This window comes from Lysinibacillus sp. TE18511 (assembly GCF_054062295.1).
The window spans coordinates 1-49,039 of record NZ_JBSSFD010000037.1; the positions used below are offsets into that span (position 1 = coordinate 1).

The 49,039-nt window shown below is 36.7% G+C and carries 61 protein-coding genes, 1 pseudogene and 1 riboswitch; of the genes and pseudogenes, 38 read left to right on the top strand and 24 right to left on the bottom strand.

From position 1 onward, the window contains the following. Positions 1-279: hypothetical protein (locus ACVWXS_RS20275; protein ID WP_456959922.1), on the bottom strand; the 279-nt coding region annotated here is incomplete at its 3' end. A 105-nt stretch (positions 280-384) separates the two neighbouring features. On the opposite strand from ACVWXS_RS20275, the gene ACVWXS_RS20280 reads away from it, so the two are divergent. From ACVWXS_RS20280 to ACVWXS_RS20310, 7 genes are all read left to right on the top strand, one after another. Next, entirely contained in the window at positions 385-582 is a 198-nt protein-coding gene (locus ACVWXS_RS20280) for a hypothetical protein (RefSeq protein ID WP_456959923.1), read from the top strand. A 42-nt stretch (positions 583-624) separates the two neighbouring features. Beyond that, positions 625-834: a thymidylate synthase gene (locus tag ACVWXS_RS20285; protein ID WP_374966787.1), complete on the top strand. Its 210-nt coding sequence runs from the start codon at positions 625-627 to the stop codon at positions 832-834. A 112-nt stretch (positions 835-946) separates the two neighbouring features. Further along, positions 947-1,357: an Rrf2 family transcriptional regulator gene (locus ACVWXS_RS20290; RefSeq protein WP_068984125.1), complete on the top strand. Its 411-nt coding sequence runs from the start codon at positions 947-949 to the stop codon at positions 1,355-1,357. Between the two features lie 71 nt (positions 1,358-1,428). Then, positions 1,429-2,058 (top strand): NAD(P)-dependent oxidoreductase, encoded by a 630-nt coding sequence (locus tag ACVWXS_RS20295; protein ID WP_456959924.1) that lies wholly within the window; start codon positions 1,429-1,431, stop codon positions 2,056-2,058. A gap of 219 nt (positions 2,059-2,277) precedes the next feature. Beyond that, on the top strand, positions 2,278-2,583 hold the full coding sequence (locus ACVWXS_RS20300; protein ID WP_368634658.1) for a hypothetical protein: 306 nt from the start codon (positions 2,278-2,280) through the stop codon (positions 2,581-2,583). Positions 2,584-2,760: 177 nt separating this feature from the next. Then, positions 2,761-4,179, top strand: coding sequence for an aspartate ammonia-lyase (gene aspA, locus ACVWXS_RS20305; protein ID WP_368634659.1), 1,419 nt, complete (start codon positions 2,761-2,763; stop codon positions 4,177-4,179). A gap of 397 nt (positions 4,180-4,576) precedes the next feature. After that, the gene (locus ACVWXS_RS20310; RefSeq protein ID WP_456959925.1) at positions 4,577-5,575 is read left to right on the top strand and encodes a methyl-accepting chemotaxis protein; all 999 of its coding nucleotides are present in this window, start codon (positions 4,577-4,579) and stop codon (positions 5,573-5,575) included. A gap of 116 nt (positions 5,576-5,691) precedes the next feature. Here the strand turns inward: ACVWXS_RS20310 and ACVWXS_RS20315 are convergent, their stop codons facing one another. Together ACVWXS_RS20315 and ACVWXS_RS20320 are read right to left on the bottom strand one after the other, a co-directional pair. Further along, positions 5,692-5,886: a DUF4181 domain-containing protein gene (locus ACVWXS_RS20315; protein WP_456959966.1), complete on the bottom strand. Its 195-nt coding sequence runs from the start codon at positions 5,884-5,886 to the stop codon at positions 5,692-5,694. A gap of 34 nt (positions 5,887-5,920) precedes the next feature. Continuing rightward, entirely contained in the window at positions 5,921-6,130 is a 210-nt protein-coding gene (locus tag ACVWXS_RS20320; protein WP_456959926.1) for a DUF4181 domain-containing protein, read from the bottom strand. A 346-nt stretch (positions 6,131-6,476) separates the two neighbouring features. Between ACVWXS_RS20320 and ACVWXS_RS20325 the strand changes: the two genes are divergently transcribed. Continuing rightward, the gene (locus ACVWXS_RS20325; RefSeq protein ID WP_456959967.1) at positions 6,477-7,916 is read left to right on the top strand and encodes an amidase family protein; all 1,440 of its coding nucleotides are present in this window, start codon (positions 6,477-6,479) and stop codon (positions 7,914-7,916) included. A gap of 502 nt (positions 7,917-8,418) precedes the next feature. On the opposite strand, the gene ACVWXS_RS20330 is transcribed toward ACVWXS_RS20325, so the two are convergent. The 5 genes from ACVWXS_RS20330 to ACVWXS_RS20350 all read right to left on the bottom strand — a co-directional run bounded on the left by ACVWXS_RS20330 (position 8,419) and on the right by ACVWXS_RS20350 (position 13,366). Then, complete coding sequence (locus ACVWXS_RS20330; protein WP_456959927.1) at positions 8,419-8,868, bottom strand: NUDIX hydrolase; 450 nt, start codon at positions 8,866-8,868, stop codon at positions 8,419-8,421. Between the two features lie 601 nt (positions 8,869-9,469). After that, positions 9,470-10,060: a VanZ family protein gene (locus ACVWXS_RS20335; RefSeq protein ID WP_456959928.1), complete on the bottom strand. Its 591-nt coding sequence runs from the start codon at positions 10,058-10,060 to the stop codon at positions 9,470-9,472. Positions 10,061-10,370: 310 nt separating this feature from the next. Beyond that, the gene (locus ACVWXS_RS20340) at positions 10,371-10,646 is read right to left on the bottom strand and encodes a hypothetical protein (protein WP_456959929.1); all 276 of its coding nucleotides are present in this window, start codon (positions 10,644-10,646) and stop codon (positions 10,371-10,373) included. Between the two features lie 25 nt (positions 10,647-10,671). Further along, positions 10,672-10,962, bottom strand: coding sequence for a DUF5071 domain-containing protein (locus tag ACVWXS_RS20345; protein WP_456959930.1), 291 nt, complete (start codon positions 10,960-10,962; stop codon positions 10,672-10,674). 463 nt (positions 10,963-11,425) lie between these two features. Beyond that, positions 11,426-13,366, bottom strand: a complete 1,941-nt coding sequence (locus ACVWXS_RS20350) for a GTP-binding protein (RefSeq protein ID WP_456959931.1) — start codon at positions 13,364-13,366, stop codon at positions 11,426-11,428. A gap of 325 nt (positions 13,367-13,691) precedes the next feature. Further along, positions 13,692-13,876, top strand: a riboswitch (cobalamin riboswitch). A gap of 371 nt (positions 13,877-14,247) precedes the next feature. Between ACVWXS_RS20350 and ACVWXS_RS20355 the strand changes: the two genes are divergently transcribed. From ACVWXS_RS20355 to ACVWXS_RS20365, 3 genes are all read left to right on the top strand, one after another. Continuing rightward, on the top strand, positions 14,248-15,243 hold the full coding sequence (locus ACVWXS_RS20355) for an ABC transporter substrate-binding protein (RefSeq protein WP_456959932.1): 996 nt from the start codon (positions 14,248-14,250) through the stop codon (positions 15,241-15,243). A 53-nt stretch (positions 15,244-15,296) separates the two neighbouring features. Next, entirely contained in the window at positions 15,297-15,959 is a 663-nt protein-coding gene (locus ACVWXS_RS20360) for a precorrin-3B methylase (RefSeq protein ID WP_456959933.1), read from the top strand. A gap of 380 nt (positions 15,960-16,339) precedes the next feature. Then, entirely contained in the window at positions 16,340-18,328 is a 1,989-nt protein-coding gene (locus ACVWXS_RS20365; RefSeq protein WP_456959934.1) for a S9 family peptidase, read from the top strand. A gap of 637 nt (positions 18,329-18,965) precedes the next feature. Here ACVWXS_RS20365 and ACVWXS_RS20370 read toward each other — a convergent pair. The 5 genes from ACVWXS_RS20370 to ACVWXS_RS20390 form a co-directional block, all read right to left on the bottom strand. Then, on the bottom strand, positions 18,966-19,175 hold the full coding sequence (locus tag ACVWXS_RS20370; RefSeq protein ID WP_456959935.1) for a hypothetical protein: 210 nt from the start codon (positions 19,173-19,175) through the stop codon (positions 18,966-18,968). After that, positions 19,169-19,444: a hypothetical protein gene (locus tag ACVWXS_RS20375; RefSeq protein ID WP_456959936.1), complete on the bottom strand. Its 276-nt coding sequence runs from the start codon at positions 19,442-19,444 to the stop codon at positions 19,169-19,171. The genes ACVWXS_RS20370 and ACVWXS_RS20375 overlap by 7 nt, the downstream gene beginning before the upstream one ends. Positions 19,445-19,966: 522 nt before the next feature. After that, a complete protein-coding gene (locus ACVWXS_RS20380; RefSeq protein WP_456959937.1) occupies positions 19,967-20,509 on the bottom strand; it encodes a GNAT family N-acetyltransferase in 543 nt (180 codons plus the stop codon). A 293-nt stretch (positions 20,510-20,802) separates the two neighbouring features. Further along, positions 20,803-21,999 (bottom strand): class I SAM-dependent rRNA methyltransferase, encoded by a 1,197-nt coding sequence (locus ACVWXS_RS20385; protein ID WP_456959938.1) that lies wholly within the window; start codon positions 21,997-21,999, stop codon positions 20,803-20,805. Positions 22,000-22,061: 62 nt separating this feature from the next. After that, on the bottom strand, positions 22,062-22,979 hold the full coding sequence (locus tag ACVWXS_RS20390; RefSeq protein ID WP_456959939.1) for an alpha/beta hydrolase: 918 nt from the start codon (positions 22,977-22,979) through the stop codon (positions 22,062-22,064). Positions 22,980-23,153: 174 nt separating this feature from the next. Between ACVWXS_RS20390 and folA the strand changes: the two genes are divergently transcribed. Then, positions 23,154-23,633 carry a type 3 dihydrofolate reductase gene (gene folA, locus ACVWXS_RS20395; protein ID WP_368634676.1) on the top strand — a complete coding sequence of 160 codons (480 nt, stop codon included), beginning with the start codon at positions 23,154-23,156 and terminating at the stop codon, positions 23,631-23,633. A gap of 514 nt (positions 23,634-24,147) precedes the next feature. Beyond that, positions 24,148-24,621: pseudogene (locus ACVWXS_RS20400) on the top strand (HIT family protein). A 60-nt stretch (positions 24,622-24,681) separates the two neighbouring features. Here the strand turns inward: ACVWXS_RS20400 and trhA are convergent. Then, positions 24,682-25,317, bottom strand: coding sequence for a PAQR family membrane homeostasis protein TrhA (gene trhA, locus ACVWXS_RS20405; protein WP_427419147.1), 636 nt, complete (start codon positions 25,315-25,317; stop codon positions 24,682-24,684). Between the two features lie 273 nt (positions 25,318-25,590). Here trhA and ACVWXS_RS20410 point away from each other — a divergent pair, with 273 nt between their 5' ends. From ACVWXS_RS20410 to msrB, 5 genes are all read left to right on the top strand, one after another. Further along, positions 25,591-26,433 carry a DegV family protein gene (locus ACVWXS_RS20410; RefSeq protein WP_368634678.1) on the top strand — a complete coding sequence of 281 codons (843 nt, stop codon included), beginning with the start codon at positions 25,591-25,593 and terminating at the stop codon, positions 26,431-26,433. Positions 26,434-26,620: 187 nt separating this feature from the next. Next, positions 26,621-27,553, top strand: coding sequence for a GDSL-type esterase/lipase family protein (locus tag ACVWXS_RS20415; protein ID WP_456959940.1), 933 nt, complete (start codon positions 26,621-26,623; stop codon positions 27,551-27,553). 4 nt (positions 27,554-27,557) lie between these two features. Then, entirely contained in the window at positions 27,558-28,139 is a 582-nt protein-coding gene (locus ACVWXS_RS20420) for a YpmS family protein (protein ID WP_456959941.1), read from the top strand. Between the two features lie 12 nt (positions 28,140-28,151). After that, positions 28,152-28,685 (top strand): peptide-methionine (S)-S-oxide reductase MsrA, encoded by a 534-nt coding sequence (gene msrA / locus ACVWXS_RS20425; protein WP_456959942.1) that lies wholly within the window; start codon positions 28,152-28,154, stop codon positions 28,683-28,685. Beyond that, positions 28,678-29,106 (top strand): peptide-methionine (R)-S-oxide reductase MsrB, encoded by a 429-nt coding sequence (gene msrB, locus ACVWXS_RS20430; protein ID WP_456959943.1) that lies wholly within the window; start codon positions 28,678-28,680, stop codon positions 29,104-29,106. The genes msrA and msrB overlap by 8 nt, the downstream gene beginning before the upstream one ends. Positions 29,107-29,184: 78 nt before the next feature. Here msrB and ACVWXS_RS20435 read toward each other — a convergent pair whose 3' ends face one another. The 3 genes from ACVWXS_RS20435 to ACVWXS_RS20445 are packed head-to-tail and all read right to left on the bottom strand — an operon-like array spanning position 29,185 to position 30,256. Beyond that, positions 29,185-29,331 (bottom strand): hypothetical protein, encoded by a 147-nt coding sequence (locus ACVWXS_RS20435; RefSeq protein ID WP_456959944.1) that lies wholly within the window; start codon positions 29,329-29,331, stop codon positions 29,185-29,187. After that, entirely contained in the window at positions 29,332-29,457 is a 126-nt protein-coding gene (locus ACVWXS_RS20440) for a hypothetical protein (protein WP_456959945.1), read from the bottom strand. Between the two features lie 55 nt (positions 29,458-29,512). Further along, positions 29,513-30,256 (bottom strand): formylglycine-generating enzyme family protein, encoded by a 744-nt coding sequence (locus ACVWXS_RS20445; protein WP_456959946.1) that lies wholly within the window; start codon positions 30,254-30,256, stop codon positions 29,513-29,515. A 399-nt stretch (positions 30,257-30,655) separates the two neighbouring features. On the opposite strand from ACVWXS_RS20445, the gene ACVWXS_RS20450 reads away from it, so the two are divergent. Then, positions 30,656-30,874: a YozE family protein gene (locus ACVWXS_RS20450; RefSeq protein ID WP_456959947.1), complete on the top strand. Its 219-nt coding sequence runs from the start codon at positions 30,656-30,658 to the stop codon at positions 30,872-30,874. A gap of 114 nt (positions 30,875-30,988) precedes the next feature. Next, on the top strand, positions 30,989-31,696 hold the full coding sequence (gene deoD / locus ACVWXS_RS20455; protein WP_423473046.1) for a purine-nucleoside phosphorylase: 708 nt from the start codon (positions 30,989-30,991) through the stop codon (positions 31,694-31,696). A gap of 254 nt (positions 31,697-31,950) precedes the next feature. Here the strand turns inward: deoD and ACVWXS_RS20460 are convergent, their stop codons facing one another. Beyond that, positions 31,951-32,193 carry a hypothetical protein gene (locus ACVWXS_RS20460; RefSeq protein ID WP_456959948.1) on the bottom strand — a complete coding sequence of 81 codons (243 nt, stop codon included), beginning with the start codon at positions 32,191-32,193 and terminating at the stop codon, positions 31,951-31,953. A 333-nt stretch (positions 32,194-32,526) separates the two neighbouring features. Between ACVWXS_RS20460 and ACVWXS_RS20465 the strand changes: the two genes are divergently transcribed. Together ACVWXS_RS20465 and ACVWXS_RS20470 are read left to right on the top strand one after the other, a co-directional pair. Further along, the gene (locus ACVWXS_RS20465; protein ID WP_456959949.1) at positions 32,527-32,706 is read left to right on the top strand and encodes a hypothetical protein; all 180 of its coding nucleotides are present in this window, start codon (positions 32,527-32,529) and stop codon (positions 32,704-32,706) included. A gap of 140 nt (positions 32,707-32,846) precedes the next feature. Continuing rightward, positions 32,847-33,080 carry a hypothetical protein gene (locus ACVWXS_RS20470; protein WP_456959950.1) on the top strand — a complete coding sequence of 78 codons (234 nt, stop codon included), beginning with the start codon at positions 32,847-32,849 and terminating at the stop codon, positions 33,078-33,080. 191 nt (positions 33,081-33,271) lie between these two features. Here the strand turns inward: ACVWXS_RS20470 and ACVWXS_RS20475 are convergent, their stop codons facing one another. After that, positions 33,272-33,430, bottom strand: coding sequence for a YjcZ family sporulation protein (locus ACVWXS_RS20475; RefSeq protein WP_427522359.1), 159 nt, complete (start codon positions 33,428-33,430; stop codon positions 33,272-33,274). Positions 33,431-34,166: 736 nt separating this feature from the next. Here ACVWXS_RS20475 and ACVWXS_RS20480 point away from each other — a divergent pair. Beyond that, positions 34,167-34,505: a hypothetical protein gene (locus tag ACVWXS_RS20480; RefSeq protein WP_456959951.1), complete on the top strand. Its 339-nt coding sequence runs from the start codon at positions 34,167-34,169 to the stop codon at positions 34,503-34,505. A gap of 366 nt (positions 34,506-34,871) precedes the next feature. After that, positions 34,872-35,015 (top strand): hypothetical protein, encoded by a 144-nt coding sequence (locus ACVWXS_RS20485; RefSeq protein ID WP_456959952.1) that lies wholly within the window; start codon positions 34,872-34,874, stop codon positions 35,013-35,015. Between the two features lie 106 nt (positions 35,016-35,121). Here the strand turns inward: ACVWXS_RS20485 and ACVWXS_RS20490 are convergent, their stop codons facing one another. The 3 genes from ACVWXS_RS20490 to ACVWXS_RS20500 all read right to left on the bottom strand — a co-directional run bounded on the left by ACVWXS_RS20490 (position 35,122) and on the right by ACVWXS_RS20500 (position 35,909). Further along, on the bottom strand, positions 35,122-35,223 hold the full coding sequence (locus tag ACVWXS_RS20490; RefSeq protein ID WP_374966754.1) for a YjcZ family sporulation protein: 102 nt from the start codon (positions 35,221-35,223) through the stop codon (positions 35,122-35,124). Positions 35,224-35,517: 294 nt separating this feature from the next. Continuing rightward, entirely contained in the window at positions 35,518-35,658 is a 141-nt protein-coding gene (locus ACVWXS_RS20495) for a YjcZ family sporulation protein (RefSeq protein ID WP_368634691.1), read from the bottom strand. Between the two features lie 74 nt (positions 35,659-35,732). Next, positions 35,733-35,909 (bottom strand): hypothetical protein, encoded by a 177-nt coding sequence (locus ACVWXS_RS20500; RefSeq protein ID WP_456959953.1) that lies wholly within the window; start codon positions 35,907-35,909, stop codon positions 35,733-35,735. A 285-nt stretch (positions 35,910-36,194) separates the two neighbouring features. Here ACVWXS_RS20500 and ACVWXS_RS20505 point away from each other — a divergent pair, with 285 nt between their 5' ends. The 4 genes from ACVWXS_RS20505 (at position 36,195) to ACVWXS_RS20520 (ending at position 38,047) form a co-directional block, all read left to right on the top strand. Next, a complete protein-coding gene (locus tag ACVWXS_RS20505; RefSeq protein WP_368634692.1) occupies positions 36,195-36,368 on the top strand; it encodes a hypothetical protein in 174 nt (57 codons plus the stop codon). Positions 36,369-36,463: 95 nt separating this feature from the next. Continuing rightward, a complete protein-coding gene (locus ACVWXS_RS20510) occupies positions 36,464-36,673 on the top strand; it encodes a hypothetical protein (RefSeq protein ID WP_456959954.1) in 210 nt (69 codons plus the stop codon). A 356-nt stretch (positions 36,674-37,029) separates the two neighbouring features. Beyond that, complete coding sequence (locus tag ACVWXS_RS20515) at positions 37,030-37,572, top strand: GNAT family N-acetyltransferase (protein ID WP_456959955.1); 543 nt, start codon at positions 37,030-37,032, stop codon at positions 37,570-37,572. A 25-nt stretch (positions 37,573-37,597) separates the two neighbouring features. Then, entirely contained in the window at positions 37,598-38,047 is a 450-nt protein-coding gene (locus ACVWXS_RS20520; protein ID WP_456959956.1) for a DUF7832 domain-containing protein, read from the top strand. A 66-nt stretch (positions 38,048-38,113) separates the two neighbouring features. Here ACVWXS_RS20520 and ACVWXS_RS20525 read toward each other — a convergent pair whose 3' ends face one another. Next, the gene (locus ACVWXS_RS20525) at positions 38,114-38,731 is read right to left on the bottom strand and encodes a LysE family translocator (RefSeq protein WP_068984161.1); all 618 of its coding nucleotides are present in this window, start codon (positions 38,729-38,731) and stop codon (positions 38,114-38,116) included. 207 nt (positions 38,732-38,938) lie between these two features. Between ACVWXS_RS20525 and ACVWXS_RS20530 the strand changes: the two genes are divergently transcribed. The 4 genes from ACVWXS_RS20530 (at position 38,939) to ACVWXS_RS20545 (ending at position 41,289) form a co-directional block, all read left to right on the top strand. Next, positions 38,939-39,187, top strand: coding sequence for a DUF3953 domain-containing protein (locus tag ACVWXS_RS20530; protein ID WP_456959968.1), 249 nt, complete (start codon positions 38,939-38,941; stop codon positions 39,185-39,187). Positions 39,188-39,424: 237 nt separating this feature from the next. After that, positions 39,425-39,811, top strand: a complete 387-nt coding sequence (locus ACVWXS_RS20535) for a hypothetical protein (RefSeq protein WP_456959957.1) — start codon at positions 39,425-39,427, stop codon at positions 39,809-39,811. 96 nt (positions 39,812-39,907) lie between these two features. After that, the gene (gene fabZ, locus ACVWXS_RS20540; RefSeq protein WP_368634696.1) at positions 39,908-40,333 is read left to right on the top strand and encodes a 3-hydroxyacyl-ACP dehydratase FabZ; all 426 of its coding nucleotides are present in this window, start codon (positions 39,908-39,910) and stop codon (positions 40,331-40,333) included. 194 nt (positions 40,334-40,527) lie between these two features. After that, positions 40,528-41,289: a glycosyltransferase gene (locus ACVWXS_RS20545; RefSeq protein ID WP_456959958.1), complete on the top strand. Its 762-nt coding sequence runs from the start codon at positions 40,528-40,530 to the stop codon at positions 41,287-41,289. A 175-nt stretch (positions 41,290-41,464) separates the two neighbouring features. Here the strand turns inward: ACVWXS_RS20545 and ACVWXS_RS20550 are convergent, their stop codons facing one another. Beyond that, positions 41,465-41,590: a hypothetical protein gene (locus ACVWXS_RS20550; protein ID WP_456959959.1), complete on the bottom strand. Its 126-nt coding sequence runs from the start codon at positions 41,588-41,590 to the stop codon at positions 41,465-41,467. A 587-nt stretch (positions 41,591-42,177) separates the two neighbouring features. Between ACVWXS_RS20550 and ACVWXS_RS20555 the strand changes: the two genes are divergently transcribed. From ACVWXS_RS20555 to ACVWXS_RS20580, 6 genes are all read left to right on the top strand, one after another. Then, positions 42,178-42,651 carry a hydroxymyristoyl-ACP dehydratase gene (locus tag ACVWXS_RS20555; RefSeq protein WP_456959960.1) on the top strand — a complete coding sequence of 158 codons (474 nt, stop codon included), beginning with the start codon at positions 42,178-42,180 and terminating at the stop codon, positions 42,649-42,651. Between the two features lie 150 nt (positions 42,652-42,801). Continuing rightward, positions 42,802-43,560, top strand: coding sequence for a polysaccharide deacetylase family protein (locus ACVWXS_RS20560; RefSeq protein WP_456959961.1), 759 nt, complete (start codon positions 42,802-42,804; stop codon positions 43,558-43,560). A 503-nt stretch (positions 43,561-44,063) separates the two neighbouring features. Then, positions 44,064-44,825: a GNAT family N-acetyltransferase gene (locus ACVWXS_RS20565; protein ID WP_456959962.1), complete on the top strand. Its 762-nt coding sequence runs from the start codon at positions 44,064-44,066 to the stop codon at positions 44,823-44,825. Between the two features lie 223 nt (positions 44,826-45,048). Then, entirely contained in the window at positions 45,049-45,783 is a 735-nt protein-coding gene (locus ACVWXS_RS20570) for an N-acetylmuramoyl-L-alanine amidase (protein WP_456959963.1), read from the top strand. 374 nt (positions 45,784-46,157) lie between these two features. Then, positions 46,158-47,660, top strand: a complete 1,503-nt coding sequence (locus tag ACVWXS_RS20575) for a lmo1851 family serine protease (protein ID WP_456959964.1) — start codon at positions 46,158-46,160, stop codon at positions 47,658-47,660. Between the two features lie 82 nt (positions 47,661-47,742). After that, on the top strand, positions 47,743-48,645 hold the full coding sequence (locus tag ACVWXS_RS20580; RefSeq protein WP_456959965.1) for a CobW family GTP-binding protein: 903 nt from the start codon (positions 47,743-47,745) through the stop codon (positions 48,643-48,645). Positions 48,646-49,039 lie beyond the last annotated feature (394 nt).

Here is a 49,039-nt window from a genome sequence, read left to right on the forward strand (position 1 = left end):
GCGACGGAAAGAAAGGCCAGAGCGACGGAAAGAACAGGCCAAACGACGGATAGAACCCTCAAAGTGACGGAAAGAAGTGAGAGCGACGGAAAGAAAGGCCAGAGCGACGGAAAGAAAGGCCAGAGCGACGGAAAGAAAGGCCAGAGCGACGGAAAGAACAGGCCAAACGACGGATAGAACCCTCAAAGTGACGGAAAGAACCATCAAACGACGGATAGAACCCTCAATGCACAAGATAAAATGCCAAAAGAATGAGCCAAATGCCAAATTCTCTAGCACTTTATATGAAGGATGTTTTAATTTATGAAATTTTTTCCGATATAAGTTTTAAACTGGAAATGGTTTGTAAAAATGTAGAGGGTGAGTGGTGAGGGGATGTCCATGGTGTTTCAAATAGATGAAAGAGAAAGTGAGCAACGTTTAAAGAGTCAATTACTTTTGAGGACTTTTCAACAGGAACAGGAATTTACTCAACGACATGAGCTAGCACACACCTCTGCAACATTAACACAGGAGCAAATATTTAAAATGATGCAGGTCATTGAGGAAATCCGCCTAAAACGTTATGAAGAAACACTATAAATGTAAGCGCCTTCTAAGCTATAATAGCTGAGGAGGTGTTTTATGATGAACGTGATCTTTATAGAAGCGGTTTCAGGTGCAGAACTTTTACAAATGGTGTCACATGATGTGGCGGGCATATTAGCAGCGGCACAGGGCGAAAGTGTGACGTTCCCAGTTGGGCATTTTAAGTATGAGTTTCATAATTTAGATTTTTATGAAGAAGATGGAGAAATACGACAAGAATTAGTCATTTACTTAAATAAAATATAATCATCGAATAGTACTTCTCAAAACAAAGAAATAAATACAGGTGCAAATAGAACAATTCATTTGCTTTTATTCAAACCTGTAACTATAATGGTTACAACAGGTGGTGATACATATGGTGAACAGTCGGTTTTCGGTAGCGATCCATATACTTTCGCTCATTGCAACAACATCTGATAAAAGTCAGTTGACATCTGATTATATCGCAGGAAGTGTCAATACAAATCCGGTTGTCGTACGACGAATGATCGGAGTGTTGAAAAAAGCGGGTTTGCTTACATCACAAACAGGCATTGCAGGTTATGACCTATTAGTAGAGCCAAAAGATTTAACGCTATTAGCTATTTACCAAGCGATTAATGGGCCCGAGCAGCTTTTTGCGATTCATGATGAGCCAAATCCAGATTGTACGGTTGGTCGAAAAATTCAATGTACATTGGAAGGTGTTTATACATCTGTTTGGCATGCAATGGAAGAACAGCTTCAAGCACAAACTTTACAGGATGTGCTAGATCAACTTCGTTAAATAACGAAGTCGGTCTTTTGTATCTAACCTGTAACTAAAATGGTTACAAACAAAAGTGGGAGGAACTAAATATGAAAATTGCAGTAATCGGTGCAACAGGAAAAGCGGGACAAAAAATTGCGGAGGAGGCACTACAGCGTGGTCATGAGGTAACTGCGTTTGTACGCACTGCTTCAAAAGTAACAGCAACTATTGACGTTATTGAAAAAGATGTTTTCGAATTATCGAAAGATGATGTAAAAAGCTTCGACGTTGTTGTGAATGCATTCGGTGCTCCTTTTGGTCAAGAGGAATTACATGTAAAAGCTGGCCGTCATTTAATTGATATTTTCACGGGCATTGAGACAAAATTATTTGTTGTCGGTGGTGCAGGTAGTTTGTTTGTTGACCCAGAAAAAACAGTTCGCGTAATGGATACGCCAGACTTCCCTGAAATGTACTTTGCAACAGCTAAAAACCAAGGAGAAAACCTACAAGACTTACAACAATCAACAATAACTTGGACATTTTTAAGCCCATCCGCTTTCTTTGATCCTGAAGGTCCACGCACAGGCAGCTATACGACAGGCATTGACCATTTATTAATCAATGCAGCTGGTGAAAGTTATGTTAGTCATACAGATTATGCCGTTGCTGTGTTAGATGAAATTGAAAATCCAAAGCATGTAAACAGCCGTTTTACAGTGACTTCAAATAAATAATCAATAGGTACCTAAAAAAAAGGCAGAATCATTATGATGCTGTCTTTTTTTATTCGCTAAGATTAGCAATTATTTGTTATTACAAAATTGGATGGATTTGGTGGATTAAGTATGCTTGATTGATATATAATTTTAGTTAAATAGGATTTCCATTAACTGTGCAATTTAAACTATAAATGTCTTATACGCAGAATATAATGTTAATGAAGGGGAGACTAAATGAGGTATACTCGTTTTTACTTTGGATTAGTATTATTCCTTTTGATTGCAGGTGCATTCTTTTTTTATCTGATTAATGACACTTATGTAGAAGCTGTTTATCAAATTGGAGAAGAAAATTTGGTGGAGGAAAACGGTGATTATTACCTTATATTGGATAATCGTAAATTAACTTTACCTGAAAGACTGTATGATGAAATAAAATGGGAAAAAAATGATGAATACCATGTAGGATATGAATATAAAAGTTTTTCAAAAAATAATGGTGATGTTGTCATGTTAAAAAAATATGGCTATTCACCTTGAGTTCATATGCAACAATATGAGCAATTACTTGTTAATGTTACAGAGGAGCAGTCATTTTTTAGCGAAAAATGAGCTTTTTTCACAGAATTTTTCATTTTACAGAAAAATGCCTGTTTACAATACTCCATTAATTAGCTACTATCAAGTGTGAGTATTACATCAAAGGAGACGACAATTATGTCCACACAACGTATAGAAAAAGACTTTTTAGGTGAACGTGTATTACCAAGCAATGCTTATTATGGAATTCAAACGCTTCGTGCAACTGAAAATTTCCCAATTACAGGTTACACGATTCACTCATCACTTATTAAAGCAATGGGTATCGTAAAAAAAGCAGCTGCATTAGGGAATATGGAAGTACACCTACTTTCAAAAGAAATCGGAGATGCAATTGTCGAAGCTGCACAAGAAGTTATTGATGGTAAGTGGGATTCAGAATTTATCGTAGATCCAATCCAAGGCGGTGCTGGCACATCTATTAATATGAATGCCAATGAAGTCATTGCTAACCGTGCCTTAGAGATTTTAGGCAAAGAAAAAGGGGACTACCAATCAATTAGCCCAAACAGCCATGTTAATATGTCACAATCAACAAATGATGCTTTCCCAACAGCTATTCATATCGCTGTTTTGAATTTAATAGATGAATTACTTTTAACAATGGAAAATATGCAAGTGGTGTTCCATCAAAAAGCGGAGCAATTTGCACATGTTATTAAAATGGGTCGTACGCATTTACAAGACGCAGTGCCAATTCGATTAGGCCAAGAATTTGAAGCATACTCTCGTGTTATTAGCCGTGATATTGTTCGTATTCGTCAAACTCGCCCAAATCTATATGATGTGAATATGGGGGCAACTGCAGTTGGTACAGGCTTAAATGCATTCCCAGATTATATTCAATCAGTAGATGTTCATCTTGCTGAAATTTCAGGTTTGCCGTTAAAAGGCGCTTCCCATCTAGTGGATGCAACACAAAATACAGATGCTTATACAGAAGTATCTGGCGCATTAAAAATCTGTATGATCAACATGTCGAAAATTGCCAATGACCTTCGTTTAATGGCATCTGGTCCACGTGCAGGTTTAGGCGAAATCATTTTACCAGCTCGTCAACCTGGTTCTTCTATTATGCCAGGGAAAGTAAATCCTGTTATGCCAGAGGTTCTAAACCAAGTTGCCTTCCAAGTAATTGGTAATGACCATACTATTTCATTAGCATCTGAAGCAGGACAATTAGAATTAAACGTTATGGAGCCTGTACTGGTCTTCAACTTAATTCAATCGATTAGTATTATGAATAATGTTTTCCGAGCATTTACGCAAAATTGCTTGAAGGATATTGAAGCAAACGAAGAGCGTATGAAAGAATATGTGGAAAAAAGCGTTGGTATACTAACAGCAGTAAACCCACATATTGGTTATGAAGTAGCTGCAAAACTTGCGCGTGAAGCAATTCTAACTGGTCGTTCTATTCGAGAGCTTTGCCTTGAATCGGGTGTATTAACGAAAGAACAATTAGATTTAATTTTAGACCCGTATGAAATGACACATCCAGGTATTGCTGGTTCAAGTATGATGAAATTAAAATAATGATGATGAAAGCACTTTGTGTAGAGCAAAGTGCTTTTTCTATGTCTTTCGCCTGACAAAAGTTGGGCTTTTTTTTCTGTTAATTTTAGGAGAATCCAACTATAATAATTACATTGAAGTAATAAAATAGTTGGGGGAATATAGTATGAGTTTACGGAAAAGAAGTATCATTGGCTTTACAGCTTTAAATGTTCTAATGATTGCTATTTTAATCATAGATCTATCGAATTCAACATCATTAGAATGGCTAGCTACCTACCTTAGTAACGATCATAGGAATTGCGATGACAACATCCTATATATTCTATGTCAAATATAAAATTATTAAACCAATTAAGCAATTAGCTGCTTCTGCACAAGCAATAACTGAAGGAAACTTCATACTGCTTCTATTGAAGTGCATACCAATGATGAAATTTCTGAGTTAGCAACAGCATTTTTTGAGATGAAAGAACAATTACATATGATGACACAAAAGATTGCCAGTGGTTCAACAGACTTATCAGCGAGCATAGAGGAGCTATCAGCTAGTACAAATGAAATTACAGTTGCGGTTGAAGAGGTAGATGCACAAATAGTGAAAACAACAGAAGGTCTTAAGCAAGCTGCGCAGTCTGCAAATGAAAGTGCCGTTTCTATGCAAGAAAATGCTGACGGCATTGAACGTATTACCGTGGCAACACAAGAAGTTTTTAATCATGCTAAAGAAGCAAATGAAATTGCAGGCAACGGTGCAGAAATTTTACATGTAGCAAAAAATCAAATGCAATTTATTTCAAATTCTACTGAAAAACCAAGTGAATTAATGCAACAATTATCAAATAAAATGACGGATATTAAATCCATGACAGACATGATCACAGCCATTACAGAGCAAACAAATTTGCTTGCCTTGAATGCAGCGATTGAAGCGGCACGTGCTGGAGAACATGGTAAAGGCTTTGCGGTAGTAGCAGAGGAAGTTCGAAAATTAGCAGAGCAATCTAAGCATTCGGCTATTCAAATTGTCGAGCTAGTCGTTGGCATAGAAAACGATACAAAACAAGTAGCGTCGTCTGTCGAAGAAGATTTGAAAAACGTACAACAAGGCGTCTATGTTATTGATGAGGCTACAAAGTCATTTGGAACAATATCTCAGCACGTTAGTAAAATGACGAATCAGCTAGAGGATATTTCCACAACGGCTGAGGAGCTTTCAAGTGGCGCTCATGAGGTAACCACATTCATGGTGACAATCGCCAACGAAATGGACAAATTGTCTACTTATACAGAAGCCGTTCTGCAGTCTATGGATGAGCAAAGCGCCTCCATGCAAGTTGTCAATACTGTAGTATCACAAGACTTATGTGAACAAGCTGAAAATTTACAAAAGCTTACACAGCAATTTAACAGATAATAATTGAAAACAACATAATTCGATAGTCAACAAAAGAGGCTATTTTGCGAAAGATTAATTTTCTGCAAAATAGCCTTTTTTTATTTAACTCACTTTTTCCTCGTAGCAACTTCCAATTAAGTATTAAATAAGCCGAAAAAGTCAGTTTTTATCGCCAAAAATACTATGCTAATCATAAACATCATTTCTACGATAGTAGCAACAAAAGCTCTTTTATTTTCTGCGTATTTCCATTCCATAAATGCTCGTAACATGTCAGAGGCTACTAAAAAGACAATAATGATAAACCATATATCAAAATACCAAGCAATTTCAACAGTATCATTGTAGTTCGTATAATACGAACTACAATGATACTAAAATCATGAAAATTATTCGTACCGATAAATCTAATTTTTTATGTCTTTCATTAAAGTAATTATAGGAAAAACATTTCTTTCTCTCGACACCTAGCAACTTTCTAATTACAAACCCAAAAATACTGATTATTAAAAGGAGTACTAGGAGAAAAAGTATTAACGTTCCAAAATCGAAAGTAATAGTATTCAATTTCATTCACCTCTTAAATCTAACCTTTTCTTAACTAAATGGAAATTCATTCTATAAAGAGATTGTAGCACAGGAGAGTATAAGTTGGTAGGGAATTGGAAAATTTGCAACCATTGAGATTGCCTGTTACAAGTATCGATAACAGTATCAACTTTTAGCTGACTATTTGCATTAATCAGCTAAAAGTTGGTATACATTAGCCTCGGGAAAGCGCCTAGTCAAAACGGAAATTAACCTCACGTTATGGTGATTAGCACACATTATTGGTATAATATTGGAAAAACAAGGGGTGCAGAATTGAATGGGGATAAATTTCAATAGCTTTTTCAGAGAAGAATTGTCAGTATAAGATATTCAAGTAGCTATGGAACAGGGAGAAATAACATCCAAAGAATTAACAATGTATTATTTACGCAGAATCGCTAAGTATGATCAAGATGGGCGAAAAATTAATTCTATGCTTGAAATTAATCCTGAAGCGATATTTATAGCTGAAGCGTTAGATGAAGAAAGAGTAACAAGGGGTGCTAGAGGACCTTTACACGGGATTCCGGTTGTTTTAAAGGACAATATTGAAACGCAAGATTATATGCATACTAGTGCAGGTACTATAGCTTTAGAAAATTATCTAGCTGAGCAGGATGCGTTTATAGTAAAAAAGCTACGCGAAGCAGGGGCAGTTATATTAGGGAAAACAAATATGACTGAATTAGCAAACGCAATGTCGAGTACGATGTGGGCGGGTTATAGTTCTCGTGGTGGGCAAACACTAAATCCTTATGGTGATCCAAATCTTTTTGTGGGTGGTTCTAGTTCTGGGTCGGCAGTTGCAGTAGCATCGAATTTTTCAGTTTTATCAATTGGAACGGAGACAGACGCTTCGATTCTAAGTCCTGCTATTCAAAATTCAGTAGTCGGCATAAAACCGACTGTTGGACTCATTAGCCGCCGAGGCATTATCCCATTTACATACTCTCAAGATACCGCTGGGCCATTTGCAAGAACAGTGACAGATGCAGCTATTTTATTGGGCGTATTAACAGGAGTAGATCAAGACGACGTCGCTACACATAAAAGTGAAAGAAGGATATATCAAGATTACACAAATTTTTTAGATGTTACAGGTTTGAAGGGTGCTAAAATTGGGGTGTATAATAATGGCTTTAAAGAGTACTATGAGTCAGCTGAGTATGATGAAACACTTTTTAATAATGCCATTCAGGTTTTAAGAGAGCAAGGAGCCGTTCTTATTGAAGATATCGATATCCCTTCTTTTCATAGAGACTGGAAATGGGATGTAGGACGATATGAATTAAAACATAGTTTAAATAATTTCCTTATCAATCTACCTTCTCATATGCCTGTACATTCTATCGCTGAGCTCATTCAATTTAATGAACGTTCAAAAGAAAAGTGTTTGAAATATGGGCAGGATAAATTGGAAATGAGAGATGGGCTATCAAATACGTTAAGAAATGCTGAATATTTACATGCAAAATTAGAGGATCTGTATTTTGCCCAAGATCAAGGAATTGATTTTACATTAAAAAAATATGAATTAGATGCGATTATCTTTCCGTCATATATAGGTTCGACAGTTAGTGCGAAAGCAGGGTATCCCTCTATTGCCGTTCCAGCCGGGTATATGAAAAATGGGAGACCGTTTGGCATAACTTTCGCAGGAACTGCATTTAGTGAGGATGTTCTTATAAAACTCGCTTTTGCATTTGAACAAGCAACTAAATTTCGAAAAGCACCGAAGTTGTATGATGATTCCCTAGCTAGGTTATAAAACTAGTAGAACGAGCTTGAAATTTCCGTAGCAACACCTCTTTTAAAGAAGTTGTGCTACTTACAATTAATATGCAGAGCAACTACCACTTCTCATCATTTCTAACATTTAATGAGAGGTGGTTTTTTATGCTTGTAAAGTTTGCCTATGAAGACACAGCTTTTCGAAAATCTAAGATTGAAGATGAATTTTAAGGATGTGAGAGTAAGTCCTCACACGTGTAGACATACATTCTGCAATCGCCCAGCAATGAGTGGTATGTCAGTCTTTGCTATTCAATCGTAGCAACCACCTTAACACAGTTTAATAAGTTTTTGAGTGTTGAGTATGATGCATAAGAATCATTCACACAAGCTATCTAATTGCATTGCTACTGAGCCATTTAGAAGCTATGGGAGCTATTATGAGCGCATAACGAAGCGGCTCTGTGTTTAATTTTATGCACAAGCCTCTGACTTGTTGTGTGAAGCGGGATAAAGAGAGGTTGATAATAGCCCCGTATCTAATCAGTTGAAATATAACCAACCTTTTCTAGTAATTTCAATGTTGTATAATTTAAATTTGGAAGTTTTTCTAAAGGGAAATATTCTAAGTTTTTACTTTCCTCATTTTGCGTAATAATGCCTTTTACAGCAGTTGCCTTAAAAATTGCCGTAGCATTATAAATTTCATCCCCATGTGGAAATTTATAATATAACTCTCTCCCTGAAGCTAAGCCAAGTAATTTCAATTCTTGGGCGATTAAGCCTGTTTCCTCATACAACTCTTTTTGAGCAGTTTCTTCAAAACTATCTCCTATTTCCATTCCACCACCTGGAAGCCCCCAATCATTTGTATCTGAACGTAATTGCAAAAGTATTTCATTATTTTCGTTTAAAACAATGATTGCTGAACCTGGTGCAATAATAGGACTTGTTCCAACATATTGTCGTAAAGTTTTTATGTAATTCATGTTTCCTCCAACATTAAATCATATTTCTTGTTTTCTCTTAACTAAATGAAAAATTCTATCTGTAAAGAATCATAACATAGCAAAGTTTTGTTTGGTAGAAAAATGGTAAATGTGTTTTGAAGAAGATTAATCGTTACAGCTTGGCGAGACGATGAGGACGAAACAGTGTTAACTTTGTCATGGCTTACATGAGTAACCGTAGCGATTTCCTAGAAGCCTGTGAGGGAATGAAGTACAAGAATCTTTTGTATTACGTGTGTACTATGGTTGCTACAGAGCTATGTGTGGAACTATAGGAGCGTATAATGTGAAAGTATTGTTGCATATCAAAAGGACTTGCATATACGGGATTCAATCATACATACAAGTCCTATTCTTATTGAAGTAAAGCCCAACTGTTTGTTAAAAACTTTTAAAATGATAACTATTAAAGTCACTGAAATAATTCAAATACCCACACAATTAGATAAAGTGGAATTGCCACTATTAACATACCTGCAATTAAGTACCCTAGACTTTGTAATACAAACTTTATTACATCGTAAACTGCACCAGCCAAGTCATCAATAAACTTTGCTATATTAATCCACTCCTTTACTATCTATTTATAAGAGACTACTTTAAAGGTATTTTTGTACGTTATAAATAGCATGAAGCCTATAAAACAACTGAGTAGATTTAGTATAATGTCATCTATATCGAAACTACCCACATAGAAAATGATTTGTAGAATCTCTATGCTGAATATCAATAATAAACTGGAAATTATCGTTTTAAATACATTTCTTTGCGAGGGAAAAGCCATAGGTATGATAAATCCCATCGGTATAAAAGGAATAATATTACCTAAGATGTTTATTATAGATACACTATCATTTATATCACTTATATAAGCTCCAATTGTGCTAAAAGGAATTAGATTTACGCCAACCCCTCTGTCCTTATTGGTTCGAATAGTATCGATAACACTGTATACATCTCCATTGAACTTAAACACAACAAAAATAAGTAACATTAATATGTATATAGTAAAAATACTTTTCCAAATAGTATTAAACATTCTTGATAATGCCTGCCCATCTCTTAATTTACTGAAAATTATTTCTGTATAAGGATTGTAGCATAGTAGAGTACTTGTTGGTAGATAAATGGTAAAAAAGTATTCAGATGTGTATGAAGAGTATGTGAGCATGGATAGTGGAGAAGAGAGGAAAACGTTTATATAAGTAGTCTTATGGGTGCTAAAGAGCTATGTATTAAGCTTCAGAAGCGATTGTGGGGGGCGTAACAATAGGACTTGTATTTATGAAGATTAATGATAAATACAAGTACTTATCTTAATTAAACTATAGCTGGTTTCGTTGAATAAGGGATATTTTTTAAATTGTTGCCAATATCTCTTTTGCGATTTCATCAATTTCTTCTGCGAGTTCATTGTGTAGGTGTTTCAGCCACTCTTGTTAAATACTCTCTAAACTGAACCCTTGACTCAATTGGCAATTTTATAACCAAAACGTGTGGTTGATTTCCGTTCCGACTGGGCGCTTTGTAGCTGTCGCTTTGCTTTCGCTACAGAAAACATTTGTTGCTGTCGCTTCGCTTTCGCACAGAGCAAAGCTTCCTGGGGGCGTCCGATGAGCCGCTTCACTCGCGTTGCTCGCTCCAGGGTCTCGGGCCAACACGATGTTGGTCACGAAGGCGTTATCACAGGATGTGATGCTCTTAGCCTTCGTTCCCCTATCGCTGATCCCCAAGGAGTCACCCAGCCTCCACTCCAATCAACTTATTTACGTAGTATATGTTTTAACAAATGTCATCCACAACTTTTGGTGATGAGCCTAAAAAATGTAAAATGAACCACTTCCAGTTATCATCATCTGAAGATAAGACATCTTGCACATGTGTGACAATTTCTTCTGGAAAAGTTAAAAGTAATCCTAATACACTTGGTGCCACTGGCCAATTCATATCTTGAATCCATTCAAGGAGATTAGGCAGTAAAGGCAATACTTTATCTCTATCCATTTTTTTAATCATTTCTACGCTATCATTATCAAATTTATGTCTTGGCAAAAGGTCTTCAAAGTTTTCCATATATATCCCTCCCTTAGAATTTTATACATGGCAATCTATTTATTATATCAGTCTTTATTAAACTAATTGTCGAGTGTGAATATAAGCAATTTTTACAAGCTGTGATCGCGTATTAAAACAGGCAAAGAAACTGCGTAAGATTTGTAAATAAATCACAGGAAAAGGCGATTACTCACGCTGAGCAGGCAAATACCCGCGGAAAAGGAGGAAATATCCGCGGAAGAGGAGCAAATACCCGCGATTGGGGAGAGAATATCCGCGGAAGCAGAGCAAATATCCGCGGAAGCAGAGCGAAATACCCGCGCGAAACAGGAGAATACCCGCGGAAGCAGAGCAAATACCCGCGCGAAACAGGAAAATACCCGCGGAAGCATAGCAAATATCCGCGCAATCAGACGAATCTCGCATAAATCACAAAAAACAGGACATGCATATAAAATCATGTCCTGTTTTATAATGAAAATTATTTAATGCAATGCATCGCTGCCTCAGCTTCATGCCACGGAACGGAGTAGCCTTTGCCTTTTGCACAAAATATACTGGAGGATGTATAGTCAGGATCGGCATTTTTATCGTAGCCGATTTGCGCGATCACTTCTTCTGTATTATGGCACACATCATAGCCATCAAATTGTAGGGAGAGTACGCCTTTCCCATTAGTATAGGCGGCAAAGGTTGTGCTGTAGCTCATAAATGTTGCAACAGGGGCACGTCCAGTTAATATGACGTCATTCTCAGTTAAGATTGGTGCGTCAAATGTACCTGAAGCTTGCTGAATATCGGTCATCATGCGGCCGATAAAATCACTAGGGGCTTTAAGCTTAAAGCGATAGTAAGGCTCTAGTAATATATTTTCTGCTTGCTCAAGACCTTGCCGTAATGCACGGAATGTTGCTTCGCGGAAATCGCCACCCTCAGTATGCTTAATATGCGCTCGTCCCGTTAAGAGTGTGAAACGAATATCCGTGACAGGAAAACCTGTTAATAAGCCATGATGATCCCGTTCGAATACATGTTTTTCTATGAGTCGCTGATTGCCAACCGATAAATCATCCGCGTGGCATGCATTGACAAATGTAATGCCAGCACCACGCGTGTTTGGCTCCATCAATAAATGTACCTCGGCGTAGTGCTTTAATGGCTCGAAATGGCCGTAGCCTGTTACAGTTGTTGCGATTGTTTCCATATATAAAATTTGTGGGTCACCAAATGAAACAACTAGTGAGAAACGTTTGTGAAGGACTTCGGCAAGCACCTCGAGTTGGATGACGCCCATAATATGGACATGAATTTCTTGGAATTTTTCATGCCATAGTACTCGTAATGATGGTTCCTCTGCTTCAAGCATGCGAAAAATTTTTAAAACTTCTTTTATATGCTGATCGCCTGCATATTGGACTTTTGCCTGCAAGGTCGGCACTAACTCATAGGGCTGCGGGTTAGTCGCGCTACCGATGATATCACCGATGTTAGCGAGACTTAGACCTTTGACTGCGAAAATCTCCCCAGCTTCAACCTCATGGACTGTTTCATAGCGATTTCCATTATATAATCGGATTTCCGTCACTTTTTCAGTTAGATCTCCAAACGAAAATTCATCACGAACACGCAGAGTTCCTTGTAATGCCTTCATAAAAGTTAAGCGTTGATGTCCATCGTGACGAATTTTAAACACCTCTCCTTGGAACGTTACATTGTTGTTAAAATGTGTCTCAGTAAGTAGAGGGAGCTGTGAAATGAATTCTTTTATCCCAGTATCTTTTAAAGCAGAGCCAGAAAAACATAAAAAGGCCTTTTCCTGTTTAATCATCGCTTGTATATGAGTAAGGCAGTTAACGCTATCCAACGTCTCGTTAAGAAAAGCATCGAGAAGCTGCTCATCACGCTCAGCAAGCCACTCCATCATGTGATTGGAAACATATTCAGTACGGAGCGGTTCATCTACTAATAGTACATCCTTAGAGCAATCTTTTTGAAGCTGTGTCATAACGGCTTCGATATCTGCACCTTCACGATCTATTTTGTTGATAAAGAAGAAGGTAGGGACATGATACTTGCGTAAAAGTTGCCACACGGTTTCAGTATGACCTTGTACTCCTTCGACCGCACTAATAACAATGATGGCATAATCCATAACACGAATAGCACGTTCCATTTCTGGCGAAAAATCGACGTGCCCAGGTGTATCGATTAACGTATATGTATCGTTTCCAATCGTCATGCGACCTTGTTCCGCAAAAATAGTAATGCCTCGCTGACGCTCTAGTTCGTGATTATCTAGAAATGTATCTCGATGATCAACTCGACCACGGGCTTGAATACTGTTTGTATGGAATAGTAACTGCTCAGAAAATGTTGTTTTTCCTGCATCAACGTGAGCGAGTACACCAATTGTTTTATGCATAAAAAATCCTCGTTTCTATTTTTCGTCCATTATCATTGTAACAGAAATAAAATAAAGTAAAGACTACTAATCAGTGGGGGTTTCGTCACCTCAACTGGATAGAGAAACACCCTGTTGCCCCAAAGCAATCGGGCATTTCCGGGCTGTTAATCTCCCGCTAAACTTCTTGGCTAACTGCTAGTTATGTGGGATAAAAATATTTCATGTAAAATAGTTAGTGTTTATGTCGAAATAGTGCTACTATATTCATAACAATTATTTTTTGATTTTTTCGAGAGATTGCGAACATAAATTTCTTCTGCTAGTCTAGCAATAACATTCATAACAAAATAATAGATGTGTTGGTGCAAATGATTTGTCATTTGCTTAAAAGGGAAATCGGTGCGAATCCGATGCTGTCCCGCAACTGTAAATGGGGAGTCTATACAAGATGCCACTGTAGCCATGCTATGGGAAGGGGTATAGATGATGAACCTAAGCCAGGATACCTGCCAATATGTAATCTTTGCTTAAACCACGAGGATGGGGCTAGTGAATAGGTTGTAAAACCCATCTTTCACTATGCGAACCTCTTGGAAACAAGGGGTTTTTTTTATGCCCTTTTTACCTTATGTTCAGCGAATGTGGATTCGGTAAGGAGTTCTTAGGGGATGTTAGCCTAAAACCATCACATCCATGCGATAACGGCTAACTGACCTGCATCGGTAAAAACGCCACGTCCTGTGGCATTACCGAAATGACCGACATCGTGTTGGCCCTCGTGCAGGCCTAAGCACAAAGCCGAATCCGGACGCAATTATGCCGAGGTATAATTGATCATTCAGTAGCGAGGAAGTCAAGCGATTTCTTTCTATATATTTAACATCAAAGGAGACGAGGACATGAAGAAATGGAAAAGATTGTGGCTTGTCTTTGCGATAGCATTGATCGCTATACTTAGCGCGTGTAATGCAAAGGACAAACCAGAATCGGCTGCACAAGGGGAGAAGGTAGAGCCTTCACAAGCTGAAAAGACAGAGATAACGATTGAAAATAATGGAACAACACAAGTATATAAGGAAGCACCAAAAAAAGCGATTAGCTTAAATCAACATGTAACAGAAATTATGTTAGCGTTAGGCTTAGAAGATTCAATGGTAGGTACCGCCTATTTAGATGACAATATTTACGAGCCCTTACAAGCTGCCTACGATAAAGTGCCTGTGTTAGCTAAACAGTATCCTTCAAAGGAACAGGTTATTGATGCAGAAGCAGACTTTTTATACGGAGGTTGGAAAAGCGCCTTTGGAGAGAAAGGTGTTGGTACACAGGAAGAGCTTGAGGCATTAGGGATTCACACTTATTTACATACAGCCTCAAGTATGACGAAACCAACTTTAGAAGATATTTTCACAGATATCCGAAATATCGCAAAAATATTCCGTGTTGAAGATCGTGGAGATGCTTTAATTGCACAAATGACCAAAGATGTAGAGGCTGTACGTACAAAATTACCACAAAATGGGGAAGAACTGCGTGTATTAGTGTTTGATAGTGGTGATAAAGATGTCCTTACTGCTGGACAAAACTTTATGAATGAGCTTGTGACGATTGCTGGTGGTAAAAATATTTTTGGCGATGTGGAATCAGGATGGACTACGGTATCAAAAGAAGATGCAATAGAGCGTAATCCAGAAGTCGTTGTTGTTGTTGATTATGGAGAAACAACGGCGGAACAAAAAATTAATTTCTTAAAAAATGATCCTGCCTTAAAAGAAATAGAAGCCGTTAAAAATGAACGCTTTGTGATCTTACCACTTTCTGCTGCATCTGAAGGGGTTCGTGCTGCAGAAGCTATTCAAATTTTAGCAAAAGGCTTCTATCCTGAAAACTTTTAGACAAAATAAGGAGCTAGCGACTTGCTAGTTCTTTTTTATAAGGAGAGTTATAAATGAATGCATTTTGTAAAAATATACCGGACAAAACATTTGAAAAGCTAAATCATAATGGAGAGTTTACATGTCTTGCAGTTAGCCCAGGTATTATTAATAAGCATTATACCCCTGCACAATTTCAAACAATTGCAAAGGTTGTAGGGGAAACTGGTGCAATCAAATACTCCGCCTCTTACAGTATATTAGTATCTATTCCGACAGTAGATGTAGCAGATACAACTAAGGAGCTACAAGACGCTGGTCTGTATGTAACAACAAAGAAAGGACCAATTGTTGCGATGAAGGCCTGTGATTTCTGTGATGGTGATAAGATGGAGGCAGCACCGATTACTCAACAGCTATATCATTCATTAGAAGGAATAGCGGTCCCTACAAGATTACGTTTAAACGTAAATGGCTGTGCCTCTGCCTGCTACAATCCAGTATATGATGATATTGGCCTTGTTTATCAAAAAGATAGCTTTGATGTCTATTTAGGGGCGGTGCCAATGGGGGCAAAAGCACAAGCTGGGACGCTATTTGCTAAAAGGGTGGCAGTTGACCGTATTGAAAGTTTTCTTCATGAAATCATTCGACTCTATAATGAGCATGCTCGTCCGAATGAACCTTTTTATAAATTTTATCGTAGAACAAATTCTGCTGATTATTGGAAAATGTAAAAAAAGTGATGTTAAAACACACTTTTTTGAGTTTTGGACCATCCTTTTGTTACTTCTATTGGAATATTCGAGCCAACTTTCATGGTATTTTTGACAATAATCCAGCACCAATATGTTAATCTCCTCGTGAAGCTATTTCTCACGTCTTAGTAATAGGAGACCGTTTAGGTAAAAATTTCTTATTTTGAAATAAATTATATCTGTAGCTCTTTGTAATTATTGCGAAGCAGCTACTTTTTTTTCAGTGTATGTTTTTAAACATCTCATATAAGTAATAACGCGGCCAAATTTAAAAATTTTCTGTTTATAAGCAGGAATAATACTTAGGGCGTCGAAATATTGTACTATGTAATGCAATTAACAAAAAGGGGCGGGAAAATATGACATCCAAACAAGGGATTAAACCGGAAGATCTATATCAATTAAAATCAGTGGCAGATCCACAAGTATCACCTGATGGAACAGAGGTTGTATATGTGGAGACTCATATCAACGACAAGAAAAAAGACTATGTGTCTAATTTATATTACATAAACTTGGATGAAAAAATTCCTCAACAATGGACATTTGGTGAAGATAAAACAAATTCACCTATTTGGTCTCCAGATGGCAGTAAAATCGCGTTTGTGTCAACGAGAAATGGCAAGCCACAAATTTTTGTGCTTTCTAAAACGGGCGGAGAGGCGAAGCAAATTACTCATTGTAAAAACGGTGCGACATCACCTATTTGGTCGCCGTGTGGCAAGAAATTAGCCTTCTCTGTAAAGCTTGGTAAAAATGAAAGCATTGATGATAAAGCTGAACCTGATAAGAAAGAAGACAAAGAACTAAAACCACTTGAAATCGAAAAGATGAAACATAAGTCAGATGCAGCTGGATTTCTGGATATGGAGCAATTTACTCAAATTGCAATCGTCAATCTTGAATCTGGGGAATTAGAGCTGATGACGGAAGGAAAAGATCATTTCCAGCTTGGTACATGGTCTCCAAATGGAAAATATCTTTCTTACAGTGCAGACTTAACAGAGGATCTAGATTTTTCATTCATGAGTGATATTTACTTATTGGATGTAGAAACGAAACATGCGCGCAAGCTAACGGAAGGAACAGGGGTGTTCTACCAAACTTCATGGTCTCCGAATAGCCGCTACATAGCTTTTGTTGGCAGTGAAAGAGAATTTGAAAATGCGACACATGCGAAGCTATGGATTTATGATTTGGAACATAACCTTACGACATGTGTAACGAGTGAATTTGACGTGCCTGTCGGTGATTTTGTTGTGGGCGATTTCCTTCAAAGTGTTGTTGCCCCGCGTGTCCAATGGTTGGAGGATAGTGAAAGCTTTTACTTCCAAGTGACAGATCGCGGAAATACAGCCATTTATTTTGGCAATCTTTCTGGAGAATTATATCCAGCTATACATGATGATCAGTATGTATATGGTTTTTCACTTGATCAAAAAAATGATAAAGCGGTAGTCGCAATTAGCACGACGACAAATCCTGGCGATCTATTTTACGTAAATTTAAATACTGGTGAAAAGGAACAGCTTACACAAGTTAATGAAGAATTTTTAAAGACGAGAGAATTATCTGTGCCCGAAGCAATGGAATATGAAGGGGCGGATGGCTGGAAAGTAAGCGGCTGGATGATGAAGCCAATCGGCTATGAAGAAGGGAAGAAATATCCACTTATTCTAGAAATCCATGGTGGTCCGCATGCGATGTATGCCAACACCTATTTTAATGAATTCCAAATCCTTGCTGCACAAGGCTTTGCGGTTCTTTATACGAATCCTCGCGGAAGCCATGGATACGGACAGAAATTTGTAGATGCAGTCCGTGGTGATTATGGTGGCAATGATTATAATGACCTAATGGCTGCTGTTGATTTTGCATTGGAGCACTATGATTTTATTGATCAAGTCCGTCTCGGTGTAACAGGTGGGAGTTACGGGGGCTTTATGACAAACTGGATTGTCGGACATACCAATCGCTTTAAAGCCGCTGTTACGCAACGTTGCATTTCTAACTGGATTAGCTTTTACGGCGTAAGTGATATCGGCTATTACTTCAATGACTGGCAAATCCAAGCGGGACTAGACAATATAGAGAAGCTTTGGCATCATTCACCGCTTAAATATGTGGACAATGTGGAGACGCCGCTGTTAATTTTACACAGTGAAAAAGACTATCGCTGTCCGATTGAACAGGCAGAGCAATTATTTATCGCCTTGAAACACCGTAAAAAAGAAACAAAATTTGTTCGCTTCCCTGAATCCAATCACGAACTTTCAAGGAGCGGAAAACCAACGTTAAGAATCAATAGACTAGAATATATTCGGGATTGGTTTGTGGAATATCTGTAAGAGAAAATTTTGGTGGTCAATAATAATACCTGGTCTTTAGGTGCTACTTGTTTAGCTCCTAAGCTGTTAATTGCTTCTTCTTGTGCCAATCTTTCTGCTCGTTCTTCTTCCAGAGACATATTGACGGTGAATTGGAAATTGAGGAAGTAACACTGATGTTAATTAATAAATACAAAAAATCTCCTAAAGCTCCGAATGATTAATTTCGGAGCTTTTTTGAAATTAATTATTGTTCCAGGCCAGGTACCAGTGTTGCTGTAGCCAGGGGCAAAGTAGAAAATAATTATGTATGGATTCCTGACAGAAAATGTTCTACGCGCGTCATGCCAATGATTCTTACTTGGAGTATATGTCTCTCAAAGATCTCTCTAGACGTCTTACTCATCATATTCAGTTCGATGAATAACCGCTTGAATTCGTTGGTAAAGGTGATTGATTTTTCGCTGTTTTTACTTACATATTTATTATTAGAAAAAAGTTCACGATCTGCTTAGCTAAAAAATTTCTTACTCACGCTATCCTCCTCTATGTTTATTGTCAGTTTACAAAAAGATACCCACAGCTTGAACACCTTTATTTCTAAAGTGTCCAGTCATGGGTACCAGTTTATTTGGGCAAAGCCAGCTTAATCATTTAATTATTTAGCTGTTTTAAATTCACTCCGCACATCTTGGTACAAATCCTCAGACCCAGCGTTCGGTGAAGGAGTAAAATCTAGGGTAACTTTATTATCGGTAATCAGCACAATCATTTCTTTATCGTTTGCCGATTGAATGAGTACTAATGTTCCTTCTGATTCTTCGTCCTCATATGCCACAGATTCTGCAACCTTCGGATCCTTCAGCATTTGGTTCTCCAAACTCCTGACTTAGCATTGGTGCGATATCCACCTTGCATATCAGGGTGCACACTCTCCTCAACAAACTTCAATCTCTCCTCTTTTTTTTCATTGTTGTAGTAATCCGTAACATAGGATAATGCCAGCTTCTCATCAGCAGCTCGTTCCTCCGAATCAGCAGCTTCTTTCTCCGAACCCGTAGCATTATTACTTGAACATCCAGATAATATGATCACAGCGGCGAATAAAATAGATAGAAACTTTGTAAAGTTCTTCATGTTTTCCCCCTTGGAATAATTGAGTATACTTATTAGTCTATCAAATATAGGAAGGATTTGGTAGTTGGATTCAAGGTGTTTTATATATTATTTTGAAAAATATGTTAATTTATAAAAATGCCGTTTTCGACACATATTGCTCCTGGTTACAGCAACGCTAGTAGTGGACCATCCAGGATGAGAAGTATTATAGCGATTTTTGTGAAATGATATTGCTTGCGGATCGAGTGCGACGAAATCATAAGCGTATTTCTGTTCGTGTCCAAGATTTCGCACTAGATGTTTATCTGGATAAGACTACACTGGAGTTAATGAGATAAGAAAATATTTCTTAGATAACCTTTTTTTATAGGAGGGGGATGCATTATTACATCACTTTACCTACTATTACTTTTAAAGAAAAATTTGAGATTGATTTAGGTGGTATTCGATGTATAGTCCAACATGTATCTTTTCTTTAATTTAGAGGAATGAAGGAACTAGATGGGCGGAAACACATTTTTGAGAATCTGGGCTGCTACATTATTCATTAATTATCCCATAATAAACTATATCCTCGTATTTACCATCTTTTATGACGTGATCCTTTAAAATTCCTTCTTGTTTCATACCAATCTTCTCCATTACTTTTCCTGAAGCGGGGTTTGATGAAAAATAGCGGGCAAACACTTTGTGCAGTTTCTTTTCTTCAAAAGCAAATTGTACAATCGCCTGCGCCGCCTCCGAAGCATAGCCTTTTCCCCAATATTGCTCGCCAATCCAATAGGCTAATTCTCCTTGGTTAAAATCTTTCTTGTTCGATAATCCAATTGCTCCATATAAGTCCCCAGTTTCTTTATCTGTGACTGCAAACTCATACGAAAAATCCTCGATAAAATTATCATAATGGAATTCAATCCATGATAATGCATCATCTAAACGATACGGAAAAGGTAGGTACATGGTGCTTTTATAAATATTATAGTTATTGCAAAGCTTTACAACTGTTTCTGCATCGGATGTTTGAAATAATCTAAGAACAAGCCTTTCTGTTGTAATCATTAATTTTTCAGGAACATATGCCATTCAATCATCTCCATTAATTTATAATTTCGAACTCATCACCAAAAATTGAGGATGACATATGTTAAACGTATGCCATGAGATAAGTTGATTTCCGTTCCGATTGGACGCTCGCAGGAAAGTGCCCAGTCGGAACGGAAATCAACCCCACGTTATGGTGATAGAACTATAATTTGTAAATTACATTATATGACAAGCGGGAAATTCAAACAATGACACGAGAGGGGGTTATCATAAAAAATTTCTTCCAAACAAAAAAGACAGAATGCTAAGAAAGCGATTCTGTCTGGGTTCATCTAGTTGAGTTTTTCTATAAAAACAACCTTTAAGTAATTGAATTCTGGATATTCACGTGAGGCACGGAAATCCTTTGGTAAGTTGTATTCTTCAACAATTTTATAGCGTGTTTTTGTTTCTTTAAAGGCTTGGTCAATAAAGCTTTTGAACTTTTTCATACCGAAGCTTGCATTGTTTGTTGAAGCAACAATGATACCGTTTTTCTCAGTAATGGCGATTGTATCCATCAGTAATTTAGGATAGTCCTTCGCAGTTGAGAATGTTCTTTCCTTCGTACGTGCAAAGCTAGGTGGATCTAAAACAACAAGATCGAATTTTAAATTATGGCGCTGAGCATATTTAAAATAATTAAAGACATCCATTACTTTAATATCCTGTGATTCGTAATCAATGCTATTGACGCTAAATTGCTCAATTGTTTTGGCTAAACTACGCTTTGCTACATCTACACTTGTTGTTTTTACTGCGCCTCCAAGTGCCGCTGCGACAGAAAATGCACCAGTATAGGAGAACGTATTTAGCATGTTTTTACCCTCTGCAAAACGTTCGCGAATGGCAAGTCTCACTTCTCGTTGATCGAGGAAAATACCTGTCATTGCTCCATCATTTAAATTGACAGCGTAATTCATACTATTTTCAGTTACGATAATAGGGAATTCGCCAGGTGTACCCATGACGAAATCGTCCTGTTCCATATATTGACCTTTAGTATCGAAACGTTTTTTCTCATAAATGGCTTTGTAGTTTACAGTCTCTGCAAGTGCTTCATAAACCGTTTCTTTAAATGAATAAATGCCTGCGCTATACCAGCTCACCATATAGTAAGAATCGTAAAAGTCAATTGTTAAACCGCCAATACCATCACCTTCGCCATTAAAGATACGAAAGGCTGTTGTGTGAGGATCATTGAAAAATGCTTCCCGATTTTGAATGGCCTTTTTAAATTTTTTAATGAAATATGCCTTGTCTATGTTTTCATTAGCATCGGTTGTTAGTACCCATCCAATACCTTTGTTTTGTAAGCCGAAGTATCCAGTGCCAATAAAGCGGTTATGAACATCCGTAAGTCTTAATAGTGCGCCTTCCTCTTTTGGAAGATGGCGTGCATCAACAGCATCCTTTGAAATAAGAGGATAGCCTTTTTTTAATTGATTAGAAAAGGGATTGTTAATTTGTAAAGCAATTGTTTGTGTCATGTTGTCATCCTTTAAAATACATTTTGCTCTATTATCGCATTCTTTTATGTGGATAGACAAACTTATTTCACGAAATGAGCGATTTTTTCAACTGTGTCAATCGTTGCTGCCTCAAAAAACTCCATTTTGCTGAAGTAACTATGAATTAATCCAGGCATATGAATATGCTCTACTTCTACATTTGCCTCTGCTAGCTTTTGCGCGTATGAAAGGCCTTCATCATAAAGGACATCTGCCTCTGCTGCAATAATAATTGTTTTCGGTAAAACGCTTAAATCTTCCATATGAAGTGGGGAAACAAGTGGATTTTTATAGTTTTGTCTATCTGTGTAATGACCCGCAAACCACTGCATTCCTTGATTGTCTAAACCATAATGTTCCCCAAAAGCACTGTAGGAATCCGTTGTAAAATCAACATCGACTACAGGATAAATAAGTGCCTGAGCTATAATTTTTGGTCCATTTAATGTAGCGGCTAAGTAAGCTACAACGGTTGCTAAGTTTCCACCGGCACTATCACCAGCCACTGTGATCGTTGACGCATCTCCGCCAAAATGTTGGATGTTGTCGTCAACCCATTCTAAAGCGTCATAGGCATCGAAGAGCGGGGTAGGAAATGGGTATTCTGGTGCTAAGCGATAATCGACCGAGACAACGATGGCTTGGGCTTTTTCTGCTAATAGCTGGCAGCCTGCATCCGTAGAGTCTAAATTTCCAAATACCCAGCCGCCTCCATGATAATAAACAATGACAGGAAGTATTTTGTTTAACACAGGTCTATAAATGCGCACATTAATTTGTGCGCCATCACGAACCGATATTTTGCTAGTTTCGATTGCCGCAAGCTGTGGGCAATGTGGTGACGTCCATTTTGGCACTACTTTTATTGCTCTTGCTTCTTGAGGTGTTAAATCATAGTACTTCATAGAAGAATCACTTGCTTTTATATAACGGATCGCTTCATCTTTTAATGTTGTCATCATCATCAATCCTTTTTCATTACATTTGTTAATCCTATTATAAACTATTCGTATAATTTTACTATGATTTAATAAGTAAAAAGAAAATTATTTAATGACAAAGCAGAAATAATCCGATTGTAAAGTAAAAATATGTTTATAATATAGTGAACAATGTATTTGGAGGGACAATAGATGATTTCTTTAATAGTGGCACATGATACGAATTATGTGATTGGATATGAAAATGGTATGCCATGGCATTTGCCTGGGGATTTACAATATTTTAAGAACAAAACGATGGCCAAGCCTATGATCATGGGACGAAAAACATTCGAATCCATCGGTAGACCGCTTCCAGGGCGTCGTAATATTGTTATTACTCGTGATGAAAACTATCATGCGGATGGGATCGAAGTGGTGACAAGTGTAGAGGATGCCCTCGCTCTTGCTGGAGATGTTCCAGAAATTATGATTATTGGTGGCGAGCAAATTTTCCGCTTATCCATGGAAATCGCCGATCGACTATACATTACAAAAATCAATCATTCCTTTAATGGGGATACATATTTCCCGAACTACGAACAGGATTTTGTGGAAATATCCTCAGAAGAGCCTGTGACAGCAAAAGAAGGCTATACATTCCAATATCAGATTTTTGAACGTAAGAACTAATTAAATAGGAACTGGTAAGCACGGTGATCTAATGACCGTGCTTATTTGGCGTTATAGATAAAGGTGATTGGAAATATTTGTAGAATGAATTATTGTAAGGCTCATCAGCATAACGTGGGGTTGATTTACGTTCCGTCTGGGCGCATTCGAGAAGTCTAACAAAGAAAAAATTTTTACCAGTAAATCCGTTTTACCCGATCGACAGATAGAAACGTCGAAGTGCCGGATAGTTCCTGATGGCAATCGATGAGCTTTTTTACTGCTTAACATTCCAACAATTACATTCAAAAGAGGGGGCCAACTGTGAGAAAAATAACTTTGGTAAATGGAAAAAAGATAGAAGTGGAATGTTTGAGCTGTGCCATAACGAGCGGGCTCAATCAATTATGCCTCGGCATAATTGCGTCCGGAATCGGCTTTGTGCTTAGGCCTGTACGATGCAGGTCAGTTAGCCGTTATCGCATGGATGCGATGGTTTTAGGCTAACATCCCCTAAGAACTCCTTTCCGATTCCGTGACATCCGCCGGAGGCTTCAACTTCCTTCAACGGGTGTTTGGACACCCGCTGAAAGAAGTTGAACCAGATGGAGGTGTAGTAATTGAAACGGACTATTTTCATGCCCATCAAGATGTTGCTTATCCGATCAAGGGATTAATCATTCTAGCTTCAAAGCGCCATATTAGATGTTTGGATGAGCTTAACGAAGAGGGAAAAATGGACTACATAAACCTTTTATCAAAAATTAGAAAGGCTCAAAGGGAAGTATTGGGTATAGAACATGTTTATTATTTCTATAATGAAGATACGACACACCATTTCCATACTTGGATGGTGCCGCTCTATGAATGGATGTCTGCATTCGGACGTTCCGTAGAATCGATGAGACCTGTTTGACTTCATGCTAGAAATGAAATGAATCATGAAGAAAATATTCAAGAGATCATGCATGCAATCAAGGCATTAACGAAGGAATTAAGTAGTGAATAGTAAATACACCAATATAAAAAATCGCTCCTTTTGTCTAAGAGAGCGATTTTTTGTTAATACCTACAAGTAAAAATAAACACAAGCATACATAGAGCCACAACCAGCTAACACAAAGAGGTGCCAAATTGCATGATTGTATGGCAGGGATCTCCATGCGTAAAAGATGGCGCCAATCGTATAGAAAAGCCCACCTGCTAACAGTAAAGCAAAGCCATTAAAACCTAAGAAAAGATAGACAGGTTTAATGGCAAAAATAATTAACCAACCCATACCGATGTAAAAAATTAAAGAAAGCTTCTCAAATCGATTAATGAAGAAGCATTTAAAAATAACGCCTAGGAACGCAAGTGACCAAATAATACATAATAATGTAATACCTAACGTGCCACCAATCGCAATTAGAAGAAACGGTGTATACGTTCCGGCAATTAAAATATAAATAGAAGAATGGTCAAGAATGGCGAAAATGTGTTTATATTTTTCAGGCATGCTATGTAGCAGCGTCGACATTAAAAATAAAATGATGACAGAGGCACCAAAAATACTAAACGTTGTAATTTGGAGCGCACTTCCGGTTTGTACAGCTGCTAAAATAAGTACAACTAGCGCTGGAATACTTGCGATAAATCCAATGCCATGAGTAATGGCATTCCACAATTCTTCCTTCCATGTTTTATAGTCAAATGAATCTAGCATAACGAACACTCCTTTCGTGCATATATTTACTATACGCCAATAATTTTCATCCTGCTATTTACAATTGTCATGTATTTATTATCAAAATTGTCATAGGTATGGTTATTTGTTTGAAGGTCTTTGTTAGACAAGTACTCAACAAAACGTTATAGTAACCAAGGTAGTGATTCAAAACGGACTAAATAGAGTGATTTCGAATGACAAATGTCATGTTTACATAATGATTCATTAGTCTATATAATTAATTTTAATGATGTAAAAGGATGTGTCGAAGTGGGACGAATTCATATAGTAACTGACTCAACTTGTGATTTAACAAAAGAGGAAGTAGCGCAGCATGGTATACATATTGTGCCTTTAACGATTCAAATTGATGGAAAAACATATACAGATGGTGTTGATATAGAGCCACAATCTTTTTTAAGCTTTATGCAGAATTCCGAAAATTTGCCTAAAAGCTCGCAGCCTGCGCCGGGGAAATTCAAAGAATTATACGATGAACTAGGAAAAGACGGAGATCAAATTATTTCAATTCATATGACTGGTGGCATGAGTGGTACAGTTGAATCGGCTCGTCAAGCAGCGCAAATGACGGATGCAAATGTGACTGTTATTGATTCACGTTTTATCGCCTTTGGTCTAGCTTTCCAATTACGAGAAGCTATTAAAATGCGTGATGCAGGTGCAACTGTCGAGGAAATTATGGCTCGTCTGGACAAGGTTCGCGAAAATACGTATTTGTATGTTGTTGTCGACACACTTGATAATTTAATTAAAGGCGGACGTATTGGGAAAGGTAAAGGCTTTATCGGTTCTTTGCTGAACATCAAAGTAATAGCAAACTTAGAAGGTGGCGCATACAATCCCGTAACCAAAGTGCGTAGCCATAAACAGGTTGTGAACTACTTATTTAAACAATTCCAAGCAGATACTGCCGGAAAAACAGTTAAGTCAGTTGGAATTTCTCACGCCGATGGAATGACAACGATGGGTGGACCATTAAAAGAATTGATCGAGGGAACAGGTGTAAATGATGTGGAAATTGCCTTTACTTCACCAATCATCTCTACACATACTGGCCCAGGTGCAATTGGCTTCATGTTTTTTGCAGAATAATATACGATAGCTACTACATAAGTTTTGTAGTGGCTTTTTTTATATGGAATGGAAAAATGCATGCCTTAAGAAAGTTATACATTGTGAAAAAATGCGCACTTTTACAGAATACCTAGGTTAGTCACTTTTCATTACAGCATAAACTATTCTATAATAGAAGAAACAGCAAATGATGGAAGGTGGTCAAATGAACATTTGGCGAATGCTAATTTTGTCATGTTTGACCGTCTTAGTACTAAGTGGTTGTGAAATATCAATAGATGAACCGAATCCGCAAGCTGAACCAGAAGGGGAGCAAGCAGGGACGGAGCGAGATATGAGCCAAGATGAGCAACAAACGGAAAATGAGGAAAAAACCTCAAGGAATGTATTGACGCAGATTTTTGAACATTTTTTTGAGCCAACTCCCGAGGATTTACGGCAAATTGATGATGAAGACGCAAAGCAACTACAATATTTGGCACTCGGCGATTCTTTAACAGCCGGTGTCGGTGATGAGTATAGTGAAGACGGTTTTGTAGGTAGATTAGCAGATTCATTGGAAACTTGGCCCTCGATTTCTGAAGTTGAAGTCGATAATCGAGGAAAAAGAGGAAGACGTAGTGATCAGCTATTAAAATTAGTGAAAAAAGGGCATTATGATGAAGAGCTGCAAGAAGCACAACTCATTTCCGTTACAATGGGTGGAAATGATGTCATGAAGATCGTCAGGAAAGATCTGTTGAATTTAAAACGAGATGCTTTTGATAAAGAATTGCAGGCATATAAGAAACGTTATAGTAAAATCATTGCCGGCATTCGAGAAAAAAATCCGACAGCGCCCTTATTACTAATCGGTTTTTATAACCCATTCTCGATCGTGACAAATGAAGCCAATGAATTTGATTCGATTATTACGGAGTGGAATAAAGTCATTGAAGATGTAGCGAGTGAAGATGGTAATGCTTGCTATGTATCCGTGGAGGACCTGTTTGTTTCGAATAAGGAGCTCGTTTATCATACGGATTTCTTCCACCCAAATGCAAAAGGATATGAGAAAATGAATGAACGTATTTTAGAAGCAATGGAGAAATGTGGTATGGAAGAAAAGATTAACAAGGAAATAGGCTTCGAGGAGTGACAAAATGAATAAATGGAAATTCGCATTTTTTGCCTTAGCGGGCACAGTGCTTTTTGCAATCCTCCTCGTCGTTTATTTAGCAACTAGACCAGTAGATGGAGTAAATTTAGCAGAGAGTTCAGATAGTGAAAATGAAGTGAAAGGGAATGTTCTCGTTGTTCAAACAACAACGAAGGAATTGGAATCTATATCGAAAAAGTATTTAAAAGATGCTTCTAAAGGATCACCATTACCGTTGGATTTTACGATTGATGATGATATTGAATTAAGAAGTACATTAACGGTTTTCTATACAGACATTCCAATTACAATGAACTTCGATCCCATTGTCGATAAGAAAGGTAATATTATTTTAAAACAGACAGGAATGAATGTTGGGCTTTTAAATATTCCACCGGAGACAGCTATGAAAATTATGCGAGACTCGTTGGAATTCCCTTCATTTATTACAATCAATCCAAACAAGGCAGAAATCTATATTGACTTATCGCTCATAAATATTGCTTCAGGATCACGTATCAAAGCAAAAGAATTAGATTTACCAAACGATAAGATTTTACTGGAAGTGATTGTTCCTGGTGAATAAGGAGTGAAATGAATGGCAAAGCAATTCGCAACATTTGCAGGTGGATGTTTTTGGTGTATGGTCAAGCCCTTCGATGAAACACCTGGCATTGAATCAGTGATTTCAGGCTATACGGGTGGACATGTTATCAATCCAACGTATGAGCAAGTTTGCTCTGAAACGACGGGGCATATTGAAGCGGTTCAAATTACGTTGGATGATGAGTACTATTCATATGAGCAATTACTTGCGACATTTTGGACAATAATAGATCCAACAGATGCAGGTGGACAATTTTATGATCGAGGGGAGTCCTACACAACTGCAATTTTTTATCACAATGAAGAGCAACGCGAATTAGCAGAACGTTCTAAGGCAGATTTACAGGCATCTGGTAAGTTCGATAAGCCCATTGCAGTGAAAATTGTACCAGCTAGCACATTTTACCCAGCTGAAGACTATCATCAATATTATTATAAGAAAAATCCAATGCATTACGAGCGCTATGCTGTCGGTTCTGGTCGCAAAGCGTTTCAAGAGCAACACTGGGGGCAAAAAAATGAATAAAGAACAACGCTTAAAAGAATTAACAGACATGCAGTATTATGTGACGCAAGAAAATGGCACAGAGCCACCATTCCGCAACGAATATGATAAACACTTTGAAGAAGGCATTTATGTAGATATCGTGTCAGGCAAGCCATTGTTTAGCTCCTTTGATAAGTTCGATTCGGGTTGTGGTTGGCCAGCGTTTGCAAAGCCAATTGAACAGGAAGAAGTCACAGAGCATTTCGATACATCACATGGAATGCGTCGCGTAGAGGTTCGCAGCAGTGAAGCTGATTCTCATTTAGGACATGTTTTCCCTGATGGACCTAGTGAACGTGGTGGCTTACGCTATTGTATTAACTCCGCAGCACTTCGCTTTGTGCCAAAAGAAGATTTAGAAAAAGATGGCTATGTAGAATATCTTTCATTATTTAAATAATACAAACTCCTAGCAGGATTATATCGTGCTAGGAGTTTTTTTATTGTTTTAAAATTGTTTCAAAAACGACGGAAAGAGTCATCGAAACGACGGAAGAATAATCAAGCAACGGAAAGAGCCCTCGAAACGACGGAAAGAACAGCTGAAGCAACGGAAAGAGCCCTCGAAACGACGGAAAGAACAACTGAAGCGACGGAAAGAGTTATCGAAACGACGGAAGAACAATCAAGGGACGGAAAGAGCCCTCGAAACGACGGAAAGAACAACTGAAGCGACGGAAAGAGTTATCGAAACGACGGAAGAACAATCAAGCGACGGAAAGAGCCCTCGAAACGACGGAAGAACAACCAAGCGACGGATAAACTCGTCAAACTGATGGATAGAACGTCACAATTGATTAGAAAGATTAAATGATTGAACTAGCAATTCTAAATCCGATATCATCAATAAAGAAGTCAGGCATACTCTTACGTCGACAAGTAGCTCCACATCCACGTTCTTCTTCAGCCCAACTGCCTCCTCGAATTATTCGGTAATTACCAAATATCTCTTCATCGTATAAGTCCCAGCACCACTCCCAAACATTTCCTATCATGTCGTACAAGCCCCATTCATTAGGTGTTTTTTCACCAACTTTGTGAACATGTTCGTTAGAATTATCTTTATACCAAGCAATGTCATCAATATTACCATAGCGATATCCTGTTGAATTTGCTTTACATGCATATTGCCATTCAGCATCTGTCGGTAATCGAAAACCATTAGAATGAGGATTGCATACAACTGATTTACTTTTCTTATCACAATCATAAAACTTATCATAGCCTAGAGCATCAGACAATGAATTACAAAAGTTCACTGCATCTATCCATGAAACATTAACAATTGGTTTTTGATCTTTTGTTGTTAAAAAACTCTTCCCCATAATAATCGAATAAAGTTCTTCTGTTACAGTATATTTGGCAAGATAAAATGGCTTTATCTCAACATTCCAAATAACTTCCTTTAAATTTTTTCTTATACCCGGTATTCCAAATTTATAGTTTGAACTAATCCATTTTTGCTCGTTTCGAAAATCTCGTAAGTGGATTTCTCCTTCAGGAATATACACCATTAATTCTTTTAAGTAATGATTTAAGTTCGTTATCATAGTTCTCTCCAAATCTTTAATGATTGTTTTTAGACACTACTTTCATAGTACAATCTCCAACCAAGGATTAAAATAAAATGCTCGTATATTGATCGTTCATAACCTAACATCCACATAATAATGATGAACGATATATAAAAACTCCTGAGCTAGATTATGAATCTGCATCATTTATTATGAACATGTTTCAGGGACACTGTAAACTTTAAATTCGGAGACAAGATTCCGCAGACTATCAAATGTTAGGGTGATTGTGGCGAAAGGAGACCCTAGGAAAAGTGAGCAACCCGTAGCGGAAATGAAGAAAACCTTCCGAAATAAATGTTTCATTGTTATGACTAAGAAGATATTTTCTGATAAACTAGCGGAAAGTAGATGTGTAAAGAAGGGAAAATTAGTATGAAAAAGAGCTTTTATTTGTATGTACTGACATTCAGAGGTGGGGATTGGTCAGATCCGAAGGTACGATTTGCGGAGGAAATGTTCGATGAGCATAATTTTCCGAAGCAAAGCACAGACTTTGATGAGCTATCTACTTATATTGAGTCGTTCGCCACTGACAACTTAACAACAGGTATGTTTGATGAATTATGGTCTTTATACGTAGACCAAGGATGAAATTACGTTAAAACAATAGAATTTATTTTAAGTTGCTAGACGTCTAGCATTGCGAAATTATGAGAAACACAGTATTATTTAAAGTGACAACTGACAGAAAAGAGGGATTGCAGTATGAGTATTCATATTAATGCAAAAAAAGGCGAAATCGCTGACACAATTTTACTTCCAGGAGATCCATTACGTGCTAAATACATTGCTGAAACGTTTTTAGAAGACGTTACTTGCTATAACGAAGTTCGTAATATGTTTGGTTATACAGGTACGTATAAAGGTAAACGTATTTCTGTACAAGGTACTGGTATGGGCGTGCCTTCAATTTCGATTTACGCTACAGAATTAATGCAAGAATATGACGTTCAAAAATTAATCCGCGTAGGTACTTGTGGTGCAATTCAAAAAGATGTAAAAGTTCGTGACGTAATTTTAGCGCAAGCAGCAACTTCTGATACACGTATGAACCAAATCATTTGGGGCAACAATATCGATTTCGCACCGATCTCTGACTTTGATTTACTATTAAAAGCGTACAATGCAGGTAAAGATGCAGGTTTAAACCTACAAGTAGGTAATATCTTCACAGCAGATATGTTCTACTCTGATGAGCACCAAAACGAAAAATTAGCTCAATACGGCGTACTTGCAGTGGAAATGGAGTCTGCGGCACTTTACACATTAGCAGCGAAACATGGCCGTAAAGCACTTTCTATCCTAACAGTAAGTGACCACATTCTAACTGGTGAAGTTACATCAGCAGAAGAACGCCAAACAACATTCAACGATATGATCGTTGTTGCTTTAGAAGCGGCTATTCAAGAATAAACTAATCAAGGGTTTGAAGTTTGGAATAAATTCCAAAGGGACTAACCTTTAAAGACGTATCATTAATTGCCTATTAGGTAACTGAATTATTCAGTGCCTAATGGTTTTTTTTATTTACTTGAAAGGAATTAAAAAATCATTTCTTTTGGGAGTTACAAGATCGATTGAGAAGGCATAACACAAGGGCTTACACATACAATACAAGCCTATAGATTGATGTGTGATGGGCTATTCTGTTGGTTGTTGAAAATCTCTCATAAAACTATTTTTTCTCCAAGATTATCTAAATCCCTATTGCAGTTAAAAATAATAAGTATTCTATGAGACCTTTCTGTAACTCGACCAAAATCTACAACTTGTTGTATTTCAATTATGTCATTCGTATAAATTTTTTGCGAGTCTCTAACTTCGGTAATCTTTTCGCCTAAATTGTTAATAGCATCCCAATTTACGATGTTAAGTTCAACTACTCCTTGATAAGAAGCTTTTATTATCACATCATCATCTCCCTACGAGAATTTTCATATTCTTTTTCACGATATTTTGTCTCACCTTCAAATATTTCAATAACTCCATTTGAAAGTCTATCTTTTTCATAAAATTGCTGAACTTTTTCCTTAATTAGTTACGCCAAAATAATAGGTTGTATTCGGCTCATCTTTAAAAATAACCATATAATGTCCGTGATTCGTAAGCTGTCCTTTTCTATAACTGAAAATTCTATCTACTTATAATCATAACATAGTGAAGTATTGAGTGGTAATAAAATGGTTAATTACCAAAAGTTGTGGATGTCATTTGTTAAGACGTATGCCTTGTATATAAGTTGATTGGAGTGGAGACTGGGCGACCCCTTGGGGATTAGCGGCTCATCGGACGCCCCCGGGAAGCTCTGCTCGGTTGATGTAGTGATTGTGTCTAAAGATAACGTGATCGTCGAAACGAGTAAAACAGAAGATAGAAGTAGAAAATTTCCGGGAGGGAGACTAAACAGGGGGCACGACTTTTAGACCGTCTGCTACAAAATGAGGAGGTACCAATTTGACCAGCCGAAGTTCACTGGTGGCAAATATAGGCGAATGCTTAGACGGTCAAACCTTACTTCGCATATCCTAAACCGAAATCGAAAGGGGGAAAATTATGCAATATTATGACCGAAACGATGGGGATTGGGATTATGACAGTTATGGAAGGCGTCGCAGAAGACGAGACCGTTATCCGTTTTACCCATTCTATCCATTCTATCCACCATATTATCCGCCGTATTACCCACCGTATTACCCGCCATTTTATCCATACTATCCACCACGCTATCGACGTCCATACTGATACTAATAACAATGGATCTACTAAAAAATTAGAAACGACAACATCTTCAATATAGAGCCTGTCGTTCCAGTTCGTTTATAATAATCATTTAAAACGTCCACAATGATGACGAGGTAATGTTTCAAAGAAATTAGGACAATAAAAAGGTCACTCAGTCAAAGTGAACCTGAAGGAAGAGGAGTAAGGCTAGAAAGCTTTACCCTCTTATTTTTTCTAGTCTGATCATTCAACAGTGGCATTTGAAGATTAATACATGAAAGAAGCGCCGACAATAATTAAAAGTATAAATAGAACAACAATTAGAACAAATGTTGAACTGTTATTGCCACCTCCACAGCTATAACCCCCATAGTAACAATTGTTGTTGTAATTACCCATATTACCCATATTACCGCAGTATCCCATGAAGCATTCCTCCTTTCTACGTCTATAATATGTACCGTTATAAAAAGTGGAGGAGATATTTATCCAACTAAAAATCCCTTTGAATTAGAAATTTGGAAAATAATTATAACCTAACGTTCGATGAGAAATAAAAAGGGTCACCCGTATCGAAGTGACCCCTCAGTAACAATTCAAGGCGGTGTAAGCTAACAAGTAGCTTATATTATGTTTATGAGGAGATAACCACTTTTGCATAGTGTATTGCCTTAGAGAAAGAATTATTTTGCAATCTACAGCCAGAACAAAGAAATGATGCTTGGTACATAATTGTGTTGTCGTTTCATCTCGCAGTCCACTCAAACTTATAATTTTCTGAAGAGCTTCATTAAAAGATTGATTTGATGTACGATCTCTTTGGAATTCTACTAGCTAGCTTATTATTTTGGATAAAAAGCAATTCTATTGATTGTTCCTTCTTCACTTAATAATAACCTAAACTGTATGAATCATTTACCATATCCTATTATTATCAATCGATTGAAAAGAGGGTAAAGCGATGATGGATTCTTGTTGCAATTGTGATTGCCACAAAAAAATATTTCGGTTAAATAAGGTGTCTTCCTGCCCAGATTGTCGAGGAGGTAGTTCAGTTCAATCTCCAGTTCCTAGCAATTTTACTTCAGGAGCAATATGGAGAAATCCCGAGACAAAGAAAATAGTTGTCTCTCTCTTAAATAAATCAGACATAGCCCGGACAGTGACAGTATCGGTAGTAGATTGGCAAAACTGTGCCCAAGCGGAGATGTCAAAAGAAGCGTTCTTATGTGGAGAATCTCAGCCTTCACTTTTTAATGGCACACCAACGCCTCTTACGTTTACTATTCCAGCTAAAAAACTTCTAGTCGTTCATGCAACTCCGCAAAATATTTGGCTTCCAAATGATCCGATTTATGAGGTGCTTGTCAATTCCCCAGGTGATCCTGTCCTTCCTCCTGATCCCGTTATCTTTAATACATGGGGGATTAATGATGCAGGGGTGCCTCAAGAAGGAAATACAGTGTTACATCAACAGTTTCTGCGAACGTTTTTTGTTTGAAATAGGCAACTAGAATAACTTCATGTGATTTAATAAAAATGACTAGAACTTATTTTTAAAGTGAGTGACTAGTCATTTTTTCTTCTAATATCGTTAATTAAATTTGTATATATTAGAAGGGATTGTATGTAGGTAATTGGTGAGGGCAGGCTAAAGCTATTAGCTAGAAAGTTTAACCAAATTCAAGTGGTGTACGCTTTGTTCAGAATGAAGTAGTACTCTTGCCAAAGAAGCTCAAGGGGCCATGCACTCATATTATCTAATGTGAGTTCGGGTCTTTTTGTATTTTATATACTTGATAGTTCGTTTAGCCAGTAGTTGTAATGAAGGAGATGGATTTGATGATAATCGAGGTTTGTACTGCAAATGAGGGGCAGGCCTGAATCTGATTATAAAGAGCTAATTGAAAACGTAGAACATGATCTTCTAATAGCGAAGGAAGATGAAAGTGTAGTAGGTTTTGCAGTGAAACTTCTCCATCTTTCAAATCGCTTATTTAAAGTAAATTAGGGTCACCGGAGGAAAGTGACCCTGAGTTATACTTTGAAGGTGAAGGGGTAAATTAGTATATCCTTAGTGAAAATATGAGCAACAGAGATATTGGCGTTGGCGATTATTAATAATGCATGAAGCTTGCGCCGACAATAATCAATAGAATGAATAGCACTACAATTAGGGCAAATCTTGAACTAGAGCGGTTGCTACCTGAATAGTCCATTATCTTTTCCCTCCTTTCTTTAATCTATAATATGTATAGGTGTAGAAAGGAGGAAAGGTAATCATCTAATCTATTTATTTTTTCGAAATTTATATTCATGAATAGATATAGGTTTAAATAAAAAAAGGTCACTCTGATAACAGTGACCCCGAAATGAGGAAGGATAAATTAGTTTCCTTTCCTATTACAGCATATTTTACATAGAAGATCATGTTGAAGGCTTTAGCTTTATCCATTCATGAATATTTCGAATAAAAGCTAAAGCCTTTTTAACATTAAAAAAAGAATGTTAATTTAGTACATGAAAGTAGCGCCGACAATGATTAGAAGGATGAATAGAACAACGATTAGCACGAATGTAGATCCGGATCCGTAACCTCCGCCAGAGCCACCAGAGCAACAATTGTAATTACCCATATTTCCATAGTATCCCATAAATATTCCTCCTTTCTACAACCTATAATATGTATAGTTGTGGAAAAGAGGAGAGTTAATCATCCAATCCATCATTATTTAGTTGGAGCGGCCATTTCAGATGAATAATTTTTCTCAAGATTTTCTGTTGTTTCAGCATTGACGGTTTTTTCCTTTGCTTCTGCTTGTTCGCTAGCTGGAGCTTCATCTTTAGAAGAACATGCGGTTAGGAGTAATGCAGCCATTGCTCCTATATACAAAAATTTCTTCAATGCTATAACCTCCGTTATTGTTAGTTACGTTTTAGCTTGCACACATTACACTTAGAATATAACGGAATTGGCAATGATAAAATTTGGATTTGCAGCAAAAAATGATTAATGGTCATTAAACAATACGCGGGAGTGCAACTAAATTCTGAGAATTCAAAGTGGAACCTGTAAATTAAAGAAGATTTATTCATTAAACAGTTATAAATAATGCAGTATAAACCGCATCCAATGTCCAATACTAAAGCTGTTTTAAAATATTCAGCATGAGAAAGGTGGATTTCATCAGTGAGGTTATTAACATTGGGAATTATAGGCGTTGCTGCTATTTTTGGTGTACTGAAACGCTTTGGGCTAACAAACAATGCACAACAAATGACACAGTCTATTCAGCAAGGAACGACACCAGTACAATTAGTAGCAAATAGTAATCCACTTACCGCCAATACACCAAAACAGTAAATTGAATAAGCAACAGCAAGCTTATAGACCTTTCTTTTTCCAATGGTCTATAAGTTTTTTACATAAAAAAACAAATATAAAAATGAGGAGTAATTATGACGAATTATCAATTAATATATGATTACAAGGACAATCAAAAATTTAGAGAAAGTTTCAATGACTTAACAAAGTTAGTTTTTGGATTAGATTTTAGCCAATGGTATGAAAAGGGATGCTGGAACGATCAATACATCTGTTACTCATATATTGATGGAGAAAAAGTTATTGCCAATACATCAATAACTAAAATGACTGTAGTTTGTTAGCCGCAGTAGAATTGATGTAAAAGAGGTTTTAAGCTATATTACATCATCAGAAATAAAAAGAATTAATTTTCACTTTATCCCTGATTGTCAAGATACAGAATCAGAAGTAATAGATGCCAAGGACGATGTGTTGTTTATTCGACCGATGATAAAATTCGGGACAAACCGACCTTTATTTCCACTCACAGCTCATTCATAAGATCATACAAATTGACTTTACAATATGTACCCCAATTGTTAGACAAAAAATCTAACGATAGGTATTTTGTGTTAGAAAGTCTGGCAAAGTTTGTTTACAGTTATACCCATGTACAATACGATTGTCTAAAGAATGTAAATGAAAAGGATGATTAAAGTTGTTACAAATAAAAAGGATTTATAAAGAAGATTTTCCTAACGGTAAAAAAATTATCTATCAATACTGCTCCGATAACTATTATGATGTTTCCTATAAAGAGCGCGAAAATGGCTGGGTAATGGATTTTACATTAAAACCTTTTAACAGACCATTTCATAAATATTTAGAGGGAGAAATTTTTGAAGAGTATATTGAGGATATTGAATGCTATATTGCTGAGTTTGATGGGAAAGAGGCGGGAATAGTTAGCTTCAGTCATGAGGAATGGAATAATGTGTTAAGAATTAATGATATTCATATTTATCAATCTCATCAACATAAAGGAATTGGTAGCAAGCTCATGGCTTTGGTCAAAAAGCGAGCAGCAGAAAAAGGGGTGAGGGCGATCGTTTTAGAAACGCAAACTTCTAATTATCCCGCCATACAATTTTATAGAAAGAATGGATTTAACCTTATTGGATGTGACCTATTAAGTTACTCAAATAATGATATTGAAAAAAGGGAAGTTAGAGTTGAAATGGGCCTTGTTCTTGAAACATAATTATCGAAAAAAGGGAGGGGTTACTATGGCAGATGTCATTGTTTACGATAAGGCAAAATATCATTATGCAGGAGATTTTCCAAATGGCTTGGCAATTAAATATGCTTTCGTACATACTGGGATGTTCTTAGGATGGATTGTCGATCATGACTTATTCAGTGAAGAATTTGAGGAAGATAGTATGAATGAAATTGAAAAGTTTAAGCAAAGAGCACTGACAGGAACACAAATATATGAAATGTGGGATGGTGTTCTGTCTGAAGATATGTTAAGCGATGAAGGAATGGAATTTGCGAATGATTATTTTGATTTCGAAAAGGGGATGTTTTTACATGATTATGAAGCAACGTTCCCGGGAAAAGAATCATTGTATTTTGTAGAGGATACGTGGGAGAACTATTTTAAGATTAAAGAGGTTATAGATCAACGTTACCATGAGTGGCGGCTAGTCAAAGTAGCAAAAGACCAAATTTAAGCTCTTTATAGGATTAAAAAAAGGGGGAACATGTTTCAAATCGTGTTCTCCCTTATAAATCTATATTTACCGACTTTGAGTTTGAAGAGCTAATTTGACGCCTAATCCTATATAAACGAAACCGACAGCCTTTTCAAGCCAACGAGAGCTACTATTTGTTCTCGTAAAGATTTTTTCGCCAATAAAGCTTGTAATAATAGCTAACAAAATAGTATACAAAGCGCTCAAGACAACAAAGGTAATGCCTAAAATCAATAATTGTACAGTGACAGATTGTCCATTAGGCTGAACAAATTGAGGTAAAAATGCTAAGAAAAATAACGCCGTCTTTGGATTTAATATTTCCGCTAAAAAACCTTGGCGGAACGAAGTACTTGCAGGGCTTTGTTCAACAGTTGGTTTTTCAAGTTTTTGTGGTTTTGTTAGTAGCATTTGAATACCTAAATAGACAAGGTAAGCGACACCTATATATTTCACTACTTCAAACGCAGTGGCAGAATTCATTAAAATAGCTGATAAACCTAATACAGCAGCTAATGTATGAACTAAGTCACCTAGCCCAATGCCTAGTGCAGTGAAAATACCGTTCTTTTTACCACCTTTCAGCGTTTGCGTGACCGTGATGATAACAGCAGGGCCAGGAATTAAAAATAAGAGAAGAACTATTGCGATAAAAGATAACATGCTTGACCATCCTATTCTAATAAACTAAACATTCATTTAAGATGAATGCAAAAAATATTATATTCTATCTTCTATAACCTGTCGATAATGAAATACTGAAAAGTAATGAAAGTATCAAATGAAGAAAAAGGTAAAAATAGTAATATTCAAATAATGTTGTGTATTATTGAATTATAGAGAATGGGTGGAGGTGATAAATTGAAAACAATGAGATGGAATTTTTCTTTTGGCATTCAAATGATAGTAACTGTTTTTATTATAATGATTAGTATTTATTGCATTATATCTAAAGATTTTACTTTATTGCCTTTGTCACAGGTGTTGTTAGCGCTGACCTTGATCATTATAGGGCTTCGAGAATGGAAAAAAGCAAAAAGAACGTATGTAAGCATACTCTATTTCGGTGTTGCTATTTTTATATTATTTGTTGTTGTACAATCTTTTATTGCTTATTAGAAACATGTTCATAGGAGGTGTAACAATGAAGAATGTGATTGAAATCGTTAGAAACGTAGATCAACTAATGATTCCAGAAAATTTTGTTGGGATAGGCTCTACTAGAAAGGTTTTTCGTTTTAAACATTGGGTCATTAAGAAGCATTTACACAGATTGGTTATATACAAAGTCAAAATGAGCAAAAAATTCATCAAGCATTATAAAAGGTAGGATTATCCAATTACATAGCACCTATTTTGTACTTAGATGAAAAAATCTCCATACAACCTTATGTTCAAACATTACCTTTAGTTAATGGTGAAACATTCGACATAGATTATAAAACGGATTTGCGTATATCCGTTAATTTAAAGGAAGCAATTGAAGAAATTGAGCGAGCCCATGATGGATTTGACTTTTTAGATAGCAGTAATTATGTCGAAGATGACCAAAGTCAATTGATTTTAATAGATTATGGCATGACGAAAACTTTGTATGAATCAAAATGGGTTCCACTCGCAGAAGTAGGCGTGTTACCACAAATTTATTTTGAGCCATGTATAAAATGTGGTGTAGAAAAAGAGCTTAGAATTTATGGTGAACATGATACAGATAGAAGGTGTTACGATTGTGGAAAAGAATAAGCCGAATCCGTGCCACCCGTTGAAAGAAATTGAAATAGTACCAACTACTAATAATTAGTGATAGAATGAGATGACAAATACGTTGGAGGTATTAACATGTTAGATATTCAACAAATACAAGAAGTCATTAGACATCGTTATCCTTTTCTTTTAGTGGATAGAGTACTGGAGTTAGAAGAGGGTAAAAGAGCGGTAGCAATTAAAAATGTAACGATAAATGAAGAATTCTTTAATGGACATTTTCCTAATTATCCAGTAATGCCTGGTGTGCTTATTGTGGAAGCGTTAGCCCAAGTCAGTGCCATTATTATGCTTACAAAAGAAGGTAATCAGGGAAGACTGGGATTACTAGCAGGTATCGATAACTGTCGTTTTAAAAAACAAGTGAAGCCTGGTGATCAGCTACGCCTCGAAGTAGAAATTACACGCTTAAAGGGTGTTATTGGTAAAGGACGAGGAATTGCAACTGTTGACGGAGAAATAGCTTGTGAGACCGAGCTTATTTTTGCATTTGGAAACTAAGCCAAGTTTTGTACTTGATAAAAGAGTGCTGCAAAAAATGATTGCAGCACTTTTGTTATGTATTAAAAACAATCCATTACGCCACAGAATATACATAAAAAACCAATAATAAAGACTTGAAGCGAAATATATATAAATGATATACATAAATTAACATAAAGAGGACCAAAAATGACAAGAAAGGGGTATTTTATATGTCGGAATGCACACCATTTATAAAAGATATTCCTGATAAAGATGTAAAGTTTTCCGTTATAATACCTGCTCACAATGAAGAAAATTATATTGGAGAGTGTCTAGAGTCAATTGCAAAGGCTGCACAACCATTTAAAAATCAAGTTGAAGTGATCGTTGTATTAAATCGTTGTACGGATAGAACGGAAGAAATTGCACAATCCTACAACTGCGTGACATTGAAAAATGAAGATAAAAATTTATCTAAAATTAGAAATGCTGGAGCTCTATTAGCAAAAGGCGAAATCCTAATTACAATTGATGCAGATAGTCGAATGACAGAAGACCTGTTATCTGAGGTTGAAAAGCACTTAGTATCCAATCAATACATTGGTGGTGGTGTGAGCGGAAATTTTGAAAGAATGTCCTTAGGTATAGTAGTTTCTACCATGCTACTAATTGTTCCCTTACTATTCAAGTATGGTTTTATTTCTGTAGGGGTTTTTTGGTGCTATAAAAAAGACTATCAGGCAATTAACGGTTTTAATGAAAATATGCTAATGGCAGAAGATGCTGATTTTGCAAAGCGGTTAAAAGAATGGGGCAAGAAAAACGGAAAAAAATACGGAACGATTAAAAACGGAATGATTACTTCCTGTAGACGATTTGATCATTATGGGGACTGGATGTTACTGAAACGGCCTGATATGATTGTAGCTTATATAAAGGGCACTGATCAAAAGGCTGCTGATGAAGCCTATTATGATGATCAAGCGAGATAATGTAATACTCAATGGCTAGTATCCCAGCTTAAAAATCATGGGACTACCACTATTAAATATCATTCACCTTTATTGCATTTTCAGGTATTATAAGAGTTGAAAGACTCATCACCATAACGTGTGGTTGATTTCCGTTCCGACTGGGCGCTTTCCTGGGGGCGTCCGATGAGCCGCTTCACTTCGCTGCAGGGTCTCGGGGCAACAGGATGTTGGTCACGAAGGCGTTATCACAGGACGTGATGCTCTTAGCCTTCGTTCCTCTACCGCTGATCCCCAAGGAGTCGCCCAGTCTCCACTCCAATCAACCTAAATACATGGCATACGTTTTAACAAATGTCATCCACAACTTTTGGTGATGAACCAGTTGAAAGGGTGATAGTGTGAGTAATAGAACTAAAAACATAATCATGTTTCTTCTAGGCTTTTTCACATTTTTTATTTTATCCACTTTATATCGCTTTTTATTCTAAGAAAAGAAGATAAAAATGCGAACTTTCCACAATAATTACTTATTTTGATATTTATTAAGTTAAGGTATTTTATTTCAACCCCCTACATCACGTACTACTTCATACGAAAATCTATCTAGTCTAAATGTACAGAGTCAACGAAATTTTAATTACTTGAGGTGCTATAAAAATAAAAGATGGATTTTGTCGAAAATAACATACAACGTTCATTCCTTCATATAATTTTAGTATCTGAAAGATTTGGGTGACTTTCAACAAATGTTCTCATTAAAGTACGGTGACATACGCCGGAGAGGCATTAGAACAATAGATGTTTTTGCGCGAAAGAGAAGCGACAGCACCAGCTCCTCTTTCGCTACAAAACGTTTGCTGAAAGAAGTTAAATATCAGGTAAACCAGTATGAGAGGGTGAGGGGGTTTGAAACATCCCAGCGCAAATATTTTAGAAAATAAAGAGGAATTATTTATACCTGAAAAAGCATTAAAAAAAGATTTTTGTGATCAATTAGTAACAAAAATTCATAAAAACATACTGAATGAAAATATAGCAAACGATGTGTATATGTCATATTTTGTTATTTTTGATCAACGATATACATTGAAAGAAATTCGATATTTATTAGATGTTTTAAAATTGCAAGCAGATGAAATTATTCGATCTAAGCCAATTTATATTACATTGAGTGGTGTGATACTATCATTAATGGTCATAATTGCCTCTGCCATCAATACGAAACTGGTCATTGGGATGTCACTTGTCCAAATTTTTGCTTTAGCAGTTTTAAGCTTTAATGTAGCTATATTGTTTATCTCCTATAAAATAGAAAAAGAATATAAAAAAATAAATGAAGTCATAAAATTAATTGACTATTACTTAAGCTTTTATAAGTAGCTGACTTTTATTTTCTAATTCCGTTGCTATTCAAAACCTCTACCCTGAGCTCTCCAATTTTTACACAATGTAAAAATCAAAAATAAAGCATGTTATTTATAAATCCTCAAATAATAAAGTACGAAATATTTTATTTGGGGAAGTGAAGATTTGAAAAAGTTTTTCCTGTTGTTAGTACCTATTTGCCTTTTAACGGTCTCTTTTTTTTATGTAAAAGTTAGTGCAGCCACATATGAAAATAAAGGACGAAAGTATTATGAAGAAGCAGGACAAATTGTTTGGGAAGTTAAAACGAATGAAAAGTTGATTGCTATTACTTTTGATGATGGACCACATCCAAAGTATACACCTCAGATTTTAGATTTATTAGCCAAATACAATGCAAAAGCAACTTTTTTTATTGTCGGTCAAAATGCAGATAAAAATCCTGAAGTCATTTCAAGAATGTATAATGACGGTCATGAGCTGGCCAACCATACATTTACCCATCCATTAAGGACGAATGTTCCAAACTTACTTAAGGAGATTAAGCAAACGAATGAAACCATTCATACCATCACAGGATTTACTCCTACTTTATTTCGACCAGTTGAAGGGCAGTATTCTGATGCGATGATTGAAGCGATTGCAAAAGAAAAATATAAAGTTGTTATGTGGTCATGGCATTTAGATACTTTAGATTGGAAAAGTCCTGGTACGAATAGAATTGTTGATACTGTGTTAAAAGGTGTAAAAGAAGGAAATATCGTTCTATTTCATGACGGAGGCGGGAATCGTCAGCAGACTGTCAAAGCAATGGAAAAAATAATACCCGAACTTGAAAAGCAAGGATACCGATTTGTCACAGTCTCTGAATTACTCGACATGCAGAAGGCCATTAATAATGGCAAAAATAATAAGAATCCATAACATTCCTCATATCATAAGGGATGTTCCATGATGAAAATCAGGCTAAAATGCAATTAGCCTGATTTATTATTTTTTAACAGACTGCTTATTTTGCATACGCTCCGCTTCCGAGCAAAAAACTTTTGTTGGCTCAAGTGGCTTATTGGACGTCTTCAGGCAAGCGCCAAGTGGCCCCTATGTTATGGTATGGGACCTAAAAAGGGATATAATTACTCACGCATGTTGATTAAGAAAAATAGGTTTATTATTGAGCAATAAAATGATTTTTTGTAACTATTTTGCTAATATACTCTCATTTTTAACTGATTGTAGCGTAGGGCTACTCGACTCCCGCGGGAAAGCGAGACAGACGAGACCCTGCACGGAGCGTAGCGAAGGAAGCGGCTCGACGCTCGCCCGCAGGAAAGCGAGTAGCACGTAGCGGAAATCAGAGCCTTCAAATTAATCGGGGTGGATAAAAATGGTTAATCTGTAATTACTATAATATATAGGAGGGGTTGTCATTGAGTAAGGTTGAATTGCTTAAATTAAATCCTGAAATTTTAGAGGGGGTAGGCAGCTTTTGTCTTAGAAGTAAGAAGAAATCAACGGGCTATATCAATAAAAATAAATGGCTACATAATAGATTTGAAGAGGGCTTGAAATATGTGCAAGTAATCGATAATAAAAAACAAGTAGGATTTATTGAATATACTGAAGCAGAAAATTCCTCAAGAGTCGTTCACGCTGATGGTTATTTAGTGATTCATTGTTTGTGGGTAAGTGAAGTTGGAAAAGGTTACGGGACTCGATTGATCCGTAAATGTGTAGAAGATGCAAAAAAGCTAGCAAAAAAAGGTGTTGTCGTGATCACGAATTCAAAAACATCTTGGACGCCCAGTAAAGAGATATTTTTAAAAAATGATTTTCAAGTTATTGGTTCGGCGCCATATGATTTTGAATTACTAGTCTATCCATTGAGCATCGAAGCCAAACAACCATATTTTCCAACCGATTGGGAGGAGAGAATAAAAAAATTCAATCATTTAACGATCCTACGTTCATTCCAATGTCCATACGTTGAAATTGCAACTGAAAATATTATAGCTGGTGCCAATAAATTGAATATACCGGTTGAACTCATTGATTTCCAAGATAGAGGAGAGTTGATGGCATTATCGCCAACTCCGTATGGTATTTTTTCGGTCATTTATAAAGGACAGCTTATTTCATTTCATAGGCTAACAGTTCATTCAGTAATAAAAAAATTAAAAGCACTTACGTAAAAACTTAGTGCATTTACTATAAAAATACTAGTAAATTCGGTTGAAACTAGTGTGGTTATTAATGCTTATAAAAACACAATAGAAGTTACAAAAAGGTGCATAATATAGAGTGAAATCAATTATCTATCTTCGGCACGAATGATAAGATAGTTTGATTTTTTACAAAGTATTTTCAAACGTCCTGCTTTTTGGCTATAGAACAAAGAGAAGGGAGGGAAACCTTTTGGTAACGATTCGCCAAAAATTAGTATCAGCTTCACAAGCAGTTAAAATTACAAGTGGTAAAAATAATGCAAAAAAATATATTGTCGTTCATGAAACCGATAATACGGGCGTTGGAGCCGATGCGGATGCTCATGCTCGCCTACAGAGTAATAGCAATAGCAGGCAAGCTAGCTGGCACTGGCAAGTGGATGATAAGGAAGCTATTCAATCATTTGAACATTTTTGGGAGTGCTGGGCGGCAGGAACATATACCGGTAATAAGCAAGGCATTCATGTGGAAATTTGCGTAAATAGCGATGGGGATTATTATAAAGCTGTGCAAAATGCTGCGAATCTTATTGCAAAAATAATAAAAGATGAAAATATCGCAATTCAGAATATTGTTCAACATAATTATTTTAGTGGGAAAAACTGCCCTCGAAATATTCGCGCTGGAAAAATATCTTGGTCTCAATTTATTGAAATGATTAAAAATGCTGGAGATATTCCAAAATCGCCAGCGGAAACGTCGAAATATCGTATCATGACGGGAATCTATAGTACACTGAAAGCAGCAGAAAGCGCGGCACAGGTGATGAAAACAACATTTGGTTGGGTTGTTTACATTGAGCAAGATGACACAAACTATCGAATTAGAACAGGAACTTTTACAGGGATCAATGCAGCGAAAAATGCTGAAAACAAAATAATAGCTGCAAAATTGGCGCAAGTTACGTATATAAATGATGCATAAGAGGATATTTGATTTCTATTAATCTATGAGGATTTTAGTTGACTGCTTCTAAGAAACGAGTAAAATAGAAAAGCAGTACCATTATATACCTTTAACTTAGCAGCGTGTAAAGGTGCCTTAGAAAGTGCTTCTAAAAGCACCTTTACTTTAACTAAAATCTAAAGCAATAACGCCTACATAGAATAAAGTGGATGAGCAATATAAGCGATTAAGTTGAAAAGTTGCTTTAATATGCTGGATTTTATGAAGATCGTTGAAGGTCGAGATTTGTCTTGAAATTTTGACAGTCTTTTTCTTTTCGTCTTCTCCATAACCTGTTAAGATGGTAATAGTGTGACAACAAGTTAGTGTATATGAGAGTGGTGACAATCAAGATGGATGAACAGAAAAAAGATGGTATAGAACAGCAGCAAGAACAAACACCAACTGAAGTAAAACCGGCAGGGAAATTTATTCAATTAAAACCGTTTAAATTTATCATGCTGATGTTCTTTACAATCCTTATTACTTCAGGCTTAACGATATTTGCGTTAACATTCGGTGATAAGAATGTAGTTGAAGTGAAAGTACCGACTGAACGTGCAGAATTTAAAAAATTATACGAAGCCTTTGATTTACTTAACAACAAATATTACCAAGATATCGATGGTGAAAAAGTGGTCGATGGTGCTATTAACGGCATGTTCGATGCTTTAGATGATCCGTATTCTGATTTTATGGTGAAGGAAGAAGCAGATCAATTTAATTCTGGATTATCTTCTAGCTTCCAAGGAATTGGTGCGGAAATTCAAGAGCGTAATGGCTTTATTACAGTAGTGTCACCTATAAAAAATTCTCCTGCTGAAAAGGCTGGCTTATTACCGAAAGATATTATTTTAACGGTTGATGGGAAAAGCATTCAAGGATTCAGTGCTTCAGAAGCGGTAGCACTTATTCGTGGTGAAAAAGGAACATCTGTGGAATTAACCGTGAAACGTGGCGAAAATACTGAGCCTCTTAAAATGACAATTGTTCGTGATGAAATTCCAGTTGAAACGGTTTATGGTGAAATGCTTGATGGCAATATTGCTCATATCCAAATTACATCTTTCAGCGAAGAAACTGCAAAAGAGCTAGAAAAAATCCTTGCAGATTATGAAGGCAAAGGGATGAAAGGGATTGTCCTAGATTTACGTCAAAACCCTGGTGGTTATTTAAATGCTGCAGTGGAAATTTCGAATCTATTCGTTCCAGAAGGTAAACCGATTGTTCAGGTACAAGAAAAAGGTGAAGAACCGAAAATCACAAATGCAGTTGGTGGTAAAAAATATGATCTACCTGTGACAGTTCTTGTCGATGGTGGTAGTGCATCTGCATCTGAAATATTAGCTGCTGCATTAAAAGAATCTGTTGGTGCTAAAATTGTTGGTGAAACATCATTCGGTAAAGGTACCGTGCAAAATGTGACACCACTAAAAGATGGCTCTAACCTTAAATTCACAACAGGTAAATGGTTAACACCAAATGGTAACTGGATTAATGAAAAGGGCATTGTACCAGATGTTAAAGTGTCATACCCTCCTTATGCATCATTACCATACTTGGATCCATCTATGGAAATGAAAAAGGGCGTGCAGTCTAACTCTGTAAAAGCGGCACAAGAGATGCTAGAAGTTCTAGGATACAAGCCTGGTAAAGCAGACGGCTTTTTTGGTCAATCTACAGAACAAGCAGTGAAAAAACTGCAAGCTGCAAACAATCTTGAAGAAACTGGTGTTTTAACTGGCGATACAACGTATGCTTTAATGGATGCATTGCGTGTAAAAATAAAAGCAGAGGATCCTCAATTGTTAAAAGCAAAAGAGCTGCTTACTGGTACGCCAGCAAAAACTGAGTAAACTACAAACTAACAAAGTAGCTGTCGCAGCAGGCGTTTCTAACGACCTATGACGACAGCTTTTTTCATAGGAGGAAATGATTGTGAAGGACGTATACTTATTTAGTGGCTTTTTAGGCAGCGGGAAAACATCCATGTTAACAGATGTTATTCGACAACTGAAAGAAAAAAATTTAAAGCCCGCTGTTATCATGAATGAGCTTGGAAAGCTGCCATTTGACTCACAGGCTGTAGAAAAGGATATCCCGATTAAGGAGATGCTAGAGGGCTGTATTTGCTGCTCAGGCGCTGAAAAAACAGAGGCGCAGATTCAATCTCTTCTTTTTGATAGTGACTTTGATGTCCTAATTATTGAAACAACAGGTGCTGCACATCCTGTAGAAGCATTAGACGCTGTTTATTCACCGTTATTTGCGGAAAAGTTAAATGTCAAAGGAATTGTCACAGTTGCTGATTCAAAGCTGTGGCTGGATCGTGAGACCTTAACCCCGCAAGTGCGTTCCTTATTTATGGAACAAATCCGTCACGCGCATTTATTACTGGCCAATAAAACGGATTTACTTATAGAGGCAGAGCAAGCTAAAGTCGTCTATGAGCTACAAGGTTTTAATCCTCACGCCTTTATATTGCAAACAACCAATGGCCGAGTACCATTGCGTTTATTAGAAGATTTAAAAGCAACTGCACAGGTGGACACACAAGATATTGTGAAAGCTCCAATAGCTTCGATGCATTTAGGCTCACGATTAGTTGAATTTAAGGACGTTGACTTTACGCAAGAGCAATTTGAAGATTGGATACGTACATTACCTGAAACCGTATATCGAATGAAAGGCTACGTGCCAATTGAAGGTGTAAAAAATCCAATGTTGTTTCAATATGCTTACGGCATGGTCCAATGGCTTCCAGAGTACGTAAAAATGCCTGCAAAACTTGTCATCATCGGTGAAAATGTAGCTTCTTTACAAGTAATAGGGATGGACTAAGGGTAAAAAATAATGCTCAAATTTGCTGAGATCTACTCGTGGACTTCAATATTATACTTATAGAAATTGATATGCTCTCCAATAGGTAGACAGATGAAAAAATAAATCTGTTTATCAAGGGAGAGCATTTTTTAATGTCTCGAAGTAAGTGCTTAAAAGATGAAGAGCTAGACATTCTTAGGCTTCACCACAAAGATCATGATTTCTAGCTACTATGTTTCACATTCCTTATTAAAGATTGAATAATGGAATTACTAGTATGAATTAGATGAAGAAGTTGACCTTGAAGTATCTTCTTCTACTTGGATAGGCTACACTAAGTTGGACAGATAAAATAAGGGGTTGTAAACTTAGACTATTAAAAAAAGGAGCGTGCTACTATGACACGTCAACG

Bases quoted from the DNA above. Each gene is read 5' to 3' on its own strand.
- ACVWXS_RS20495 (WP_368634691.1), bottom strand. From the start codon at position 35,658: ATGGGATACTATGGAAATATGGGTAATTACAATTGTTGCTCTGGTGGC.
- ACVWXS_RS20530 (WP_456959968.1), top strand. From the start codon at position 38,939: ATGAGATGGAATTTTTCTTTTGGCATTCAAATGATAGTAACTGTTTTT.
- ACVWXS_RS20525 (WP_068984161.1), bottom strand. From the start codon at position 38,731: ATGTTATCTTTTATCGCAATAGTTCTTCTCTTATTTTTAATTCCTGGC.
- msrA (WP_456959942.1), top strand. From the start codon at position 28,152: ATGGCAAAGCAATTCGCAACATTTGCAGGTGGATGTTTTTGGTGTATG.
- ACVWXS_RS20380 (WP_456959937.1), bottom strand. From the start codon at position 20,509: ATGGCATATGTTCCTGAAAAATTAATGATTACAACAGAAAGGCTTGTT.
- ACVWXS_RS20510 (WP_456959954.1), top strand. From the start codon at position 36,464: ATGACGAATTATCAATTAATATATGATTACAAGGACAATCAAAAATTT.
- ACVWXS_RS20415 (WP_456959940.1), top strand. From the start codon at position 26,621: ATGAACATTTGGCGAATGCTAATTTTGTCATGTTTGACCGTCTTAGTA.
- ACVWXS_RS20470 (WP_456959950.1), top strand. From the start codon at position 32,847: ATGACCGAAACGATGGGGATTGGGATTATGACAGTTATGGAAGGCGTC.
- ACVWXS_RS20375 (WP_456959936.1), bottom strand. From the start codon at position 19,444: ATGAAGAACTTTACAAAGTTTCTATCTATTTTATTCGCCGCTGTGATC.
- trhA (WP_427419147.1), bottom strand. From the start codon at position 25,317: ATGCTAGATTCATTTGACTATAAAACATGGAAGGAAGAATTGTGGAAT.
- ACVWXS_RS20475 (WP_427522359.1), bottom strand. From the start codon at position 33,430: ATGGGATACTGCGGTAATATGGGTAATATGGGTAATTACAACAACAAT.
- ACVWXS_RS20385 (WP_456959938.1), bottom strand. From the start codon at position 21,999: ATGACACAAACAATTGCTTTACAAATTAACAATCCCTTTTCTAATCAA.
- ACVWXS_RS20300 (WP_368634658.1), top strand. From the start codon at position 2,278: ATGAGGTATACTCGTTTTTACTTTGGATTAGTATTATTCCTTTTGATT.
- deoD (WP_423473046.1), top strand. From the start codon at position 30,989: ATGAGTATTCATATTAATGCAAAAAAAGGCGAAATCGCTGACACAATT.
- ACVWXS_RS20520 (WP_456959956.1), top strand. From the start codon at position 37,598: ATGGCAGATGTCATTGTTTACGATAAGGCAAAATATCATTATGCAGGA.
- ACVWXS_RS20370 (WP_456959935.1), bottom strand. From the start codon at position 19,175: ATGCTGAAGGATCCGAAGGTTGCAGAATCTGTGGCATATGAGGACGAA.
- fabZ (WP_368634696.1), top strand. From the start codon at position 39,908: ATGTTAGATATTCAACAAATACAAGAAGTCATTAGACATCGTTATCCT.
- ACVWXS_RS20490 (WP_374966754.1), bottom strand. From the start codon at position 35,223: ATGGACTATTCAGGTAGCAACCGCTCTAGTTCAAGATTTGCCCTAATT.
- ACVWXS_RS20485 (WP_456959952.1), top strand. From the start codon at position 34,872: ATGAGGGGCAGGCCTGAATCTGATTATAAAGAGCTAATTGAAAACGTA.
- ACVWXS_RS20355 (WP_456959932.1), top strand. From the start codon at position 14,248: ATGAAGAAATGGAAAAGATTGTGGCTTGTCTTTGCGATAGCATTGATC.
- ACVWXS_RS20360 (WP_456959933.1), top strand. From the start codon at position 15,297: ATGAATGCATTTTGTAAAAATATACCGGACAAAACATTTGAAAAGCTA.
- ACVWXS_RS20290 (WP_068984125.1), top strand. From the start codon at position 947: ATGGTGAACAGTCGGTTTTCGGTAGCGATCCATATACTTTCGCTCATT.
- ACVWXS_RS20450 (WP_456959947.1), top strand. From the start codon at position 30,656: ATGAAAAAGAGCTTTTATTTGTATGTACTGACATTCAGAGGTGGGGAT.
- aspA (WP_368634659.1), top strand. From the start codon at position 2,761: ATGTCCACACAACGTATAGAAAAAGACTTTTTAGGTGAACGTGTATTA.
- ACVWXS_RS20545 (WP_456959958.1), top strand. From the start codon at position 40,528: ATGTCGGAATGCACACCATTTATAAAAGATATTCCTGATAAAGATGTA.
- ACVWXS_RS20285 (WP_374966787.1), top strand. From the start codon at position 625: ATGATGAACGTGATCTTTATAGAAGCGGTTTCAGGTGCAGAACTTTTA.
- ACVWXS_RS20320 (WP_456959926.1), bottom strand. From the start codon at position 6,130: ATGAAATTGAATACTATTACTTTCGATTTTGGAACGTTAATACTTTTT.
- ACVWXS_RS20445 (WP_456959946.1), bottom strand. From the start codon at position 30,256: ATGATAACGAACTTAAATCATTACTTAAAAGAATTAATGGTGTATATT.
- msrB (WP_456959943.1), top strand. From the start codon at position 28,678: ATGAATAAAGAACAACGCTTAAAAGAATTAACAGACATGCAGTATTAT.
- ACVWXS_RS20350 (WP_456959931.1), bottom strand. From the start codon at position 13,366: ATGCATAAAACAATTGGTGTACTCGCTCACGTTGATGCAGGAAAAACA.
- ACVWXS_RS20420 (WP_456959941.1), top strand. From the start codon at position 27,558: ATGAATAAATGGAAATTCGCATTTTTTGCCTTAGCGGGCACAGTGCTT.
- ACVWXS_RS20345 (WP_456959930.1), bottom strand. From the start codon at position 10,962: ATGGAAAACTTTGAAGACCTTTTGCCAAGACATAAATTTGATAATGAT.
- folA (WP_368634676.1), top strand. From the start codon at position 23,154: ATGATTTCTTTAATAGTGGCACATGATACGAATTATGTGATTGGATAT.
- ACVWXS_RS20295 (WP_456959924.1), top strand. From the start codon at position 1,429: ATGAAAATTGCAGTAATCGGTGCAACAGGAAAAGCGGGACAAAAAATT.
- ACVWXS_RS20575 (WP_456959964.1), top strand. From the start codon at position 46,158: ATGGATGAACAGAAAAAAGATGGTATAGAACAGCAGCAAGAACAAACA.
- ACVWXS_RS20365 (WP_456959934.1), top strand. From the start codon at position 16,340: ATGACATCCAAACAAGGGATTAAACCGGAAGATCTATATCAATTAAAA.
- ACVWXS_RS20390 (WP_456959939.1), bottom strand. From the start codon at position 22,979: ATGACAACATTAAAAGATGAAGCGATCCGTTATATAAAAGCAAGTGAT.
- ACVWXS_RS20330 (WP_456959927.1), bottom strand. From the start codon at position 8,868: ATGAATTACATAAAAACTTTACGACAATATGTTGGAACAAGTCCTATT.
- ACVWXS_RS20335 (WP_456959928.1), bottom strand. From the start codon at position 10,060: ATGCTCACATACTCTTCATACACATCTGAATACTTTTTTACCATTTAT.